Origin of the sequence: Sphingobacterium sp. WOUb80 (assembly GCF_050058145.1) — a bacterium.
Lineage (GTDB): Bacteria > Bacteroidota > Bacteroidia > Sphingobacteriales > Sphingobacteriaceae > Sphingobacterium.
The window spans coordinates 3,806,324-3,863,994 of the sequence record NZ_CP165617.1 but is presented as its reverse complement, the minus strand read 5'-3'; the positions used below and the strand labels follow the sequence as shown (position 1 = coordinate 3,863,994).

52 protein-coding genes, 2 tRNA genes and 1 other RNA gene (2 of these 55 running past the window's edge) are annotated in these 57,671 nt (G+C 38.0%); 30 read left to right on the top strand and 25 right to left on the bottom strand.

Annotated features, from left to right (window positions below):
- The 6 genes from AB1Z56_RS16210 to AB1Z56_RS16185 form a co-directional block, all read right to left on the bottom strand.
- On the bottom strand, positions 1-1,431 hold the 5' portion of the coding sequence (locus AB1Z56_RS16210; RefSeq protein WP_426789650.1) for a lantibiotic dehydratase. It extends 1,689 nt beyond the left edge of the window; the window shows 1,431 of its 3,120 coding nt (coding positions 1-1,431); the start codon lies at positions 1,429-1,431; its stop codon lies off the left edge, out of view.
- Positions 1,424-1,807, bottom strand: coding sequence for a hypothetical protein (locus AB1Z56_RS16205; RefSeq protein WP_426789649.1), 384 nt, complete (start codon positions 1,805-1,807; stop codon positions 1,424-1,426). Before AB1Z56_RS16205 ends, AB1Z56_RS16210 begins: the two co-directional genes overlap by 8 nt.
- Positions 1,808-1,830: 23 nt before the next feature.
- On the bottom strand, positions 1,831-1,989 hold the full coding sequence (locus tag AB1Z56_RS16200) for a hypothetical protein (RefSeq protein ID WP_313269974.1): 159 nt from the start codon (positions 1,987-1,989) through the stop codon (positions 1,831-1,833).
- A gap of 1,165 nt (positions 1,990-3,154) precedes the next feature.
- Positions 3,155-3,522, bottom strand: a transfer-messenger RNA (tmRNA) gene (gene ssrA, locus AB1Z56_RS16195).
- Between the two features lie 328 nt (positions 3,523-3,850).
- Positions 3,851-5,881, bottom strand: coding sequence for a M3 family metallopeptidase (locus AB1Z56_RS16190; RefSeq protein WP_426789648.1), 2,031 nt, complete (start codon positions 5,879-5,881; stop codon positions 3,851-3,853).
- 171 nt (positions 5,882-6,052) lie between these two features.
- Positions 6,053-7,258 (bottom strand): pyridoxal phosphate-dependent aminotransferase, encoded by a 1,206-nt coding sequence (locus tag AB1Z56_RS16185; protein WP_426789647.1) that lies wholly within the window; start codon positions 7,256-7,258, stop codon positions 6,053-6,055.
- A 267-nt stretch (positions 7,259-7,525) separates the two neighbouring features.
- On the opposite strand from AB1Z56_RS16185, the gene AB1Z56_RS16180 reads away from it, so the two are divergent.
- The 4 genes from AB1Z56_RS16180 to AB1Z56_RS16165 all read left to right on the top strand — a co-directional run bounded on the left by AB1Z56_RS16180 (position 7,526) and on the right by AB1Z56_RS16165 (position 12,034).
- Entirely contained in the window at positions 7,526-8,515 is a 990-nt protein-coding gene (locus tag AB1Z56_RS16180) for a cation diffusion facilitator family transporter (RefSeq protein ID WP_309366026.1), read from the top strand.
- A 147-nt stretch (positions 8,516-8,662) separates the two neighbouring features.
- Complete coding sequence (lepA, locus tag AB1Z56_RS16175) at positions 8,663-10,453, top strand: translation elongation factor 4 (protein WP_309366025.1); 1,791 nt, start codon at positions 8,663-8,665, stop codon at positions 10,451-10,453.
- Positions 10,454-10,517: 64 nt separating this feature from the next.
- Entirely contained in the window at positions 10,518-11,405 is an 888-nt protein-coding gene (locus AB1Z56_RS16170; protein ID WP_309366024.1) for a bifunctional 5,10-methylenetetrahydrofolate dehydrogenase/5,10-methenyltetrahydrofolate cyclohydrolase, read from the top strand.
- An 86-nt stretch (positions 11,406-11,491) separates the two neighbouring features.
- Complete coding sequence (locus tag AB1Z56_RS16165; RefSeq protein ID WP_309366023.1) at positions 11,492-12,034, top strand: hypothetical protein; 543 nt, start codon at positions 11,492-11,494, stop codon at positions 12,032-12,034.
- Positions 12,035-12,131: 97 nt separating this feature from the next.
- Here the strand turns inward: AB1Z56_RS16165 and AB1Z56_RS16160 are convergent, their stop codons facing one another.
- Positions 12,132-13,001 (bottom strand): serine hydrolase, encoded by an 870-nt coding sequence (locus tag AB1Z56_RS16160; protein WP_313269786.1) that lies wholly within the window; start codon positions 12,999-13,001, stop codon positions 12,132-12,134.
- A 156-nt stretch (positions 13,002-13,157) separates the two neighbouring features.
- On the opposite strand from AB1Z56_RS16160, the gene AB1Z56_RS16155 reads away from it, so the two are divergent.
- Positions 13,158-13,700 carry a DUF1543 domain-containing protein gene (locus AB1Z56_RS16155; protein ID WP_426789646.1) on the top strand — a complete coding sequence of 181 codons (543 nt, stop codon included), beginning with the start codon at positions 13,158-13,160 and terminating at the stop codon, positions 13,698-13,700.
- A 74-nt stretch (positions 13,701-13,774) separates the two neighbouring features.
- On the opposite strand, the gene AB1Z56_RS16150 is transcribed toward AB1Z56_RS16155, so the two are convergent.
- The 6 genes from AB1Z56_RS16150 to AB1Z56_RS16125 form a co-directional block, all read right to left on the bottom strand.
- Entirely contained in the window at positions 13,775-15,250 is a 1,476-nt protein-coding gene (locus AB1Z56_RS16150) for an amino acid permease (RefSeq protein ID WP_309366020.1), read from the bottom strand.
- A 131-nt stretch (positions 15,251-15,381) separates the two neighbouring features.
- The gene (locus AB1Z56_RS16145; protein ID WP_309366019.1) at positions 15,382-16,029 is read right to left on the bottom strand and encodes an NAD(P)-dependent oxidoreductase; all 648 of its coding nucleotides are present in this window, start codon (positions 16,027-16,029) and stop codon (positions 15,382-15,384) included.
- Positions 16,030-16,036: 7 nt separating this feature from the next.
- The gene (locus AB1Z56_RS16140; protein ID WP_088162831.1) at positions 16,037-16,450 is read right to left on the bottom strand and encodes an Rrf2 family transcriptional regulator; all 414 of its coding nucleotides are present in this window, start codon (positions 16,448-16,450) and stop codon (positions 16,037-16,039) included.
- A gap of 115 nt (positions 16,451-16,565) precedes the next feature.
- Positions 16,566-17,252 (bottom strand): hypothetical protein, encoded by a 687-nt coding sequence (locus AB1Z56_RS16135; protein WP_309366018.1) that lies wholly within the window; start codon positions 17,250-17,252, stop codon positions 16,566-16,568.
- Positions 17,253-17,373: 121 nt separating this feature from the next.
- Entirely contained in the window at positions 17,374-19,320 is a 1,947-nt protein-coding gene (locus AB1Z56_RS16130; RefSeq protein WP_426789645.1) for a M1 family metallopeptidase, read from the bottom strand.
- A gap of 167 nt (positions 19,321-19,487) precedes the next feature.
- Positions 19,488-19,835 (bottom strand): ArsC family reductase, encoded by a 348-nt coding sequence (locus AB1Z56_RS16125; protein WP_426789644.1) that lies wholly within the window; start codon positions 19,833-19,835, stop codon positions 19,488-19,490.
- 329 nt (positions 19,836-20,164) lie between these two features.
- Between AB1Z56_RS16125 and fbaA the strand changes: the two genes are divergently transcribed.
- The 3 genes from fbaA (at position 20,165) to AB1Z56_RS16110 (ending at position 22,955) form a co-directional block, all read left to right on the top strand.
- Positions 20,165-21,244, top strand: a complete 1,080-nt coding sequence (gene fbaA / locus AB1Z56_RS16120; RefSeq protein WP_153846853.1) for a class II fructose-bisphosphate aldolase — start codon at positions 20,165-20,167, stop codon at positions 21,242-21,244.
- A gap of 133 nt (positions 21,245-21,377) precedes the next feature.
- Positions 21,378-22,052 carry a head GIN domain-containing protein gene (locus tag AB1Z56_RS16115; protein ID WP_309366015.1) on the top strand — a complete coding sequence of 225 codons (675 nt, stop codon included), beginning with the start codon at positions 21,378-21,380 and terminating at the stop codon, positions 22,050-22,052.
- 234 nt (positions 22,053-22,286) lie between these two features.
- Positions 22,287-22,955 carry a sterol desaturase family protein gene (locus AB1Z56_RS16110; RefSeq protein ID WP_309366014.1) on the top strand — a complete coding sequence of 223 codons (669 nt, stop codon included), beginning with the start codon at positions 22,287-22,289 and terminating at the stop codon, positions 22,953-22,955.
- A gap of 182 nt (positions 22,956-23,137) precedes the next feature.
- On the opposite strand, the gene AB1Z56_RS16105 is transcribed toward AB1Z56_RS16110, so the two are convergent.
- Positions 23,138-23,551 carry a group III truncated hemoglobin gene (locus AB1Z56_RS16105; protein WP_309366013.1) on the bottom strand — a complete coding sequence of 138 codons (414 nt, stop codon included), beginning with the start codon at positions 23,549-23,551 and terminating at the stop codon, positions 23,138-23,140.
- A gap of 167 nt (positions 23,552-23,718) precedes the next feature.
- Here AB1Z56_RS16105 and AB1Z56_RS16100 point away from each other — a divergent pair, with 167 nt between their 5' ends.
- Positions 23,719-24,285 carry a hypothetical protein gene (locus AB1Z56_RS16100; RefSeq protein WP_426789643.1) on the top strand — a complete coding sequence of 189 codons (567 nt, stop codon included), beginning with the start codon at positions 23,719-23,721 and terminating at the stop codon, positions 24,283-24,285.
- Between the two features lie 201 nt (positions 24,286-24,486).
- On the opposite strand, the gene AB1Z56_RS16095 is transcribed toward AB1Z56_RS16100, so the two are convergent.
- Both AB1Z56_RS16095 and AB1Z56_RS16090 read right to left on the bottom strand, forming a co-directional pair.
- Positions 24,487-25,023: an ExbD/TolR family protein gene (locus tag AB1Z56_RS16095; RefSeq protein ID WP_426789642.1), complete on the bottom strand. Its 537-nt coding sequence runs from the start codon at positions 25,021-25,023 to the stop codon at positions 24,487-24,489.
- 221 nt (positions 25,024-25,244) lie between these two features.
- Positions 25,245-25,733, bottom strand: coding sequence for a hypothetical protein (locus AB1Z56_RS16090; protein ID WP_426789641.1), 489 nt, complete (start codon positions 25,731-25,733; stop codon positions 25,245-25,247).
- Between the two features lie 173 nt (positions 25,734-25,906).
- Here AB1Z56_RS16090 and AB1Z56_RS16085 point away from each other — a divergent pair, with 173 nt between their 5' ends.
- On the top strand, positions 25,907-26,797 hold the full coding sequence (locus AB1Z56_RS16085) for a winged helix-turn-helix domain-containing protein (RefSeq protein WP_426789640.1): 891 nt from the start codon (positions 25,907-25,909) through the stop codon (positions 26,795-26,797).
- Between the two features lie 128 nt (positions 26,798-26,925).
- Here AB1Z56_RS16085 and AB1Z56_RS16080 read toward each other — a convergent pair.
- The 3 genes from AB1Z56_RS16080 to AB1Z56_RS16070 all read right to left on the bottom strand — a co-directional run bounded on the left by AB1Z56_RS16080 (position 26,926) and on the right by AB1Z56_RS16070 (position 28,532).
- Positions 26,926-27,010, bottom strand: a tRNA-Ser gene (locus AB1Z56_RS16080).
- Positions 27,011-27,467: 457 nt separating this feature from the next.
- Positions 27,468-27,552: transfer RNA gene (locus AB1Z56_RS16075), tRNA-Ser, on the bottom strand.
- Positions 27,553-27,647: 95 nt separating this feature from the next.
- Positions 27,648-28,532 carry a bestrophin family protein gene (locus tag AB1Z56_RS16070; protein ID WP_309366247.1) on the bottom strand — a complete coding sequence of 295 codons (885 nt, stop codon included), beginning with the start codon at positions 28,530-28,532 and terminating at the stop codon, positions 27,648-27,650.
- 67 nt (positions 28,533-28,599) lie between these two features.
- Between AB1Z56_RS16070 and AB1Z56_RS16065 the strand changes: the two genes are divergently transcribed.
- The 3 genes from AB1Z56_RS16065 to trxA are packed head-to-tail and all read left to right on the top strand — an operon-like array spanning position 28,600 to position 30,485.
- Complete coding sequence (locus AB1Z56_RS16065; protein WP_426789639.1) at positions 28,600-29,448, top strand: glycoside hydrolase family 25 protein; 849 nt, start codon at positions 28,600-28,602, stop codon at positions 29,446-29,448.
- 9 nt (positions 29,449-29,457) lie between these two features.
- Entirely contained in the window at positions 29,458-30,189 is a 732-nt protein-coding gene (locus AB1Z56_RS16060; protein ID WP_309366250.1) for a rhodanese-like domain-containing protein, read from the top strand.
- Complete coding sequence (gene trxA / locus AB1Z56_RS16055) at positions 30,189-30,485, top strand: thioredoxin (RefSeq protein WP_426789638.1); 297 nt, start codon at positions 30,189-30,191, stop codon at positions 30,483-30,485. The genes AB1Z56_RS16060 and trxA overlap by 1 nt, the downstream gene beginning before the upstream one ends.
- 88 nt (positions 30,486-30,573) lie before the next feature.
- Here the strand turns inward: trxA and AB1Z56_RS16050 are convergent, their stop codons facing one another.
- From AB1Z56_RS16050 to mqnC, 3 genes are all read right to left on the bottom strand, one after another.
- On the bottom strand, positions 30,574-30,735 hold the full coding sequence (locus AB1Z56_RS16050; RefSeq protein ID WP_167450446.1) for a hypothetical protein: 162 nt from the start codon (positions 30,733-30,735) through the stop codon (positions 30,574-30,576).
- A 153-nt stretch (positions 30,736-30,888) separates the two neighbouring features.
- Complete coding sequence (gene scpB, locus AB1Z56_RS16045) at positions 30,889-31,449, bottom strand: SMC-Scp complex subunit ScpB (RefSeq protein WP_293903845.1); 561 nt, start codon at positions 31,447-31,449, stop codon at positions 30,889-30,891.
- A 9-nt stretch (positions 31,450-31,458) separates the two neighbouring features.
- Positions 31,459-32,583: a cyclic dehypoxanthinyl futalosine synthase gene (mqnC, locus tag AB1Z56_RS16040; RefSeq protein ID WP_313268594.1), complete on the bottom strand. Its 1,125-nt coding sequence runs from the start codon at positions 32,581-32,583 to the stop codon at positions 31,459-31,461.
- A 428-nt stretch (positions 32,584-33,011) separates the two neighbouring features.
- Between mqnC and AB1Z56_RS16035 the strand changes: the two genes are divergently transcribed.
- From AB1Z56_RS16035 to AB1Z56_RS16000, 8 genes are all read left to right on the top strand, one after another.
- Positions 33,012-36,281 carry a SusC/RagA family TonB-linked outer membrane protein gene (locus tag AB1Z56_RS16035; protein WP_426789637.1) on the top strand — a complete coding sequence of 1,090 codons (3,270 nt, stop codon included), beginning with the start codon at positions 33,012-33,014 and terminating at the stop codon, positions 36,279-36,281.
- Between the two features lie 22 nt (positions 36,282-36,303).
- Positions 36,304-38,034: a RagB/SusD family nutrient uptake outer membrane protein gene (locus AB1Z56_RS16030; RefSeq protein ID WP_426789636.1), complete on the top strand. Its 1,731-nt coding sequence runs from the start codon at positions 36,304-36,306 to the stop codon at positions 38,032-38,034.
- 68 nt (positions 38,035-38,102) lie between these two features.
- On the top strand, positions 38,103-39,422 hold the full coding sequence (locus AB1Z56_RS16025; RefSeq protein ID WP_426789635.1) for a D-alanyl-D-alanine carboxypeptidase: 1,320 nt from the start codon (positions 38,103-38,105) through the stop codon (positions 39,420-39,422).
- 10 nt (positions 39,423-39,432) lie between these two features.
- The gene (locus tag AB1Z56_RS16020) at positions 39,433-40,731 is read left to right on the top strand and encodes an MFS transporter (RefSeq protein ID WP_313268603.1); all 1,299 of its coding nucleotides are present in this window, start codon (positions 39,433-39,435) and stop codon (positions 40,729-40,731) included.
- A gap of 20 nt (positions 40,732-40,751) precedes the next feature.
- Entirely contained in the window at positions 40,752-41,480 is a 729-nt protein-coding gene (locus AB1Z56_RS16015; RefSeq protein ID WP_309366263.1) for a (Fe-S)-binding protein, read from the top strand.
- A 22-nt stretch (positions 41,481-41,502) separates the two neighbouring features.
- The gene (locus AB1Z56_RS16010) at positions 41,503-42,393 is read left to right on the top strand and encodes a TIM barrel protein (RefSeq protein ID WP_046672364.1); all 891 of its coding nucleotides are present in this window, start codon (positions 41,503-41,505) and stop codon (positions 42,391-42,393) included.
- Positions 42,394-42,668: 275 nt separating this feature from the next.
- The gene (locus AB1Z56_RS16005; RefSeq protein WP_426789634.1) at positions 42,669-44,243 is read left to right on the top strand and encodes a peptide MFS transporter; all 1,575 of its coding nucleotides are present in this window, start codon (positions 42,669-42,671) and stop codon (positions 44,241-44,243) included.
- Positions 44,244-44,326: 83 nt separating this feature from the next.
- Positions 44,327-45,916, top strand: coding sequence for a peptide MFS transporter (locus AB1Z56_RS16000; RefSeq protein WP_426789633.1), 1,590 nt, complete (start codon positions 44,327-44,329; stop codon positions 45,914-45,916).
- Positions 45,917-46,016: 100 nt separating this feature from the next.
- Here AB1Z56_RS16000 and AB1Z56_RS15995 read toward each other — a convergent pair whose 3' ends face one another.
- On the bottom strand, positions 46,017-47,309 hold the full coding sequence (locus tag AB1Z56_RS15995) for a hemolysin family protein (protein WP_426789632.1): 1,293 nt from the start codon (positions 47,307-47,309) through the stop codon (positions 46,017-46,019).
- 144 nt (positions 47,310-47,453) lie between these two features.
- Positions 47,454-48,800 carry a Gfo/Idh/MocA family protein gene (locus tag AB1Z56_RS15990; RefSeq protein WP_309366272.1) on the bottom strand — a complete coding sequence of 449 codons (1,347 nt, stop codon included), beginning with the start codon at positions 48,798-48,800 and terminating at the stop codon, positions 47,454-47,456.
- 231 nt (positions 48,801-49,031) lie between these two features.
- On the opposite strand from AB1Z56_RS15990, the gene AB1Z56_RS15985 reads away from it, so the two are divergent.
- Positions 49,032-50,138, top strand: coding sequence for a phosphotransferase enzyme family protein (locus tag AB1Z56_RS15985; RefSeq protein WP_309366274.1), 1,107 nt, complete (start codon positions 49,032-49,034; stop codon positions 50,136-50,138).
- An 80-nt stretch (positions 50,139-50,218) separates the two neighbouring features.
- The gene (locus AB1Z56_RS15980; RefSeq protein ID WP_313268621.1) at positions 50,219-50,863 is read left to right on the top strand and encodes a carbohydrate-binding family 9-like protein; all 645 of its coding nucleotides are present in this window, start codon (positions 50,219-50,221) and stop codon (positions 50,861-50,863) included.
- 23 nt (positions 50,864-50,886) lie between these two features.
- Here the strand turns inward: AB1Z56_RS15980 and AB1Z56_RS15975 are convergent, their stop codons facing one another.
- Positions 50,887-51,225, bottom strand: a complete 339-nt coding sequence (locus AB1Z56_RS15975; protein ID WP_088162808.1) for a DUF2853 family protein — start codon at positions 51,223-51,225, stop codon at positions 50,887-50,889.
- Positions 51,226-51,451: 226 nt separating this feature from the next.
- Here AB1Z56_RS15975 and AB1Z56_RS15970 point away from each other — a divergent pair, with 226 nt between their 5' ends.
- The 7 genes from AB1Z56_RS15970 to AB1Z56_RS15940 form a co-directional block, all read left to right on the top strand.
- The gene (locus tag AB1Z56_RS15970) at positions 51,452-51,700 is read left to right on the top strand and encodes a type B 50S ribosomal protein L31 (RefSeq protein WP_046671774.1); all 249 of its coding nucleotides are present in this window, start codon (positions 51,452-51,454) and stop codon (positions 51,698-51,700) included.
- A 78-nt stretch (positions 51,701-51,778) separates the two neighbouring features.
- Positions 51,779-52,945, top strand: a complete 1,167-nt coding sequence (locus AB1Z56_RS15965; protein ID WP_426789631.1) for a putative sugar nucleotidyl transferase — start codon at positions 51,779-51,781, stop codon at positions 52,943-52,945.
- A gap of 11 nt (positions 52,946-52,956) precedes the next feature.
- Entirely contained in the window at positions 52,957-53,724 is a 768-nt protein-coding gene (gene tpiA / locus AB1Z56_RS15960) for a triose-phosphate isomerase (protein WP_426789630.1), read from the top strand.
- A 9-nt stretch (positions 53,725-53,733) separates the two neighbouring features.
- Positions 53,734-54,573 (top strand): 50S ribosomal protein L11 methyltransferase, encoded by an 840-nt coding sequence (gene prmA / locus AB1Z56_RS15955; protein ID WP_309366282.1) that lies wholly within the window; start codon positions 53,734-53,736, stop codon positions 54,571-54,573.
- A gap of 7 nt (positions 54,574-54,580) precedes the next feature.
- A complete protein-coding gene (locus AB1Z56_RS15950; RefSeq protein WP_426789629.1) occupies positions 54,581-55,951 on the top strand; it encodes a Mur ligase domain-containing protein in 1,371 nt (456 codons plus the stop codon).
- A 66-nt stretch (positions 55,952-56,017) separates the two neighbouring features.
- On the top strand, positions 56,018-56,347 hold the full coding sequence (locus AB1Z56_RS15945; protein WP_070566095.1) for a helix-turn-helix domain-containing protein: 330 nt from the start codon (positions 56,018-56,020) through the stop codon (positions 56,345-56,347).
- A 137-nt stretch (positions 56,348-56,484) separates the two neighbouring features.
- A protein-coding gene (locus AB1Z56_RS15940; RefSeq protein WP_309366286.1) for a peptide MFS transporter crosses the window boundary here: on the top strand, positions 56,485-57,671 show its 5' portion. It continues 586 nt past the right edge of the window; only the first 1,187 of its 1,773 coding nucleotides appear in the window; it begins with the start codon at positions 56,485-56,487; the stop codon falls past the right edge of the window.

Below are 57,671 nucleotides of genomic sequence, written 5' to 3'. Positions count from 1 at the left end.
AGGTAAACTTGAAATTCCCCCTGCTGTTAAAAGATTAAATTTAAGATCATCAGTGCCGCAACCATCCTTGATAGAAAGCAGATTTCCGAGTAAATAGAACCCTAATGGTAAAGGTTTATCCGTTGTTTTATCTATTCTATATTCTTTTAGGTTCTTTTCTTTGATTTGGAAAACATTTTTCTGACTATTATTTTTTATATATTGTTTTTCAAAATAATTTTGGATCAATCTATCTTTGTCTTGAGGAACCTCATCATAATTTTCAACTAGACCGTCGAGCAACGGACAATTCTCATCATTAATTTCATTTTTACTGCCATATCCAATGCCAAAATCTTCATCGAGTGCATCTAATAATGGTATTTCCTGTTCTCCATATTTGGTACTGAACTTATTTATGAAAATATCTAAATCTGATATCGAATCTAACTTGAATAAGTCTTGCAATTCAAATAATTCTTTAGTTATTGTATGAATAAATTTGACATCTATGGTTCCACTGGCTATTTTTCGTATTAAATCAGCTTGCAATAAATTTTTAGGTTTATTTTGTAGCAAATGCTCATAATTAATAATTTCTTGGATAGATAAAGAGGTGTTTTTTTGTTGAATCTGTCTGATATGATTCGTTAATTGTGAAATCGGTTTGGCTAAATGTGTATCAAAGGAAATACTTTCAATTTTTAAGAGTGTGTTGAGTGGAGAATTCGCTGTTGTTATTGGCTCTGTTTCCAGAATGAGGATTTTCAATCCAACTAATTCCTCAACAAATTGAATAGACTTCTCTTTTGGTATTCCTAAGTCAACAAGCTTTTCAATAATATTTAGATGGCTCATGCCCTCTTTACAGATGTCCAAAACAATATTTATTAACGGATTGTATTTAATTCTTGACCAAGTAAAGCTCCGTGATTCAGTTTTGTCATCGAAGTCGATATAAGTTAGATAGTCTTTTTTTGTTGATATCGTAGTATTGGGATATAAGCATAAACTTCCTAAAGAAGCTATGTCTTTTATAAGCGTTTTGTTTATAAGATCCAAGACACTTAGATCAGGTCTGAATTTTGAGACAAATTTATCTGAAAGAATTAGTTTCGTATTAGCATTGGATACTGCTGCCAAGCTTATCGCAGAAAATAGACCAAATGGTGTTGGCCTAATTGTCATTCTACCAATGTACTTATACAGGGTGGGGAGAAGGTCTCTAGTTTTTTGATTAAAAGGAGAACTCATAGCAGCTTTAAGCTGTGAATGGAATTCTTCACTGGCTATAAAAATTGAATCAAGAACCTGAGATTCTGATAGTAGTTTTAGAGCAAATTCCCAAAATTTCTCTTCTGTCGGAAAAGCGTTCATTTGCTTGAAATAGAAGTAAGGTAATCTTGGACTTCGAATAATGAAAAAGTCGGGAACCTTAATTTTTTTATTCATTAACAAGGCTCAATTTTTCGATTACATGATCTACGCATTTGCTGAAATTCTCAAATGATATCGGCTTCAAAAGCTCAAATTTTTCTCCGATTGGAATGGCTCTCTTATAGTAACTCAATGGAATCGCTGATATTATTATTATTATTATATCATTTGGGATTTTGTCATAGCTAAAGTTATTCTTCTCTCCATAAGGAATAATAAGGTCGAGAAAAATTATAGATGGAGAATATTTGTGCAGTAATTCTTCTACTTCTGATAATTGAGTACCAGTAGCTAAAAGTGTTAGATCATTTCTTCTATTGATATAATCTTCTAACATTTCAATGCCTAAGACATCGTCTTCAACAAGTAAGCATGTAAAATTATTCCCCATCTTAATACATTCAGATTTATTCCTTAGAATATCATGGTGCTAGTTTGTGTAGCTGAGCTAACTGTGGGGTCAGTCTCATCAAATATCCCCTTATTAGACCCGTTGTTTTGGTTTGCACTTGCAATAGTTTCTTTTTCTATCTTAAGAAATTGCTCAATTTGTTCTTTGGTTAATTTTTCCATGATCGTTTCGCTTTACTGATTTATTTTACGAAACTCGTTCAATTGATTTTGATAAAAAAATAATTTCGACAAACGGATTTTCGAACTATACAAACCGTTTTTTTTGCTCTATATTTAATTTTGGAATAAAAAACAGTCTATTTTTTTGTTGTTTAATGGTCGGGAAAATTAATCTATTGGTGTAGGTCATAAGGTAGTTGGTCGAAAAAAGTTGTTTCAATACCCTATTTATGATATATTTAGAGGTAATGAGGAGAAGCTGGTTGGTGTTCCAATTTTGACTTCATTGAAATAAAAAATCAAATACAGATATTGATAGACGCCATTTGGGAATGAGAAAAAGATATTGTGAAAATTTCAGGATTAGACTTGTAGGTTTCTACTAAAATAGGTGTTTTGTACTTCTGTATTTATGAGGCAAGAAGTAGACTTCTGAAACGTAGAATTTAAAGGATAGGTGATCGGATTACATATTAGCGTTTAATATCCGACCTTTATAAAGTTTACCTTTATTCGAATACTTAATTATATCGGACTAAAAAATTCTAGACCTATGCAATTTCCTAAAGAAATTATATATTCCGATTTTGGTCCACAAGTAAATGGTTATTTAAAATTGAAGAAGTATTTTGTCCTCTAGAATATTTAGATTGTAAAAATGGTGTGATAAATTAAACTAAATTTTTGAATTCTTTTAAATCTAACATGATCTATTTCCTTTCTAGTTTTACTGAAATTATGGGGACTTCTACTAAAAAGGCAAAAACAGCATTATCATAATTCATATTGACCAGTGATAAGATTTACTCTTTAAAATTATGGTTGAGAAGTAGCATGGAATTCGCAAATTGTTTCTGTAAATATTGTCAATCATAGAATCTCTATTAGATAATTGTGGGAAACTAAATGAAAAGTTACTACGAGAACTGCCACTATCAAAATAGACCTTATTTATAGGAAAGGCCTATTTAAGAAGAATGTTGAAATTGTCAAACTGAGATTTGCTAGGAAAGCAGGAACTCATTAAAATGGTGTTCGACAACTCTTTATACTATGAAAATGGTATCCATCGAACTCCGTATGCTATGGAATCTTGTATTTGTAATGAATTGAAAATGCTGTTTGGATTATATAAAAAGCGGGATAATTGAAAAATTATCCCGTCAAGTGGAGCTGGAGAGATTCGAACTCTCGTCCAGTCATGGTACTGTATACGCTTTCTACATGTTTAGCTTCTCTTTAATTGTCGAGCGAGGGAAGGTGAGTCGCTTACCTATACCGTACGCCGTAGTTGCTGTTTCTCACAAGTGCTTAGCAACATCACACTTGCCAGTTCTATTGTTCGATGCCCCGAATGTTAAACCAAAGAACAGGATCTAACGGGACAAATAGCTATGTTAAGTCTAACTTAAGCAGCTAAGGCGTAGTTTTCTTCGCCAGTTATAATTCTGAAAGTTTAGATTAAAGTGCTCTACTAACAACGCACTACATGCTTACATAACCGTCTCCATCCTGTCAATTCCGGTCAACCCCAATTATGTCTTACAAAGATACTATTTTTTTGCTTAATCGGCAAGATATGCGCGGTTCTTGTTTAATACTTTGATTCTGAATGGAAAACAATTGATGCTTTTATAATATTGTTTAAGATCAGGTATGGCCAGTATAAAATCTGCAGAATTGGCTAAATCCTGGCGTTGCTTGTAATAATACAGTGCTAAATAAAAAGTCATTTGATTAGCTGAGTGCTCGTGTATTTTTACAGGGGCTTTGATAGGCAAGGAAGTTCCTGATGGAACTATGTTTCTAATAAAAAAGCTGGATGTAATATCCAGCTTTTTTTATGATTTGATCAATCCAATTATTTGATCAATCCAGCTCTTTTCAATAAAGGTTCAACCGAAGGTTCCTGTCCGCGGAAGCGTTTGTATAGAACCATTGGATGTTCGGTGCCACCTTTTGAAAGAACATTATCTTTGAATTTGGTCGCGATTTCCTTATTGAAAATACCATTTTGTTTAAAGTAGTCAAATGCATCGGCATCCAGTACTTCGGCCCATTTATAGCTGTAATAGCCCGAAGAATAACCGCCATTGAAAATATGGGAGAAGGCAGTACTCATGGCATTTTCCTCGACATCGGGATAGAGTTTTGTCGAGGAAAACTGTTCATCTTCGAATGCTTTCAGATCCGAGATCGCTGTTGGATCCTGTCCATGCCAGCCCATATCCAATAGACCGAAGCTTAATTGGCGCATTGTCGCCATTCCCTCAAGAAATGAAGCGCTTTCGCGGATCTTTTCGACAAGTTCCATCGGGATCACTTCACCAGTTTCATAGTGTTTGGCAAATAGCTCAAGGGCCTCTTTTTCGTAGCACCAGTTTTCCATCACCTGACTCGGTAACTCGACAAAATCCCAATACACAGATGTTCCAGATAGTGTAGGATAAGTGCTGTCAGCTAGCATACCATGTAAGGCATGTCCAAATTCGTGAAATAATGTGGTTACTTCCTGGAAGGTCAACAGCGAAGGTTTTGATGCTGTAGGACGCGTAAAATTGCAGACAATAGAGACATGCGGACGCTCTTGCGTGCCATTTTGAATGTATTGTGGTTTGAACGATGTCATCCAAGCTCCATTTCGCTTTCCTTTACGCGGGAAGAAATCGGCATAGAAGATAGCGACTAATTCACCGTTGTCTTTACTGACTTCAAATGTTTGAACTTCTTCGTGGTAAGTATCTATTGTATCGACTTCTTTGAAGTTGATGCCAAATAAGCGATGGGCTACTTCAAATGCGCCTTGTAAGACATTTTCGAGTTTGAAATAAGGTTTGAGCTTTTCATCGTCCAGATTAAAGCGTTCTTGTTTCAGCTTTTCGGCATAATAGGCACCATCCCATTTTTCCAATTGGTCTATGCCATCCAAGTTTTTTGCAAATTGGGATAATTCTGCAAATTCCTGCACTGCCGCTGGTTTCGCTTTTCCGAGTAAATCATTTAAGAATTCAGTGACTTTGCTTGGGTTTTGTGCCATACGTTCGGCAAGGACAAAGTCCGCATGGGTTGCGTAGCCTAATAATTTGGCCCGTTCGAAGCGAAGTTTTACAATTTTCAGGACATTGTCCACGTTATTGTACTCATTGTCCTGAAATGCTTTGCGGCCTGCGGCGAGGGTAATTTCTTTGCGAAGTTCCCGATTGTCGGCATAAGTGACAAAAGGAAGATAGCTTGGAAAATCCAGGGTAAAAAGCCAGCCTTCTTTTTCGTTGGCTTTAGCCAAAGCATGTGCAGCCTCTATGGCACCCTCTGGAAGTCCAGCAAGATCTTTTTCGTCTGTTAGCAACAGCTGGTAAGCATTGGTTTCGGCCAGGACATTCTCTCCGAATTTCAATTTTAAAAGCGATAGCTCGGTATCTATTTCGCGGAGCTTTTCTTTTTGTTCATCATTTAAAAGTGCACCGTTACGTACAAAATCCTTATAGGATTTTTCCAATAAGGTGGTTTGCTCTGCCGTCAATGTCAGTTGATCCTTCTGATCGTATACAGCCTTAACCCGTTTGAAAAGATCGAAATTTAAGGTGATATCATTGCCTAAAGCAGATAGTTTTGGGGCGACATCCTGTGCGATCTTTTCAAGATCGGCGTTGGTTTCGGCGGAATGGAGATTAAAAAAGATATTGGACAAACGATCTAATGTCTGCCCCGAGTAGGACATAGCAGCAATAGTATTGTCGAAAGTTGCCGTTTCGGGATTGTTGACGATCGCATCGACTTCATCTTTTGTCTTCTGAATAGCCTCATCAAATGCGGGAATATAATCTTCGTTTTTTATCTGTGAAAACGGAGCTGTGTCATGCTGCGTTTTAAATTTTTCTGTTAAAATACTCATAGAAGTAAATGTAATAAATATTTATTTCAAGCGATAGCATCTGCTTAAATTTTGGAGCTGAGATGATATTTGACCGAATAAGAGTTTAGGCTATGTCGAAAATGTATGGGAAAATTGGAACTGCATAAAAAAAGAGCTCAGAGGAGCTCTTTTTTATATTTGGATAAGAGATTAGGCTAGTTTTCCTAATGCTTCTTTGATTCTTTTTAAAGCTTCGATCAAACTTTCGTCTGAAGCTGCATAGGACAAGCGGATGTAGTTGTCGTTACCGAATGAATCTCCACCTACAGTGGCTACGTGACCAACATTCAATAAGTACAGTGCCAAATCAGATGAGTTTTTAATAACATTACCATCTTGGTCTTTTTTACCAAAGAACGAAGAGATTTCAGGGAAGAAATAGAATGCACCCTCTGGAAGATTTGTTCTTACGCCTGGGATTTCAGTCAATAGATCGTATACCAATTGGCGACGACGAGCGAAAGCTTCTTTCATTTTGTTGACAGATTCTAATCCTTGTTCATAAGCGACGATACCCGCACGTTGAGAAATTGAACAGGTACCTGAGGTTGTCTGTCCTTGTAATTTATCATTTGCAGCAGCAATGGTTTTGTTGGCAGCGATATAACCTAAACGCCATCCAGTCATTGCAAATGCCTTTGAAAAGCCATTGATGATGATTACTCTATCTTTGATACTTTCAAATTGTGCGATGGATTCGTGTTTGTCTACAAAGTTGATATGTTCGTAGATTTCATCGGATAGGATAAATACCTGTGGATGTTTTTCGAAAACTTTAGCTAATGCAGCCAATTCATCTTTGCTGTAAACTGTTCCAGTAGGGTTGTTTGGCGAAGAGAACATGAACAATTTGGTTTTTGGTGTAATTGCCGCTTTCAATTGTGCTGGTGTAATCTTAAAGTTATTGTCGATCTCTGTATTGATAAATACCGATTTTCCTTCTGCTAAAACGACCATTTCGGAGTATGATACCCAATATGGTGTTGGGATAATTACCTCATCACCTGGGTTGATCAAAGTCAAAATTACATTAGACAGGGATTGTTTTGCACCTGTAGAAACAACAATTTGAGAGATATCATAATCTAAATTGTTTTCTGTTTTCAACTTGTTTACAATTGCCTGGCGCAATTCAGGGTATCCCGGTACCGGCGAGTAACGCGTCCAGTTTTCATCTAGGGCTTTCTTCGCTGCATCTTTTACATGCTCAGGGGTGTTGAAATCAGGTTCACCTACGCTAAGGCTAATTACATTAACGCCTTTTGCTGCTAATTCGCGGCCCAACTTGGTCATTTTAAGTGTAGCCGATTCGGACAAATTATTTATCCTGTCTGATAAGTATGATGATGTGCTCATGGTAAGACAAAGATATTACATACGTTGCAAATAATCTTCTTTATTTTTGAGAATTTACAAAGAAAAGTAGCTCTTTTATTGGGCTTTTTTAATAAAATGGCTGTTGAAGCGATTTAGCACAGTTATTTAATTGATCCCCGGCGTTGGATGTTCAAAACTAATCGTTCTGATTTGTCGTTATATCTTTACCTTTGCGCTCACAAAAATGTTGGCTGGACCTCATTTCATCATTTGCTCATAGAAGGTTTCATATAGAAGATAAGCATCATGTCAAGACAAAGAAGATTGGTTTTATTATCGCTTTTTACGGGAATAGGTTTGATGATTGTGAAGTTTTTTGCCTACTTTCTAACGGATTCCAGTGCAATCTTTACAGATGCGGCAGAGAGTATTGTTAATGTGATTGCTTCGGGTTTTGCATTTTATAGTATTTATCTTTCGGCGCAACCCAAGGACGAGAATCATCCCTACGGCCACGGTAAAGTGGAATTCTTTTCGGTATTTCTGGAAGGTGGACTTATTTTTATTGCTGGTGGCATTATCTTAGCCAAGGCTTGTTACAATCTTTTCTTTCCTGCGGCGTTAACACATCTTGAACAAGGGATTTATCTGATTGGTGTTACATCTGTGATCAATTTTGCCGTAGGATTCTATATCATGAAGCGCGGGCGTGCATTGGGCTCCATTACCTTAGTGGCGGATGGAAAACACCTGCAGGTAGATGCCTATAGTACGGTCGGATTGATACTGGGTTTATTGTTGATGAGACTGACAGGTTTCCAATGGATCGATGTGGTCATCTCAATTGTACTGGGGCTTTTTATACTCTTCAATGGTTATAAGCTACTTCGTCAATCCATCGGTGGATTGATGGATGAATCGGATATTGCCCTTGTGCAAGATGTCGTTGAAATCTTGGAACGTAATCGAAAAGATAAATGGATTGATGTTCATAATCTTCGTGTACAGCGTTATGGGAACGAACTCCATGTAGATTGCCATCTCACACTTCCCCGTTACCTTGACCTGATCGAGGTGCACGATGAAATCTCTGCTGTCGATAAAATTGTCAATAAAGAGATGTCGGTGCGGACTGAATTTTTTGTTCATGCGGATCCCTGCCTCCCGCAGTGCTGTCAATATTGTCAGGTCGGCAATTGCCCGATTCGTTCGGAGCAATTCCGAGAACGGATTTCTTGGGATACGGAAAATGTTACGCGGAATCAAAAACATTTTTTATATGCTATTGCCGAATAGCGAATGCGGCATCTTTCTCCTACTTAAATAGGAATAGCGTCTAGCCTGATTTCTTCGCGTATAGTAAACTAAAAAAAAGCTAGTTTATATAAATATATATAAAAAAAGGTATCTTTGCCTTTTAGCAAAAGAGTTTAAAAATCCTATATGAAGCACATTCGTAATTTCTGTATTATTGCGCATATTGACCATGGCAAAAGTACTTTGGCAGACCGCCTTTTAGAGTATACCAATACCATTAGTCAGCGTGAAGCACAGGCACAATTACTTGATAATATGGATTTGGAACGTGAACGTGGTATTACAATCAAGAGTCACGCCATCCAAATGAATTATAAAAAAGATGGTCAGGAGTATATCTTGAACCTGATCGATACCCCAGGACACGTGGATTTTTCCTATGAGGTTTCGCGTTCAATTGCTGCCTGTGAAGGCGCTTTACTAATAGTAGATGCATCTCAAGGTATTCAAGCACAAACTATTTCAAATTTATATCTGGCGTTGGAACATGATCTGGAAATCATTCCGATCCTCAATAAAATGGACCTTCCCGGTGCTATGCCTGAAGAAGTAAAAGATCAGATTGTGGATTTGATCGGTGGTGACCGTGATGCGATTATTCCTGCGTCCGGAAAAACGGGTCTTGGTGTTCCGGATATTTTGGAAGCTATTGTGAAACGTATTCCACATCCAGTGGGTGATCCTGATGGACCTTTGCAAGCCTTGATTTTTGACTCTGTTTTCAATTCTTTCCGTGGTATCATGGCTTATTTTAAAGTTGAAAACGGTGAAATCCGTAAAGGTGACCGCGTGAAATTTGTTGCTACTGGGAAAGAATATTTTGCCGATGAAATTGGTACACTGAAATTGAATCAAGTACCCAAAGAAGTCATTAAGACCGGTGATGTAGGTTATATTATCTCGGGTATCAAAGAGGCACGTGAAGTGAAAGTAGGGGATACCATTACGCATAAGGATCGTCCTTGTTCTGAGGCTATCCAAGGGTTTGAAGAGGTGAAACCGATGGTCTTTGCGGGTATTTATCCTGTAGATACGGAAGATTACGAGGAGTTGCGTGAATCGATGCACCGTTTGCAGCTGAACGATGCTTCTTTGGTGTTTGAACCAGAGTCGTCAGCAGCCTTGGGTTTCGGCTTCCGTTGTGGTTTCTTGGGTATGCTTCACATGGAGATTATTCAGGAACGCCTGGAACGCGAATTTGACATGACGGTAATCACGACGGTTCCCAACGTATCCTACAAGGCCTATATGACCAAGGATAAAGAGGAGGTGATCGTGCATAACCCATCTGATCTACCTGATCCAAGTAAATTGGATTCAATCGAAGAGCCCTATATCAAAGCTAATATTATTACGAAATCGGATTTCGTAGGACCAATTATGTCACTTTGTATCCAGAAACGTGGTACAATCATGAATCAGCATTATTTGACTTCAGATCGTGTTGAATTGGTTTTTGAAATGCCAATGGGAGAAATTGTATTTGACTTTTATGATAAGTTGAAAACAATCTCGAAAGGTTATGCTTCATTTGATTACCACCAGATTGGTTATCGCAAGTCAGATTTGGTAAAATTGGATATTCGATTGAACGATGAACCTGTAGATGCCTTGTCGTCGTTGATACACCGAAGTAACGCCTATGATTTTGGTAAAAAGATCTGTGAAAAACTAAAAGAATTGTTACCACGCCAACAATTTGAAATACGTATCCAAGCATCAATCGGTGCAAAGATCATTGCCCGGGAGACGATCTCAGCTTTACGTAAAGACGTTACGGCAAAATGTTATGGTGGTGATATCTCACGGAAGCGTAAGCTTTTGGAAAAACAAAAGAAAGGTAAGAAACGCATGCGTCAGGTTGGGAACGTAGAGATTCCGCAATCTGCATTTATGGCGGTATTGAAATTAGATTAATCAAAATAACACAATAATAAAGGAGCTCTTGGGCTCCTTTTAAATACAATAAAATCTCCTAAACATGAATCTATTAGATGGTAAACTAGTTTCCGAAAAAATTAAAGAGCAAATTGCGTTAGATGCAGCTGAATTTACTACACAGACTGGCCGTAAACCTCATTTGGTTGCTATCCTTGTAGGGAATGATGGTGGTAGTGAAACTTATGTGGCTAGCAAAATGCGTAACTGTCAGCTGGTCGGTTTTGAATCAACAAACATTCGTTATGATGAAAACATTACGGAGGAAGAATTGATCGCAAAGGTCAAGGAAATCAATCAGGATGAGTCTATCGATGGTTTGATTGTTCAGTTGCCTTTACCAAAACATATTGATCCGGATAAAGTTACCGAAGCAATTGATTACCGCAAAGATGTGGATGGTTTCCACCCGATCAATCTCGGACGTATGCAACGTAATCTTCCTTGTTTTATTCCAGCTACGCCATATGGTATTATGTTGATGTTGGATTATTATAAGATCGATACTGCAGGCAAGCACGCGGTAGTGGTTGGAAGAAGCAATATCGTGGGATCACCAATGAGTATCTTACTTGCCCGTAATTCCAATCCAGGTAATTGTACGGTGACATTAACACATAGTCGTACGAAAGACCTCAAGACAGAGGTCTTGCGCGGTGACATTGTAGTTGCGGCAATCGGCAAGAAAAATTTTGTTACAGCAGACATGGTCAAAGATGGTGCTGTCGTGATCGATGTGGGTATCAATAGAGAAACGTCTACAGCAACGAAATCTGGTTTTAAACTATATGGAGATGTTGATTTTGAAAATGTTGCTCCTAAAGCGTCTTGGATAACACCAGTACCAGGAGGAGTTGGCTTAATGACCATCGTCGGTTTATTGAAAAATACGTTGGAAGCTGCGAAAGGGACAATCTATCCGAAGCAATAATTTTGTCTATTTGGCATAGAAGTTGTAAATTGATGTATGCGAGCTCTAATGGGCCGTTGAAAACTACACTCATAAATCAATTTATAATGAAAAAAATTGCACTTTTAGCAGTCGTAGCAGGAGCATTGGTCATGTCTTCTTGCAACAATTCGGAGAAAAAAGACACTACAGCGACAGATTCGGCACAAACAGTCGGTGAGCATGTAGATGCCGCGATCGCAGATTTAAAAAATGCGGAAGAAAATGCGCGTTTGAAAGCAGAACAGGCGAAAAAGGATTTGGATGAAGCTATCGCAAAAGGTGATAAAGCAGCTGAAGAAAAAGCGCGCGCTGCTTCTGAAGAAGCTAATACTGCCTGGGAAAAAACCAAGGATGCGCTACGTAATGCCGGTGAGGATGTAAAAGAGGGATTGAAAGATGCAAAAGATGCGACAGTGGATGCAACGAACACGGCTGTTGATAAAACAAAGGATGCTGCAAAAGATGTCGCTGACGGTACGAAGAAAGTTGCAAATGATGTTGCGACTGGAACGAAAGAGGCCGCTAAAGATGTAAAAGATGCTTCCAAAAAAGTAGGTGACGATATTAGCCGGAAAGCAAAAAATGTAGGTGAAGCGTTGAAGAACTAGTTAACGTATTTCATTTTAATACAGGAAAGGGGGCACCGCAATAAAGTGGCCCCTTTCTTTTTTATGCAACAAACTTATCGTATCAACTTAAATGAGCTTATTGGTAATAATCCCATAATAATTTCGACAGCTTGCGTGTAAGTACCTCCGCTTCATTCGTTTTACCCCAGCTTTTGTCCGTATTGTTCTTCGTAAAAATACTGAAAACGTAATCTCCTTTTGGTGCATTGACCAAAATGACCTCATTGCGGACATCATCCAAAGAACCTGTTTTTGAAGCTGTTTTGACAGTGGATGGGATTTGCGATAGCCCTCTCTCATCATAGAACATGTTGCCCATAAAACGATACATCTGATCGGAAGATTTTGGCGACACAACTTTGCCTTGTCGGATTAGTGTGACCAAGTCGGCCATTTCTTTTGGTGTAGTCTGGCCCCAACCGTATTTTTCCCAATCCAGCTTCCGGCCCTCTGTCTGTGAGTTGACACGTGTCTGTGTCAGTTGAAGGTCACTCATTAATTGATTGATCGCGACACCTCCACCAGCAAGCTTTTGATTCCAAATGCTGGTTACATTATCACTATAAGATAGCATAAGTGCAACCAAGGTTTTCAAGTCAACTTGTGTACTGTCCTTAAAAAACTGCATCAGCCCTGAGCCGCCATAGCGTTGACTAGCACGATAGAGCAGTTGCTGATCAAGTTGTAGTTCACCTTTTTCAATTTTATCAAAGATGCCGACTAAAATGGGGATTTTGACAATGCTTGCCGTCGGAAAAATGCTGTCGCCCTGGATGTTGACTTCTTTGTTTTTTTTGAGATGATGGACATAAATACCAACATCACCTTGAAAACCCTGAATGAGCTGTTTTATCTGTGATTCGAGTTTTTTATCAGTAGCGGTTTTTTGTCCAAAGGATAGTAATGACAAGAATAGTAACGTAAATGATAGGAATATTTTATGCATTGTGAAGATATTATATATGTTAAATGTGCTGGATATTAGTTATTTTTATTGTTTATAGGGCTTAAGTTATGAAATATCCGTGATTCGTACGCACAGACATCGATGAAAAATAAACTGGATATTCTAGCATGGACATTGAAAGACTGATTTTTGACTATGAAATTATTTATGATTTTGATCGGTTGCAAACCGAAAAATAGACGGACAGAACAGCATGACAATTTCTTTGGTATTGGTAATGAGCTCAAGGATTTTGTCGATCCCATTAAAGATTTTTGGCCCGAGGCTGATGGTAAAATTCACATTGATGCGTACCGTATTGTCCATAAGATTGGGGAATATGAAATCAAGGTTACTGAAAGGGGGGATGGACAGGCGATTGATTCGGAATTGAAGTTGTTTTTTGTCAATTTAGGTGGATACAAACCGAATGAATTTGACGAGTTCCATTACAAAGAACTTATTGTTGCATCCAGTTTGGCCAAAGCGACTGAAAAGGCAAAACGTACTGTTTTTTGGAAGCACCACAGTTCAGCACACATCGATGATAAGTATGGTTTGGATGTTGATGATATTTATGAGATCGAAGATTTGCTATTAGCTCAAGATAAAGAGCAGTATAGTATTCAAATTACACCAAAGATGGGTTTAGAAGAAGATACCATTGCGAATGGATATTTTAAACTGAGTGCGCTGTAATAATAATGTGCTATTGGATTTCTTAAACATAAAAAAGGCTTCTTAATAAAGAAGCCTTTTTTTGTTGAACCAGTCTATTGTTGGTTCTGATGTTGCTTTCTAATGACACTATGTTTTTTGCCGTATACAAAGTAAATCAATAAGCCTATAGCAAGCCAGACCGCTAAACGTTCCCAGCTTTCAATTGGTAAGGAAGCCATCATTAAAATACAGACCAAGATACCCATAACCGGAACGAAAGGAACCAGTGGTGTTTTAAATGGGCGCTCCAAATTGGGGTCTGTTTTACGTAGTACTAAAATACCTACACATACAAGGGTGAAGGCAAATAGGGTACCAATACTGACCATATGGCCAAGGTCTGAAACTGGAACGAAACCTGCGAATATACTGACGAATACCATGAAAATAGCATTTGTTTTCCAAGGAGTTTGTCTTTTGGATAGATCTGAAAATATCTTTGGAAGCAAACCATCTTTACTCATCGAATAAAATACACGGCTCTGACCAAGTAGCATGACAAGAATAACTGAAGTGTATCCTGCAATAATCGTAATAATCAAGGCTGTATTCAGAAAATGATAACCTGTCTTAGCGAAAGCTGTGGCAACTGGTTTTGCATCACCTTTAAACATGGTATAGTTTTCGATACCGGTCATCACGTACGAGAATAAAACATATAAAAGCGTACAGATGATTAATGAACCAATAATACCGATAGGCATACCTTTTTTCGGGTTTTTAGCTTCTTGAGCAGCAGTACTTACGGCGTCAAAACCAATGAATGCAAAGAATACAACGCCAGCTGCACGCAATACACCACTGATGCCGAAATGGCCAAAGTCATCGCTCTTTAAAAATGCCCAGAAACTTTGCTGTCCACTTTTGACCATTTCCTCGCCGGCATTGGCAGGAATAAAAGGATCGTGGTTTGCTGGATTGATAAAACTCCATCCCAAGGCGATAAAGATCAATACGACACCAACTTTAAGGATAACTAAGATATTGTTTACACGGGAAGATTCCTGTGTGCCTCGCATCAATAATAGCGAAAGTAAACATACAATAACGATAGCAGGTAAATTGACCACTCCGCCTTCCCAGGGGCCTTTGAGCAAGGTGTCCGGAAGATGGATATGGAATATCATAAGAAGCTGATTGAAATATTGGGACCAGCTAACCGCTACTGTTGCGCCTGCCAGAGCATATTCTAAAACAAGATCCCATCCGATGATCCAAGCAACAAATTCCCCCATTGTTGCATAGGAGTAGGTGTAGGCACTTCCAGCAACAGGAATCATAGATGCGAATTCGGCATAGCAAAGACCAGCGAAACCACAGCCTACTGCTGCGATAATGAAAGATAGGATAACAGCTGGACCTGCATTTTCAGCAGCGGCAATCCCTGTCAGGGAGAAAAGTCCTGCTCCAATGATGGCCCCGACACCCAAGGCGATAAGGCCTGAGCTGGACAATGTCCTTTTTAGCGTGTGTTCACCATTTTCATTTGCCTCAGCAATCAGTTGAGGAATCGATTTTTTAAATAGCATAGGATTAATTCTTTACGATTATTTAGCTTTTTAATTGTTTAATTAATGTCAAATATAAATGATCTCAATGAAAAAAGGGAAGATTGCTCCTCCCTTTTTAATAAAATCTGAATCAAATGCTTGTTTGGGTATTAATACGCTGCAGTAAAGCGTTTATTGAGGAATTGTTTGTTCTCAATTTCGTCTGCTATTGCTACAGCAAGATCCTCTACTGATAATCTAGAGCGACCTTCCTCGTCAAATACCGGGGCATCAAGACCTGTGCGGTATTTTCCGGTGCGTGTTCCACCAGCATGGGAATTCATTTCTATAGCAGGACTAAACATTGTCCAGGTAAGTTGATCTTCTTTCTGGATGGTATTCAGATAATCTGCTGCAGCTAATGCCCCAGGTTTAATCTCTTTTGGAAAATCTGGTGAATCGACCAGTCTATTTCCATCAATCAATAAACTTCCTGCACCACCAATAACAATGAAACGATTGATACCGGCATCTTTAACAGCCTGTTGGATTGCCAATGCACCTTTTGTAAAATCTTCATAAAGATTAGGGTTGGTCCAACCGGCATTGAAAGCCGAAACAACAACATCAACACCTTTTAGAGCAGAAACCAATTGATTATTATCATTGATATCTACTTGGAACTTGGTTATTTTTTCACTCGATGGAATATTTTCGATGTGGCGGGCGATGGCGACTACGTCATAGTTACGGTCTACCAATTCTTTTACTAGATGTGATCCTACGTATCCTGTGGATCCAATTACTGCTACTTTCATGCTTCCTTTAATTAAATGTTTTGCTAAAATCAGCCAGGGTTATCTTTTCCAAACGCTGTACAATATCAGTGTCGACTTCCTGATATAGATCCTGGAGTTTGGAGTTGATATTTTTGCCAACAACACAGGCCGGATTGGGACTGTTAAATTTCCCGCCGAAATCCGTTTGCTTGGTGCTGATATAAATATCAGCCAAGGTAATCGTTGGATTCTCGGGATTTATGCGAATACCACCGCCCTTACCTTCTTTACTCGTTAGTAAAGATGCTGTTTTGAGAGATGCAATTTCTTTGCGAACCACACTTGCATTGACCTGGATACTTGACGCAATATATTCAGAAGAAAGCCATTGATTAGACTCTTCTAGCTGTGCCAGAACCATAATGTGTAATGCTGTTGCGAACCTCAAGTTGTGTAACATCCTCTGCTGATTTTTCTAAATTATAACACAAAGTAACAGAAAAGGTTTTAAACTGAAATAAAAATTATTACAGTTTAAAACCTTCTGACAATCACGTGATAAAAGTATTTGTTTTTTATTTTTTCTCGTTAAATTTTTTATAACTATCCATGATGTAGACCTTCAATGTTTCCTGGCTACTGTTTTGAATAAATTTATAAGCAGGTCTAAATCTCTCCTTAAACAAGGCTAGTTCCGAACCATTGAGCGGAGTTAATTCTTTGATCAGATTGTCTGTAAATTTTCTATCGACAGCTCTTTTCTCGAGTTCGGCGACAAGCAATTTATAATTTGAACGAGCTTGTTTTCCTTCTTTGCCAAATATTCGGCTTGGAGAAATCCGTACTCCCCCGCGGTTTTGACTCGCATCTGAATATTTTCCTGCAGTCTTCTCGCGCTGGATTTCGGCTGCGAGTCTACTATCTGTCATCCTTTCAACGATAACTTCACTCAGTTCAATAACATTATTCATTCTGTTCAAGTAGATTCTGCGTAAACTGTTATCATAAATGAATACCGTGTCTTGCTCATATCCGACAGCCTTGATTAACAGGAGGTCGTTGATGTTGGCATCAATTGCAAATGAGCCATCTCTATTGGTTTGCACTTCAGCCTTAGTTCTTAAATTTTGAATTTGAGCGGCCTCGATTTTCTCACCGCTGACAAGTTCCATAATAATACCTTTGGTTTTTTCCTGTGCAACAAGATGTCCGCTCATTAACGTAATAAGTAAGCAGCTTAGAATCGTTTGTAAGATTTTCATGCGAATAAATATAGTTATGTATTTTCAATCTATGAATGAACAGGGTATTTGCCATTTTGTTTACGCCATACGTTCATGATCGTTCTCTAGCCAAAAATAACGAATAGATTTTGAAAATTTGCTAATTTGCTTTCCACGAATTATTGTCTGGGTTCTTGTCCGGCATGACCATGTCTGGATCTAACTGTACAGATTGCAATGACTCTGTGGTCGGTATTTTAAATTGCCATACATCGTTTCTTTCCCAGATTTCCACCGGTAGTTTTTTTCGAATCTTCTTACCCGATACGGTTGTAGCTTCAACAATAACTGGCATCGGTAATTTTTCAAGGTTTTCCACGGTGACAAGTGCGCCAAATTTTGGCTCGTTGTTGACATAAGACACCGATTTTATACCTTGGTCCATTTGCCAGTTGTTGACAAACCACCCGCGCCAGAACCAGTTTAGATTTTCTCCGGCACCATTTTCAATCGCTTTGAAGAAATCCTCCGGAGTAGGGTGTTTGTAAGCCCATTCTTGGATATACTTTTTAAAGGCGTAATCGAAGCGCTCATGACCGATGATTTCGTTTCGCAATAATTTCAGTCCGTAAGCTGGCTTATAGTAGACCAGAGCACCAATATTACGTTCTTTCATGTTTTGCGGCGTACTCATGATCGGTTCAAGATTACGGGCAGTAAAGATGTAGGATCTGCTCGCCTGATTACGGTAATATTCGCCATTGTTGAATTCCTTTGTTGCGAGTTCGTTAATAAATGTATTGAACCCTTCATCCATCCAGCCATGTTCACGTTCGTTGGATGCGACAATCATAGGGAACCAATTGTGACCAAACTCGTGGTTGGTAACCCCCCAAAGTGAGCCTGCTTTGGCCTGATTGCCACAGAACGATAGCGCAGGGTATTCCATTCCACCGACATTGGAAGCTACATTGACTGCTACAGGATAGGGGTATTCAAACCAGCTTTTTGAATAGATTTCAATGGCGGCTTTCGTATATTCCGTTGAACGTTCCCATGCATTGTTGCTGTTACTTTCAATAGGATAGGCTGACAAAGCAAGGGACTTTTTTCCGCTAGGTAGATTGATCTTCGCCCCATCCAGTATAAAAGCCGTAGAGGATGCCCAGGCAATGTCCTGCGCCTTATTAAGCTGATATTTCCAGGTTAAGGTTTTCTTATTAGGTCTGGAGTTTTTTGCGTTAACCTCTTCCGCAGAACGGATGATTACAGTCTCATCGCTAGCTTGTGCCTGTTGGTATCGTTTGAGTTGTTCGGAAGTAAATACTTCCTGCGGATTTAACAATTCGCCGCCCAGAACAACTATATGGTTTGCCGGAGCTGTGATTTCAACCTGGTAATTTCCAAATTCACGATAAAACTCTCCCGGTCCCGTATAAGGAAGGGTATTCCAACCTCTTATGTCGTCGTAGACGCAAAGTCTTGGGAACCACTGTGCAATGGCATAGATTTTTCCGTTTTTCGTGTCGAGAATGCCGGTACGGTCTGCCCCATATTTAGGAACGGTGTATTGGTATTTAATCTTAAAAGTTATTTTGCCGCCCTTGCTTTTTAATGCCGCAGGAAGTCGAAGTTGCATACGGGTATCGTCAATAATATGTTCGATCGTATTTCCGTTTACATCCGTAACAGATTGTATCTGATATCCACCATCAAAAGTTGAATTGCCATCACCGTAACGGCTGTTGGTCAAGGGGGAGATCAATTGACCACGTCCATGTTGTGAAAACATGTTTTGATCCAATTGCAACCAGAGATAGTCCATATTGTCAGGGCTATTGTTGCTATAGGTAATCTCAACAGATCCTGCAATTTGATCATTTTGATCGTTCAAGGAAGCCTGAATTTTGTAGTCGGCAGCATTTTGCCAGTAGGCTGGTCCAGGTTTTCCAGCTGCGGAACGATATTCATTACCATTATTTTTAAAGAATAATGGTGCAAAGGCTTCTGTATAACTATAATTGGATGTTTTCTCCTGTGAAAAGGTGGGAAAAGCATAGCTCAACGCCACAAGGCTTAACGAAGCCAGTGCAATTCTTTTCATCATATATCTATTTAAATTATGTTTATCGGCTCCAATATACAATGAAAAGTACATCGAGCCAAAAAAACGCAAATGGCGTTTCGCAAAATAATTGATAAAAAAGAGATTTTACGGGCTATTGTGGCTAATTGGAGACTTTTGGAGCCTCCAATTAGCGAAGCTTTTTGCAACTATCTTAAATTTGTTACGTATTCTGCTTCATTAAATCCCAGTAAAATACCTTTGTTGTATTCAACAACAGGACGTTTAATCATACTGGTATTTTCTTGGAGAACTTTATTGGCGCTATCACTGTCAACAACTTGCTCTTGTGTTTCTGGAGACAATTTTTTCCACGTTGTACCCTTTTTGTTTACTAAGGCTAGCCAGTCGACATGTTTTTCCCATTCCTTTAACTTATCTTCACTGACGCCTTCTTTTTTGAAATCATGAAATTGAAAGGGGATATTATTGTTTTCCAACCATGTAAGTGCTTTCTTTACTGTGTTACAATTTTTGATCCCGTATACCTGTAGCATAATAGTGAGAATTTAGTGAACTCAAATTTAATGAATCTCGGTACATTTTTTTAATAATTCGTATTTCTGGATATTTTTAACTTGACCTGTTAGTAATCCATTCCTAATTTCGGCGAACTTGTTTTTAATTCTCTTGGAAAAAGTTGGTATAGCCGGATCAGTTCCTATTCAATTGAGTTGCTGGCTTCTTCTAATTTGTTTCGATTCTATATTCTATGTGAAATGATAGTGTATTTAGTACACTGTAAAAATTAGGAAGTAATAATAATTTTTAATAATTTAGTAGCTTCAAGTATAATGAAAGATTAAAATAAATCAATAACAGAAATATGAGCCTAAAAGATTTTAAAGGTGTATTGACAGGAGATCAAGTACAAGAGTTGTTCGAAGTTGCAAAGAAACATAAGTTTGCTTTGCCTGCGGTAAACATTATCGGAACAAACTCTATCAATGCAGTTATGGAAACTGCGAAAGCAGTAAATTCTCCTGTAATTATTCAATTGTCAAATGGTGGAGCGCAATTCTACGCTGGTAAAACCTTGAACAACGATAATTTACAAGCTTGTGTATTGGGAGCGGTATCTGCAGCACAACATGTTCATTTATTAGCTGAGCATTATGGTGTAGCGGTTATTCTGCATACAGATCACGCAGCTAAGAAACTTTTACCTTGGATCGACGGTTTGTTGGACGCTGGCGAGAAATTCTTTGCGCAACACGGAAAACCATTGTTCTCTTCTCACATGTTGGATTTATCGGAAGAGCCAATTGAAGAAAATATTGAAATTTCAGCTAAATACTTAGCACGTATGAAACCACTTGGTATGACTGTGGAGATTGAATTGGGTGTTACAGGTGGTGAAGAAGATGGTGTTGACAACTCGGATGTCGATAGCTCAAAATTGTATACTCAACCAGAAGAGGTTGCTTATGCTTTTGAAGAATTGTCTAAAGTATCTGACAAATTTACAGTTGCAGCTGCATTTGGTAACGTTCACGGTGTTTACAAACCAGGTAATGTAAAATTGCAACCAGTTATCTTACATAATTCACAGGAATATATCCGTGAGAAATATAATCTTACAGCTGAGAAGCCGGTAAACTTTGTATTCCATGGTGGTTCTGGTTCTTCTCCTGAAGAAATTGCAGAAGCGATTTCATACGGTGCGATCAAGATGAATATTGACACAGATATGCAATGGGCGTTCTGGGATGGTGTAAGAGCTTATGAAGCGAAAAACCACGATTATTTGCAAGGTCAAATCGGTAACCCAGAAGGAACTGATTCTCCAAATAAAAAATATTACGATCCACGCGTTTGGTTGCGTAAAGGCGAGGAAACATTTGTTGCTCGTCTGAAAGAAGCGTTTGCTGATTTGAATGCGGTAGATGTAAACAGCAAACTATAAGCTAAGAAAAATTAGATCATACAAAAGCGCCCTTTAATAGGGCGCTTTTTTTATGTCAAAATAGGTTAAAAATATTGTTTTTGATAGGAATTGGCTTATTTTTTGACGAACAACAATAAAAAGTCAAGTAAATATGAAATTTTTAGGAGTCAGTGTAATTCTTTTATTAATTGCCCAAATGGGGTTTGGGCAGGTGAAGCAAAATGTTGGCGATTTTTCTTCGGTTGTGGCGACAGATAAGATTCAGGTGGAATTGATTAAGTCAAACGAGTCTTTGGTAACCTTTGAAGGACAGAACCACGAGAATGTCAAGGTGGTCAATACAAATGGATCCCTGGTTTTGAAAATGAATACGTTGAATATGCTGCAAGGGGGAAATATCTCTGTTAAGGTATATTACAAGAGTTTGAACAATGTAGAGGCAAAAAAAGGCGCCAAAGTATTTGCGACTACAAATAATCCTGTTGCTGCTGACCATTTAAAAGTCTATGCTTCGGAAGGCGGTCTGGTTGATCTTTATACAGATACAAAAACAGCTGAAATAAAAGTGACTTCCGGCGCTACAATCGCTTTGTATGGAAAAGCAAATAAACAAGAGATCATTTCGAATTTTGGTGGCAAATATGAAGGTAAAGATTTTAAGACCAACAGCACTGTGGTTACCGTTAATGGCGGTGGTAAAGCTGATGTGTATGTCACAGATTCCATCGAAACAAAAACAAGGGGTGGCGGTGTTATTGATGTCTATGGAAAACCAGAACAACGTGTAGAAAAGAAAATGGCTGGCGGAACAGTCAACTTTAAATAAGTAAACTGTCGTGGATTTGTCAATTTTCTCGGTCGTAGATTTTAGTTGATTAACGCGAAAAAGAGGGAAATTTAGGGTAATAGATGAAATAAAAAGGGTTTAGCTTAATTGGGGTACGGATTGTTGTTTAACCTTTTTATTAAAAAGGTCAGTTATTTTGTTTTTCTAATCAGAAACCTTCTTCATTTGTGCTTAAAATACTTATTTTTGTGAGGGAATAATAAAAATAGTATTATGGCAAAGCGTAATTATGTTTCAAATTCTACGGAATCTACGCGCATGTTCAAGAATGACTTTTTAGAGTCTTTGACGAAAGTGCATTGGAGTGTACCTTTGATTTTCTATGTACCCGTGGTTGTTTTCTTTTCGTATAAAGCACTAGTTTGGGGAGAGATTTCCTTTTTAACATACATGGGGTATTTTATTTTTGGTTTAGCTTTTTGGACTGCTTTTGAATATGCGTTACATCGTTGGGTATTTCATTTTCATCCGACAACGGAATGGGGAAAGCGTATCGCTTTTATTTTCCATGGTGTGCATCATGATTATCCAAGAGACCGTATGCGTTTGGTGATGCCGTTGTCAGCGAGTATTCCACTAGCTCTTTTGGTGTATCTTGGTTTCACATTGTTCTTTTCAAATGAGTTTATCTTAGCCTGTTTTTTCTCCGGTTTTATGGTGGGGTATCTGATCTATGACGAGTGTCATTATGCGATGCATCATGCTAATTTTAAAAGCGGCATTTTCAAACGGATCAAACAACATCATATGTTGCACCATTACTCTGATCCAGAAAAAGGCTTTGGAGTGAGTTCTTCCTTATGGGATGAGATCTTACGTTCAGGTTTTGAAGAAAAGGAACCAAAAAAGGATTCTGCTTCCCTTAAAGAAGAGAAGGCATAAATTAATCGAATCTTATCAGATAGGAAAGCCCTTGGAGATCATCCAAGGGCTTTCTTTTTTATGGATGTTTGATCTGCTTGGCTTTATTTCTGTTGATTAGGGGACTTTTTATTATTTTATCTTAGATGAGAGATTTTATTATCTGTTGAGATATGCGAATTATTTTTCTGCGCATTTTATCTTTAGATTAAAGGCTTCTTTTTTGGATTGGCATGTAAGTATTCTAATTTGAACTGGAACATTTGAGCCATTTTCTGCGCACGCCATTTAGCTTCTTCAGCCTTTTTCCCGCTATACAATTGATCGACAGTTGTTTCAAATAATTGGAGCCATTGGCCAAAATGTTGTGCATTGATGGGGAGATTAATATGTGGTGGAAAGGGGCTGCCGAAATAATTGTGTTCATCTAGTAGGATAGTCTGCCAAAAACTATACATCTTTTCAAGATGTATTGCCCAATTATCTTGGATACGTTCCTGAAAAATAGGTCCGAGCAACGTATCCTTACGTACAGTACTATAGAATTGATCTACTAATACTTTAATATCGTCGAGTGTTAGAATATCCTGTTTCATCGGTGTATGATCTGAGCTCATGAATAAAGACCTATAGCTGGATCGAAAGCTTATTCATGATGTTTATCTGAATTAAATGTAGTGACATTTATGGAGAATCACATCACCTGGATGTAAAGAAGCCCCGTTAAAATTTTGTAATTCTCTTTTATTGTCAGTAAATTGAATCCATACTAAGGGAAAAACATATGGGAAAATACGTTCTTTTAATCCTATTATCAATGGGATTTTATGCCGTAGAGGCACAGGTTACAACAATTTCGATCAATAAAGAAAATTTTCAGTCTTCTGGTTTTCCATTTAAGGGCAAGCGAGTATTACAAGTGGAACGCATTCAAACTCCGAAGGAGGACAATTATATTGTTTTTTCAAAAGAGGATCGTGGTGCTGATCCTGACAAGCTCTATGTCCAGCAGTTTCAGCAGATCGACGGAATGTGGAAGCTTGTGGCGGATGAATTGATTTCAGAGGAGGGAATTGTTACATCTGTTTGGGAATCCCGAAAAGCATTCTTTGATGCAGATAAAGATGGCCAATTGGATGCATTATTTATCTATTCAAGACATCCAAAGGATGATCTTCAAAAACAACTCAGCTGCATTGGCCTGGTCCTTTATAAGAATAAGTTTTATCGTCTACGTGCAGAAGAAGCTGATGGCTATAGCCAAACAACCTATTCAGACAATTACGCATCTTTACCGGAGGAAGTCAAAGAAAATGTGGAACGCTATTGGAATAATTTAGATAAAAGATAGTTGACAGGCTTGGATTTAAAGTCTTGGATTTACCGAAAGATCGACCGATCATACGGTGATCTTTCGGTAGGTCTATTATAGTTCACTTAGAAGGCGGGAACATGCTCAGTTTTTTTTGCGTTAATCGAAATTATTCATGAAAAATTGATTCGATAGTTTACGTTAATATACTGATTGGCCAGGGTTTTTTATACCTCGATGTTATTGGAGTGCAGCGAGCAATTGCTTTTCTTCCTCAATTTGTGTTTTACTGATCACATAACGCGAAATGTGCTGATTCTTTAATTGATCTATTGTATGAATAACATCTTTTGTACGCGCTTCTTTACTAGGCTTAATCAATACAATCATATCCTTTGTATTGGGCATGGTACTTATCTTGGCTTTTAACTGTGCAATAACAGCCGACAGTTCTTTCTCGATATTTACCGGCACTTTTGAAGAGCTGATCGGCTTTTTGAAATCTCCATGATACCACATGAATTTTCCTTCGCCTAGAATAAGCGTTGCTGTGCGGTTCTCATCAATAAGAACTTGACTTTCTACCTCTGATTTGGTTTTGTCTGGCATAGCGATATCCATTGCTGATGGTTTATTTAAAGTTGTGGTCAGCATAAAGAACGTAATGAGGAGAAATGCAAGGTCTACCATAGCGGTTAAATCTACTTTAGGAGCCATTTTTCTGCTTCTTATTTTTTTCTTTCCTGTTTCTTGCGTTTTTTGATTTAGTTCTGCCATGATCGTCATTTTTAGGTTAACAGTATTGTTGCTACTCTTTGTTAAGATGTCGAAAAGGGCCGGATTCCATAGTGTTTTTTTAATTTATCTGTTTTTCATTCGATTTGCACAGGTGGTTATTATCTTTTTTTTATAGCACTATTTGATCTTCATCCCTTCCTAATAACGTGCAAAAGCCTTTCAGAGATGAAAGGCTTTTGCTGCGAAGAGAAGTAAGTTGCTCAGCAACCACTTTGGCGGTGAATACGTTTATACATTATTTTGCCATCGTGCTCTAAATAATCGCCCGATACTATTGGGTATGAATACTTGGGTGCGTACATTACACTGTGACTTCTTATCATTATTTTATCGTTAACTTTTAGGCTATGCAATTGCTGAAAATCATTGGAGTTTTCCAAACCAAAACTTAGGATATAATCCTCACTTTTAATCCTGATCATCACTCCGAAGCCTAATTGAGAACCTAATGGAAGATAGAGAGAAGTTATAACGGCCTCAATATTGGTTGAATCCTTTACTTGACTTCTTATTTTAGCAGCATTGTCAAGTACTTTTATGCCCTGGGGAGAGGTTTGCCACATGTCCACGGCAGCGCGGGGTTTTGGACTCGGTTTTTTAAAAGTTTCACTTTTGATTTCATGATTGGCAAATGCCAGTCCACTTGCTATAGCAAGCGGTAAGATCAGCGGATAAATAATTTTTTTCATATTTTTATATGTTTGGTAAGTGTAAAGTCTATCCGAATAAAATAAGATCCATTCAACATCATTTTTTTGGATCCTTTTAGAGGTGATACAACAAAAATACTTCGATAATATTCATGCATAGGAACTTAGATTGTAAATTGTCATGTAATCTTTGTAAATAAATTGTAAATCGTATGTCTATAAACCGCAATCTCCTTTCTGAGAATCGCAAATACCTATATGGTGTGATAACACTCTTTTTTATCACTATGATTTTTGTGGCTTTTGGTATGTCCGACAATAGTGATTTTGATGTTGCAAGGAGGGAGGTTTTGCTTCGGAAGATAGGGGATGAACTACTTATTCAGTCTGGCGACAATAAATCGAGGGTACTTCCGATAGAGAAGATCACGGAAATTGAATATCAGATTAAGTTCGAGAATGAAATTACATTTGACCCGGACTCATTGGTGAATACCGTTCAGCGTCTGTTGGCCAGTGATCCGCTCACCAGCGATTATGTCGTTAACGTCGTCAACTGTGGCAACTCTAGTGTGGCTTATGGGTATGCCATAGCTAACAATAAAAAAGATGATATTATCGCTTGTAGAGGAAGATTACAGCCTAAAGGGTGTTATATGATCAATATTAAATTTAAACCTACCCGAATAAATACTGGAACGATTAGTTATATGCTGAGCATCTTTATAGTTTTAATGTTTTTGGGCTTCATTTTTTGGAGATTAGATAAGTTAAGAAAAGAAAGACCGGTCGATCAAAATAACAATATCTTAGCCTTTGGATCAGTTTTGTTTAATCCACAACAGCGTGAGATGATTATCAATAAGAACACCATAGATCTTACTGGAACGGAAACACGTCTGCTGCATATTTTCGCTTTGTCTCCGAACCAAACCATCGAGAGGGTCCGGCTTCAAAAAGAGATTTGGGAAGATGAAGGGGTGATTGTTGGACGGAGTCTCGATATGTTCATATCGAAGCTTAGAAAAAAACTGGAGTTTGATCCAAAGATCAAAATTACTGTTATACGTGGAAAGGGATATAAACTTGAGGTTAGTTCTTAACAGGAATGCGCAAGCGTCTCGTGTGCTCGCGCTATACCATAATGAGATTGTTCGGACCCTGACCAGTGTTATCGGTTCGAACCTGGCTAACATGCAAAAAGCCTTTCATTTCTGAAAGGCTTTTTCTGCGGAGAGTGAGGGATTCGAACCCCCGAACCTGTGACAGTTAACGGTTTTCAAGACCGCCGCATTCGACCACTCTGCCAACTCTCCGCGACAAAAGTAGAAATTCTTGCTAGAATTACAAAACTTATTTTACTTTTTTCTTTGTTTAAATTGATCTACTGCTTTTTTTTAAGGTAATTATGTTGAATATCAATTGTTTATTATTGACTGTTTAAAATCATTAAATTGATAGTAAGGAACGCGACTTTGATTAGATTGAATAAATGTCTAAATAGACCTTTATTTATACTAGGAAATATATTGTTCATAAAAATTGAATTTAAAATTAGTAATCTTGATTTTCTAGCATATTCTGTCTATTAGATGTGCTGGAAAGCGATTTATTGCAGAAAAAGTGAAAAAAGAAAAATAAATTGAATCAGCGAAGTGGAATTGTGATGGAAGTTTTTTTTCAGTGATGAGATTGTTCGGACCCTGACCAGTGTTATCGGTTCGAACCTGGCTAACATGCAAAAAGCCTTTCATTTCTGAAAGGCTTTTTCTGCGGAGAGTGAGGGATTCGAACCCCCGAACCTGTGACAGTTAACGGTTTTCAAGACCGCCGCATTCGACCACTCTGCCAACTCTCCGCGACAAAAGTAGAAATTCTGAATAGATTTACAAAACTTATTTCCTTAAGCTAACCTTAGCGTTTGAAAATGAGCTAGATTATTTTTAGAACAGCCTATGCTTGGATAATTTCATGGCAGTGTTTTCTGATGTTAGCGGCTATCTTATCTATAGGCAAATCATCTTGATCGATACCAAAAGGCTCTTCAATGGATTCGCCAATTAATTCAAGGGAGGCTAAAACATATAAAATGAAAGGTACAGCAATCACAACAAAATAACCTATAGAAAAAACATATCCTACGGGAAGTGTCATGGTATAAAAGATGATGAACTTTTTGATAAATGCACTATAGGCTAACGGGATCGGGGTGTTTTTAATACGTTCACATGCACCACAAAGGTGTGTCATAGCAATAATTTCCTCATTCAGTATAATAAGTTGGTCGCCGCTTATTCTACCCTCTTTATATAACTCATTGATTTTTTGAAAGATCATGGTAGAAACTTGGTTCGGACCATGTTTTTTATTATCCAAAGCCTTTAACTCAGGGTGTTCGTTTTCGTCGAGCATAAACTTGGTGTAATCCGATCTTAAAAAATCGTATAAAGTTTCAGCGAATAGCGGGATTGCTTTTCTGAAAAAACTACGATTCACTTTGTCATCTACATCCAGCATAGCATTGAGTTTGTACGAAAGGGCTCTACTAACATTGGTCAATGTACCCCATTGTTTTCGGGCTTCCCACCAGCGGTCATAGGCCGTATTTGTCCGGAATACCAGTAAAAGCGATATAACAAAGCCGAGAAGGTTGTGGACAATGGTGATGTTTTTGACCCAGCTTTTTTCGTTTAATTTGAGGTATTCCAATTCAAGAAAGGCAATCGTCCAGGAGTAGACGGCTATTAGAATAAGAAAGGGCAGCAACTTTTTGAAGGTATCTGATTTGTGCAACTTGAAAGTTGCCGAAAGCCAGTCTTTGGGGTTGTATACGATCATACACAAAAATATAAATTGTTGCGAAAATTTTGCGAGTTAATTGCTATTGCCGTAACTTCATCGTCCTATGGCGCAACAGCGATCAAAAAGAAAAAAAACAAGTACAAAAGGAAGTCAAGATCGGGAAACCAAGTGGATCTGGATGATAGCGGGGATGCTGGTGTTTTTCCTGTGTCTTGTTGTATGGCACTACCGGGCCGGAATTATCTATTATTTTCGGGTAGCTACTTCTAAAGACAGGTCACTGACTAAAGAAGCAAAATACGATATTCGAAATATCGATATTATGAGCAAACACGATGATAAAGTGTTTGGTATTGATGTGTCTACCTATCAGGAAGAAATAGATTGGCAAAAGGTAAACACGATCAATGATCATTTTCCCATAGATTTTGTGTTTATTCGGGCCACAATGGGCGAGAAGGGAATTGATGATAAGTTTAGCCGAAATTGGAGTAAAACTGAAAATAGAGCGATCTTGAGAGGAGCATATCATTATTTTAGACCCAATGAAAACTCGGTAAAGCAAGCGAAGAATTTTATTCGTAAGGTCAAATTGCAATCTGGCGATCTTCCCCCAGTCTTGGATATTGAGGAGCATCCGAAACAACAATCTATGGATAGCTTGAAAGTTGGATTAAAACGTTGGCTTGAGGAAGTCGAAGCCCACTACAAAGTGAAACCAATTCTTTACTCGGGAGATAAGTTTTATAGTGATTTTTTGGAAAAGGAATTTGCAGCTTATACGCTATGGATTGCAAATTACAACTTTTGGGTTGAGAACCCCAAGGAGCATTGGGCTTTCTGGCAATTTTCGGAAAAAGGTACTGTACGAGGGATTCAGGGTAATGTGGACTTAAATATTTACAATGGTAAAATTGAAGAATTAGAGAAGTTGCTTATTCCTTTTAAATAGTAAAATAATATGCGTAGAATTTTTATTACACTCCTTGGAGCCTGTTTTGTGCTATTCAATAGTCAAACGCAATTACATGCAGAATCGAAATCTTTTCATATAGAGATCATGCAAATCGCTTCGGATTTGCCACAGTTGACATTGAAGAAGTTTAAAAAGCTGCGTAAGCAAGCAGATGTTCAAGTTCTCGATACCCGATCAGGCGATATTTTTTTGCAGGGATTTGTCCCAAATTCCGTCAATATCGGTTTTAAAGGTCCTTTTGATCGTTTTCTGACACAGGTTTTTCCCAACAAAGACCAAAAGTTTTTGTTGATTACCGATGTGGAAGATCAAGAGGCCGTCATTGATCATCTATTAAAGTTAGGGTATACCCATATTGTCGGCCTTCTGGAAGGCGGTTTTGCAACCTGGAAAGATAGCGAAATTGTAAACTCGCTAAGTAATATTAGTGCAGGTGAATTCAAGAAAAGATCAGATCAAGGTCATATTGTGGATGTGAGGACGGATAAAGAATTTGCTAATGGACATATTGACAATGCAATGAATATTCCGTTAACAGATTTCGTTAATTTTGGTTCTATGCTTAAGAAAGATGATGCGCAGCTATATGTTCACTGTCAGTCAGGATACAGAAGTGCTGTAGCTGTTTCTATTTTGAGTGCTAAAGGATTTAAACATGTATGCAATATCCAAGGCGGGTATAAAGCATTGCAAGAAGAAGTAAAGGAGAATCAATAATGGCTACTTTTGACCAGATTATTCAATCAAATTCGCTGGTTTTGGTGGATTTTTTTGCGACGTGGTGCGGTCCTTGCCAGACTATGGCGCCGATTTTACAGGATGTAAAGGAATTTTATCAGGAGGATTTGTCCATCATTAAAATCGATGTGGATAAGAATCCAAAAATTGCTTCGATTTATAAGGTAAGTGGCGTTCCTACTTTTGTGTTGTTCAAAAATGGGCAACAAATATGGCGACAAAGCGGCATGATTCCCAAGATGGAATTACATAAATTGATCGATCAGGTAAAGTAAAAAAATAAGGCGTTCAATCAAATGGAACGCCTTATTTTTTTAATGATTCTCTGGTGTTTTAATAGGTAGTGTTATATGCACTAAAATATTAAAATTCATCGTCATCATCGAAGTCATCTAATCCTCCAATCGAGTCGATTTCAGGTAAATCGAAATCATCATCGAAATCATCATCATCGTCATCAGGACCGTTGAAAGATGCGAATTTTACTTCTTCAAGATCTTCGTTAGCTAAAGTTGCCGTGTTCATAAAATAATACTTTATTGTTTCTTATTCAATGTTGTAAAATTAGAGAAGAAAACTATTTTTTAAAACTTTTTTTTAAAAAAATATTGAGCTTTATTTTTCTGTTAATCAATGCGTTGAATTGTATTTTAAAAATAAAAATTTATTTTATTTTATTTATTCATTTGTTTCACCAATCGCATTGTCCTCGGTAACGATATCTTTCAATTGGGGGAGATCTCTTACGCCATTGATTCCGAAGTGATCCATGAACTGCTGGCTTGTTGCATAAAGTAATGGTTTCCCAATACTATCTGCTTTTCCAGCGATTTTGATTAATTTCTTTTCTAATAACCGTTGAATAGAATAATCGCAGCTGACACCTCTGATCTGCTCCACTTCCAATTTTGTAATAGGTTGCCTATAAGCAATGATAGCAAGTGTTTCTAAAGCTGATTGACTTAATTTTCGTTTATTGTTATGATTTTGGAGCTGTTGTATCGATTCATGATAAACAGCTTTTGTCAAAAACTGATAAGCGTTGTTGATATAACGTAATTCGAGTACATAGTCTTCATCCTGGTACTTCGTTTCAATTTTTTTAATCAAGTCACGTAATTCATCTCTTGACACTTCGATAGCCATTGCTTCCTGTAATATCTGTTTGATATCGGCAAGATCGATTCCCTCTGCTGAAGCAAAAATGATTGCTTCAATATTTCTTATGACGTCTTTCAATGTATCGTATTAATAGTTAATGACCTGTTCGACCATATGGGCTGGTAATTCGCGGAATTCGTACTTTTGTGTCCGTAATTGCGGGCTGAATCCAGCTTCTAAAATAGCTTCCTGTATTGATTTAGATGTGAACCTATGCGGCGCACCTGCTGCAGAAACGACATTTTCTTCGATCATGATGGAGCCAAAGTCATTTGCTCCAGCATGCAGACATAATTGTGCCGTACGTTTTCCGACAGTGAGCCAGGAAGCTTGTATGTTTTTGATATTAGGAAGCATAATGCGACTTAAGGCAATCATGCGGATATATTCTTCACTTGTTACGTTATTGGTAATACCACGAAGTCTCTTTAAGAGCGTGCCGTCGTCTTGGAAAGGCCATGGGATGAAGGCAATAAATCCATGCGATTCCTGTGGTTTTTCGTCCTGTACTTCACGGATCCAAACCAAATGTTCGAAACGCTCTTCTATTGTTTCGATGTGGCCAAACATCATAGTAGCTGAGCTTGGTAAATTAATTTTATGGGCAGCACGCATAACATCTAACCATTCTTTACCGCCGCATTTTCCTTTTGATATAAGACGCCTTACACGATCATTGAGAATCTCGGCCCCAGCTCCAGGTAAGGAGTCTAGTCCTGCTTCTTTCAATTGAGCCAATACTTCAATATGGCTCATGTTTTCCAATTTGGAAATGTGCGCAATTTCAGGAGGGCCAAGGGAATGTAATTTTAGGGTAGGATAAAGTTCCTTTAATTGCCGGTAAAGGTTTTTGTAAAACTCAATACCTAAATCCGGATGATGGCCACCTTGCAGTAGCAGTTGATCGCCACCGTACTTAAAAGTTTCCTCTATTTTTTGCTTGTAGCTTTCGATATCGGTAATGTAACTATCTTCATGCCCAGGGCGGCGGAAAAAGTTGCAAAATTTGCAATTTGCAATACACACATTCGTGGTATTGACATTTCTGTCGATCTGCCAGGTTACCTTACCATGAGGCACTTGTATCTTACGCAATTCATTGGCTACGAAAGTCAAATCAGCTGTAGGTGCGTTTTGATATAAAAAAACACCTTCTTCCTTTGATAGGAACTCAAATCGGAGCGCCCGTTCTAATAAATTACTTACATTCATCAACAACAAATATAAGGAGCTTTTAACTTATTTGAGCCTATTTGTGGAATATTTGACAATGCTGGTTGATTTTAGACAAAGGTTCCGAAGACCGAAAACGAAAAGATGTAATTGTGTAACAATTGCATTGCAATTTGGCTTAGTGTATAAAATACAATAACTTGATTTATAGTGCTTTGTGAATTAATTAAGATTTTTCCTTTTTTTTTACATTTATTATTCTTTACATTTATTTAACAGATTTTAACATTTCTGTAAATAACCAAATTAGAAAAAAAATGAATAACCAAGGGTGCTGAACCTAGCAATAATGTCTCATTGTTGTCGTCAGTCCTAAAAAAATGACCAAAAACTTAAATAAACCAATATCAACTAAAACAACTAAAGAATAAACATAAATTTTTTTAAACCACCTATTTAGTAAAATTATGATGAAAAAAACGGACAAAAATTGCTGTTTTGATCTCATATTGGGCCAAAAGTTCAATAAGAGGTTTCTGCTTATGAGTTCTCTTCTCATTGGGGGAGGAATGACCACTCATGGATTTGCCAGCGGATTGACCAGCCATGGCAGGGTTGAAGTCGTTTCATTAATGAAAACCAAAAGCGTACAACAGACGCCTATCAAAGGAGTTGTAAAAGATGCTGCTACAGGACAGGGGATTACTGGGGTATCTATCAAAGTCAAGGGGAGTAGCAACGGGACATCGACAGATGAAAACGGTGCATTTACCATCCAGGGAAAAGTCGGTGATGTGCTTGTGGTCAGTTATATTGGTTATAAAAGTACTGAGGTAACTGTTTCTTCGAAAGCTGATCTAGCGATTTCGTTAAGTGGTTCTGAAGATGCCTTGGACGAGGTTGTTGTCACGGGTTATTCAACGCAGCGTAAAAAAGATTTGACAGGATCTGTTGCTGTAGTGAATACAGACCAACTGAAGACTACTCCCGCAGCAAGTGCGGTGGAGTCCTTACAAGGTCGTGCGACGGGGGTTCAAGTGGTGACAGATGGTGCGCCTGGGGCTACTCCGGCGATTAAAATTCGTGGTTATAGTACAATCAATAACAATGAACCGCTATATGTTATTGATGGAGTTCCATACGAAGGAAAACTCAGCTGGCTAAACCAGAATGATATCGAGTCTATGCAGGTCTTAAAAGACGCATCGGCAGCCTCTATTTACGGTTCTCGTGCAAATAATGGTGTTATTATTATAACAACAAAATCGGGTAAATCAGGCAAACCACAGATTAATTTGGATACTTATTATGGTGTACAAGTCCCTAATAGAAGTAGATTTCCGAAAATGTTAGATCCTCTGCAGGTGTACAGGATAAATGGTAATACAGGAGATCTTCCCATTTATCTCCGCTATGGTTCGCTTTCTGGAAATGAGATAGATCCTAAGAATGTAGATATGTCCAAGTATAACTATGCGGACAATAAAGAAGAATTTTTTCAAATTACAAAAGCCAACCAGGCAGGCACAGATTGGTTTAAAGAATTATCACAAAATGCCCCTACGCAATCCTATCAATTGAGTGCAGTTGGTGGTGGTGAAAACGCATCCTATGCGGTCTCAGGTGGATATTTGGGGCAAAAAGGAACGGTAATCCATACTGGATTTGAAAGATTCAACGTCCGTTCAAATACTAACTTCTCTGCATTTAATAAGAAACTTCGTTTTGGAGAAAATATGCAGTATTCGATGACAAAAGGTCATGGTATTGGTGTTAATACGAATACAGCCGGAGATTATATAGGTGAAGGTAGTGCGCTTGGATTTGCCTATCGGATTAAGAATATTATTCCTGTGTATGATGAGGGAGGGAATTTCGCTGGGTCGATTGGTGGATGGGGAAATGGTGAAAATCCTGTCGCTATTGCTTATCGCGCAAAAGATGATGTGAATAGATCGAACCTGTTTTTTGGCAATGCTTTTGGTGAATATGATATTTTGAAGGGATTGACATTCAGGACAAGTTTTGGTATTAAATATGAAAATTATTATGGTGTTGATTATACCTATCCAAATCTCGAGTTTCAGGAGGGAAGTGCCAATAATGGGATCGCCGAAACGGCAGGTTACAATACCGAATGGACTTGGACCAATACATTGAATTATAAAATGAATTTTAACGACGTTCATAATTTAAATATCTTGTTAGGAACGGAGGCTATTGATAATTCGCATCGACAAGTTAGAGGAACTGATAATGATTACTTCATTACGAATAACTTAGATTATTTTTATGTTGGTTCGGGTAGCAAGAAATCGGGAGTGAGTGAAGGGGCCTACGGTTCGCTGTTTTCATTGTTTGGGAAAGTAGATTATTCCTATAAAGATCGTTATATATTAAGTGCCACGGTAAGAAGGGACGGTTCTTCAAATTTCGGGCCGAATAACAAGTATGGTGTATTTCCTGGAGCCAGTGCGGCATGGCGCTTGTCACAGGAGGATTTTATGAAAAATATCTCTTGGTTGAATGATTTGAAAATTAGGGCGGGTTACGGAATTACCGGAAATCAACGTATTCCCGGTTACCAATATTTAAAGAGATTTCAACTATCACAAAATTCCTCTTCCTATCCAATTGGTGGAAATCTTGTTAGCGGGATGTGGATCAGCGATTATCAAAATGAAAATGTGAAATGGGAACAGGTCAAATCGCTCAATCTCGGATTAGACTTCTCTATTCTTGAAGGTAAAATAGACGGAACATTTGACTGGTATAATAAGAAAACTACCGATATGTTGTTTGCTTTACCTCTACCTGCAACAGCAGTTGGAAGAGGCAACTCTCCTTATTTAAATGTGGGTGATATGCAAAATAAAGGGGTAGAGTTGTCCCTTAACTATCACCATAAGCAACATGATCCGAATAAATTTGATTTCGACTTAGGGGTTAATTTCTCGAAAAATGACAATAAAATTCTTTCACTCGCTCCGGGAGTCGAACAGGTTGTGTACGGTGCATTTCGGAGTATGGAGACATCAATTATGAAAGCGGGAAGCCCTTTTGGCGCATTTTATGGATTTAAGGTCGCAGGAATTTATCAAAATAGCGGTGAGTTGACTCAGTATGCTTCTTATGATTTGGCTCGTGTGGGTGGTTTCCGCTTCGAGGATATCAATAACGATGGTAAAATAGACGAAAGCGATAAAACGATTATTGGTAGCCCACATCCGGACTTTACCTATGCAATTAATTTTAATGCGCGGTATCAAAATTTTGATATGATGATGTATTTCTATGGATCAAAAGGTAATGAAAATTATGAAGCAACCCGTTATTTTACTGATTTTGGTGTTTTTGATGGACAAAAAAGTACGCGGCTCCAAGACATGTGGAGTACCGAAAACCCATCTGGTTCTGTACCGTCGATAACTAAAGATAAAGTGTCTCCAAATGAATATGCTTCATCAACGTATTATATCCAAGATGCGAGCTTTTTCAAAATGAAAAATTTCCAGATTGGATATAACTTTCAGACTGATAAAATATTTGGATCAAATACCGGGGTGAAGAGACTTCGTGCTTATCTAGGGGTGACCAATTTGTTTACAATTACAAAATATAAAGGATTAGACCCTGAAGTTACTGCGACACCATCCAAATACCCTGCGCTTGGCGTTGATTTTGGGGTGTATCCACAGTCAAGACAATACATGTTGGGCGTAAGTGTAGGATTTTAGTTTAATGTTTAATTTGAGTAAAATGAAAAATATAAAAATATTGCTTGGAATCACGGGGATAGCTATTCTGGGCTTAGCGAGCTGTGGTAAAAGTTTCTTGGAAAAGAATCCGCAAGGACAATTGATTGAAGATCAGGTCGGAATTAAAAAAGGTGTAGAAGCATCGCTAATAGGTGCTTATTCCATATTAAATGGGAATGTGAATGGTACCTGGGGCAATTATTCTTCTGCTCCGAGCCAATGGGTATTTGGTGAAATTACTTCAGATAATGCGCATAAAGGATCTATACCGACAGATCAACCTGATATGAATGCATTGGTGAACTTTTCTCCTATTTCATCGAATGATAATTTAAGTACGATGTGGCAAGTGTACTATGAAGGCGTTCTCCGTACGAATACAACGCTCAAATTATTGGCTGAGGATCAAAGTACAGGTAAGACCGTAACTGCAGATCGTGCTAAACAGATCGAAGGAGAGGCAAAATTGTTACGGGCCCATTATTATTTTCTATTATGGCGTGTGTTTAAAAATATTCCAGTTATAAATGAAAATACCTCAATTGAAGAGGCAAAAACTATTAAAAATGATCAGGATATTTTGCCGCTGATTGAAAGTGATTTGAAAACTGCTGTTGCGAATTTACCTTTGACAAAAATTAACAACGAGGCTGGACGAATGGACCAAAATGTAGCAAAATCATATTTAGGGAAATTTTACCTTTATCAGAAAAAGTATAAAGAAGCACTTGATTTGTTTAAGGCTGTCATTGCAGGAAAAGACATTACCACAATGCCTTATCAGGACAACTACGATGTATTGAAAGAAGACGGTCCTGAAGCGATTATGGTGTCAAAGCATATAATTAATCCAGATGGTTCGGGAGATAATGCAAATGTTGGGGATATGTTGTCGGGTTTAAATGGTGGACCTGTTGGGTGTTGTGGTTTTTATCAACCTTCCATAGACTTGGTTAATGCCTATAAAGTTGATGCGAATGGACTACCGTTGTTAGATGGTTCTTATAGAAATAATCCGTATACTTCGGATATTCTTTTGACAGGAAAGGATCTTACTGATTACAAAGTGAATACAAACCTACAATTCGATCCTCGTCTTGATTATAATGTCGGAAGAAGAGGAGTTATGTATTTGGATTATGGTGTGTTTCCCGGAGATCCTTGGTTGAGACGTGAGGATGGACAGCGACCACATGCTGGCCCCTTCTCTATTATAAAGACAATGATCCCTAAAGCGCTATTCTCAGGACATACGGCGAATGATGGTACCTATGTTACAGATTTAGATGTAAATATTATTCGCCTGGCTGATGTTATATTAATGGCGGCTGAGTGTGAAGTTGAATTGAATAACCTTCCTGAAGCATTGAAGTATGTCAATGCTATTCGAATCAGGGCATCTAAATTGCCTGGAAAGTTGACAGATACAGGAGTGCCTGCTGCAAAGTATAATGTTAAACCTTATCTCGCTTTCACTGACCAAGATCAGGCTAGACGAGCTGTACGTTTTGAGCGTAGATTAGAGCTCGCAATGGAAGGACATCGTTTTTATGACCTTGTACGTTGGGGTATAGCGAAGGATGTAATTGCAGCCTATTCGACCTTCGAAGGAGGTATTCTTCCTACATTTAAAAATATCAACTTTACACCCGGTAAAAATGAAATCTTTCCGATTCCTCAAGTTGAAATCAATGCGAGTATGGGAAATCTAAAACAGAATCCCGGATACTAATTTTTTGTATTCGATTATTTACGCGGCCATCTAATCAGATGGCCGCTTTTTTTGTTATGTTTACAGCAATGAAAAAAAAAATAAGTGCATTGTTGCTGCTTTGGTTTGTGCTGGCGGCTACTTTTGTAGCGAAGGCTCAGAGCTTTGAGGATGTTTATCAGCTATTTCAAGAATCTAAAATATTAAATGATCATTTTGTTGGTTTTTCTTTGTATGACCTAAATGCCAATAAATATGTCATGGACATAAACGGCAATAAGCATTTTACACCGGCTTCCAATACAAAAATGTATACCACCTATGCTGCTCTAGCACTGTTGGGGGATTCAATACCTGGTTTGGAGTATGTGGAACGCGGAGACTCGCTGCTTATCTGGGGGACGGGTGATCCGACGTTTCTGCATAATCGGTTAGATACCCGAGTGGTTTATAACTTTTTGAAAAATACGAATAAACGCATTTTTGTTGTACCAGGGACAATGAAGAATAAGTTCTTTGCACATGGTTGGGCTATGGAAGATTTTGAAGCTTACTATCAGCCTGAAATTAGTACATTTCCTATTTATGGAAATGTGGTCACCTTTCGACAAAAAGGTTATAATTATCTATCGACCTCTCCAGCTAGTTTTCAAAATTCACTGGATTTTTTGCCTGAACCTAAGGTAGGTGATTTTGAACTTTCCCGATCATTTCGTGCCAATTCCTTTTGGATGTCCAAACGCCCCGTTCCAAGCGGTTATGTCAATGAAGTTCCCTTTATCTATTCCGACAGCTTATTTATTAAATTATTGTCGGATAGTCTCGGTAAATCTGTGACCTTATTGTCTTACCAAAAACCAAATAATACCAAGATACTCTATTCAGGTAGCACCAAAAATTTAATCCGTGAAATGATGCTACCCAGTGATAATTTTATTGCTGAACAGTTTTTAATGATGTGTTCGTGGAAACAATTCGGTCAATTTGATACTTACTTGGTGCGAGACTGGATGAAGAATAACGTTTATAAATACTTTTCAGCTGAGGTTGCCATTTTTGATGGTTCGGGCCTTTCGTCCTACAATAAGGTCACTCCACAGAATAATGTGGATCTGTTGGTCCTCTTGAAAAATAAATTGCCGGATGAGAAGGAACGATTTCGTCTTTTCCCTGCTGGAGGTGTCGACGGTACCCTAAAACGTACCTATAGCAAAGATCTCGGCGAACCGTTTGTTTTTGCTAAAACGGGAACGATTACATCTGTCTATAATCAAAGCGGTTATCTGATCACGCGGACAGGACGACGCTTGGCATTCTCTTTTATGAACAATAATTATATAGATGATCGAGCAAGTACAATTCGTAAAGAAATGGCTAAAATAATTACTTATATTCGTCAAACTTATTAAGCCAATTTAAATGGAAGCAATCGTAAAAAACAATAAAAAATTGATTCGTTCTTGGGCAATGTTCGATTGGGCCAATTCTGCTTACAACCTTGTTATTACTTCCACGATATTCCCCGTTTACTATACAGCAATTACGACCACAAAAGAGCATGGTGATGTTGTTAGTTTCTTTGGAATAGAGGTGGTCAATACCGCTCTTTCCAATTTTTCTCTGGCCTTCGCCTATCTGTTGATGTCTTTTTCCTTGCCCTTTATTTCTTCATACGCTGATGCGAAAGGAAAAAAGAAGCAGATTATGAAATTCTTTACCTATATGGGAGCGATAGCATGTATGTGCTTGTTTTTTTTCAAGCTGGATACTTTGGAAATAGGTATCATATGTTTCGTTCTTGCTGCGATGGGTTATATTGGCGGTGTTTTGTTTAATAATTCTTATTTACCGCTTTTAGCTACTGTTGATCAGCAGGATAAGGTGAGTGCGCAAGGTTTTGCTTATGGTTATATTGGCTGTGTCACTTTACAGATTCTTTGTTTTATCGTGGTGCTTAAGCCTGAATGGTTTGGTATTACAGATGCTTCACTGCCGGCTCGTATTTCGTTTCTAATGGTCGGATTATGGTGGCTTGGGTTTTCAATGATTCCTTTTAAATACCTGCCTAAAATCGATGCGACCGAGAACAACACCGGTAAGAGTTTTGTACAGAATGTACGAGATGAATTCGGCCATGTGATTCAAAAGATCAAAGGTATTCCTGAAATAAAGCAGTTTTTGCCCGCTTTTTTCTTTTATGCAATTGGGGTCCAGACCTTGATGATTGTAGCCTCTTCTTTTGGGGAGAAAATTTTGCATTTAGGCGCAGAAAGGTTGATTGCGACAATTCTTCTCATTCAGCTCGTAGCTATCTTAGGTGCATTTTTAATGTCTTATTTATCTACGCTTTTTGGGAATATTAAGGTGTTGATCGTTGTGGTGATGATCTGGATCGGCATCTGTATTTCGGCCTTTTATTTATCTACCCCACTTCAGTTTTATATTATTGCTGCATTGGTCGGTTTAGTTATGGGCGGGATTCAGTCCTTATCGCGTTCAACCTATTCTAAATTAATTCCAACGGATATTAAAGATACGACTGCTTTCTTTTCTTTTTATGACGTTACTGAAAAGGTCGCGATTGTCATTGGATTATTCTCATTCGGGTTTATAGAGCAGGTAACACATAATATTCGGTACTCTGCATTGGTTCTTTCTTTATTTTTTGTAATTGGATTGTTACTTTTGGTACGGATATTAGTATCCAATAAATCTTAATTTTATTGATTAAATTAAATATGAAAGTAGAACTTTTTGTTCCTTGTTTTATAGATCAGCTTTATCCTGAGACCGCATTTAATACAGTTCGTTTATTAGAAAAAGTCGGTTGCGAGGTCGTCTACAATCCTGAGCAGACATGCTGTGGCCAACCTGCCTATAATGCCGGATTTTGGGATGATGCAAAACAGGTTGGACGGAAGTTTTTAGGTGATTTCTCGGGTGACCATGTGATTATTTCTCCTTCAGCCTCTTGTACTGGTATGGTTAGGCATGGTTATAATGATTTATTCGCAAATTCGGCGGATTCTCATCAATGTCATAAAATACAGCAACAGGTTGTGGAAATCTCTGATTTTTTAGTAAACGTGCTAAAAAAGGAGTATTTTGGAGCTGAATTGGAGGGTGTTGCGGTATACCACGATTCTTGTTCGGCTTTGCGAGAGTGCAAGATTAAAGATGAACCACGGAAATTATTGAGTAAAGTCTTAGGACTGGAAATGGTGGAAGTGAAAGATAGTGAAACATGCTGTGGATTTGGTGGAAGCTTTGCCGTTAAATTCGAAGGAATATCCGCAGCCATGGCCGAACAGAAAGTGCGTAATGCACTTGATCTGAATGCGGATTACATTATTTCCACTGATTCATCTTGTTTGCTACAGCTGCAATCTTATATAGATAAACATAAATTACCCATTCAGACGATGCACCTCGTTGATGTGTTGACCACTGGCTGGGGAAATATTTAAATAACACATTAAATCTAAACACATGAATTCAAGAAGAGATTTTCTTAAAAACCTTGCGCTAGCATCTGCTGGTATAGCATTAGCTCCTTCATTGGAGAGTTTTGCGGCAGCAAAGAAAGATTGGTTTGACATTTCCTTGGCTGAATGGTCATTGCATAAATCCTTGTTCAAGGGAGATTTGAACAATTTGGATTTTCCGGTATTAGCTGCCAAAAAATATGGCATCTACGGGGTGGAATATGTAAATCAGTTTTTTAAGGATAAGGCTAATGATAATAACTACCTTACTGAGCTAAATATGCGTGCAAAAGATAATGGTGTACGTAATGTACTCATTATGATTGATGGTGAGGGAAATCTCGGTGATGAAGATGAAACAAAGAGAAAACAAGCCGTGCAAAACCATTATAAGTGGATTTCTGCAGCTAATTTCTTAGGTTGTCATGCAATCCGTGTCAATGCGGCTGGAAAAGGTACGCCTGAAGAAGTGAGTAAACGTGTTGTTGAAAGTTTAACAACGCTATCTGATATCGGTAAAAAAGCGGGGATTAGCATTATCGTAGAAAACCATGGCGGTATCTCTTCACATGGTGACTGGTTGGCCAATACATTAAAAGCAGTGGGTAGTAAATATTGTGGAAGTTTACCTGATCTTGGTAATTTCTATGAGTATGATCGTTACCAAGGTGTGACGGATCTAATGCCTTATGCGCATGGTGTGAGTGCCAAAACACATGATTTTGATGCCAATGGAAATGAAACGCAAATTGACTATGAGCGTATGTTGAAGATTGTTAAAAAAGCAAAATTCAAAGGTTATGTGGGGATTGAATATGAGGGAAGTAAGTTGAGTGAGGAAGAAGGGATTTTTGCTACTAAAAAATTACTGGAACGTTTGCGCCCTTTGATCTAATATTTAACTAGTCGAGTTCTTTTCTGTCAATGGAAAGAACTCGATTAGTTAATAGGTTTTAATTGAAGTGTTGCTTGGGTGCAGCAACGAAAAAAACGGCCGTCCATTCGTTAGAAACCTATTAAAATCTTCACTATCTTGCTTGAGTATATGAAGATGAGTGAACAATCTCTTTTTTGGTGTAGAGGATCATCGGATTTTTCCATTTACTGATGGTATACTTTATAAATGGAAATCGCACTACCTTATTTTGAAAAATAACGACTAAAAAAAACATGAATTTTGAAAAAAATGCTGTTCTTGAAACCCATTTGCAAAAAGTAGGGGCGGAACATGTATTGGTACAAGGGCATCCAGCCGGCTTGTTCGTATTATTCTTTACAGAGATGTGGGAGCGTTTCAGCTATTATGGTATGCGAGCGCTTTTGGTGAATTTTCTGGTCTCTACCATTGCACAGCATGGCTGGGGCTGGACCAACTCCGAGGCCATGAAACTTTATGGTTTGTACACCGGGATGGTCTTTTTAACGCCATTGTTCGGCGGGATTATAGCTGACCGTCTAACAGGATATAAAAAATCCATTATGGTGGGAGCTATAATTATGACGCTGGGGCATATCGCTATGGCTTTAGAGGGATTTAATAAAAGCTTTTTTTTGGCGGGTTTGGTGCTGATTGTTCTGGGAAATGGTTTGTTCAAACCCAATATCTCTTCGATGGTAGGGAAATTATATCCTGATAAAGGCGGTAAAAAGGATGCCGGTTATACCATCTTTTATATGGGTATCAACGGGGGGGCATTTTTAGGTATGATGTTATGCGGTTATATTGGAGAGAAGATCGGCTGGCATTATGGTTTTGGTCTTGCCGGAGTATTTATGTTTTTGGGGATGTTGCAGTTTTATTTTGCGCAACCCATCTTCGGAAAAATTGGAAATACACCCGAGAAACAAGAAGAGCTAACCGATATTGCAGCAGGGCAAGAAGAAAATCCAAAACATATTGTTCGTGATCGTTTACTGGTCATTGCCATTTTTATGTTGTCAAGTATCGTTTTTCATTTAGCTTTTGAACAAGCGGGTGGCTCGATGACGATCTTTGCAAAAAATTATACACAGCGGGTATTGAGTGGTGACGTGGCTGTTTTATTTAAATGGTTGGATGCCGCATTGACGGTTTTGCCGATTGTGGTAATTACTGGAGTACTGTTTGTTTTAGCGAAGAAAATCATACGTAAATACCCTATGATTATACTTTTTTCGAGTATTTCTTTTGTGATCATCTGGTCTTTGTGTCTTTGGAAAGTTTATCGGGAATATTATGGTATGAATTCGGAAGTTACTGTATCCTGGTTTCCGATGTTAAATTCTTTCTTTATCATTACGCTGGCTACATCATTTAGTAAGATATGGGAGAAAGTATGGAATCCTTCTGGTCCGATTAAGTTTGCAATGGGACTGACATTGGTTGGAGTTGGTTTTGCAGCCCTATCTATTGGAAGCTCCGAGATTCCTACCGGTGCAAAGATGGCCTCTGTTAGTATGATCTGGTTGGTATTGGCGTACTTTTTTCATACAGTGGGCGAATTATGTATTGGTCCGGTCGGACTTTCTTATGTCAGTAAACTATCGCCAAAAAAATTCCTGGGGCTATTGTTTGGTTTTTGGTTTTGTGCCAATGCCATCGCTAATTTTATAGGGGGCTTTATTGGATCGTATATTGATAAGATTACTGAATCACATTCGATGTCTTACTTCTTTGCTGTATTTACAGTGATTCCTATGGTGGCTGCTGTATTTCTTATTCTGGGTAACAAAAAAATAAAAAAGATGATGCATGGAATTGATTAATTCATAGAAAAATAGTGTATCTTCAAGCGATTTTTATCAAAATAAAAACAAAACCTGAGTTATAAAACAATTATTGAAATAATATGAATCAAGAAAAAGATCAAGTTCTTGTAGCACATCTTGCTAAGCAGGGGATCGATGACAAGATGGTAAATGGGCATCCTGCCGGATTATTTGTGCTATTCTTTACAGAGATGTGGGAGCGGTTTAGTTACTACGGTATGCGGGCATTATTGACCTTATTTTTAATAAGTTCCATTGCTGATGGAGGATGGGAATGGAGTAATGAACGGGCCATGAAACTTTACGGTTTGTATACTGGTTTCGTCTATTTGACACCATTGATCGGTGGAATGATAGCGGATAAGCTAACCGGTTTTAAAAAGGCGATTTTGATCGGTGCTCTGGTCATGACCTTGGGACATTTGTCTATGGCATTTGAGGGCGTAAATTCAAATTTCTTTTATCTCGGTCTTGTCTTGATGATTTTAGGAAACGGGATGTTTAAACCTAATATTTCTTCCATGGTAGGAAATCTCTACCCAGATCAAAGTCCTAAAAAGGATGCTGGTTATACCATATTTTATATGGGAATCAATGCCGGATCATTTTTAGGAATGCTATTATGTGGTTACATTGGTGAAAAGATAGGTTGGCATTATGGATTTGGACTTGCTGGAGTGTTTATGTTCTTTGGTATGTTGCAATTCTATTTTGGACAAAAGATATTCGGAATCATTGGAGATTCACCTAAAGCACTTCAGGCTTACCACGAAAAAAAGATCAAGAATCACGAAGAAGAGGAAGAGGTCATTCCAGCACATGTTGTCCGAGATAGATTGATCGTCGTCACCATATTCATGTTGGCTAGTGTGGTTTTCTTTCTGTCTTTTGAACAGGCAGGAGGCTCGATGTCAATCTTTGCAAAGGACTATACACAAAGGGTTCTGTCTGGAAGTTCGGCGGTGACATTTAAATGGATTGATACTATTTTGACCATTGTGCCCATTGTTATTGTAACGATTGTTTTAACAGCATTGGCTAGAAAGATCTATAAACAATATCCATTGACAATTTTATTTACTGGTATTTCGTTTGGTATAATTTGGTGTTTGGGCTTATGGAAAGTATTTCGGGAAATTGGTATAACCGGTTCAGAAGTTGGGGCCTCTTGGTTTCAAATATTGAATGCATTTTTTATTATTTCACTTGCATCGTCATTTAGTAAATTCTGGGAGAAAATATGGAATCCTTCTGGACCTGTTAAGTTTGCGCTAGGGTTAATATTAGTAGGTATAGGATTTGCAGCATTGGCTTATGGGGCGAGCGAGGTTCCGCAAGGGGCGAAAACAGCGTCTGTTAGCATGATTTGGCTTGTAATCGCTTATTTTTTCCACTCAGCGGGTGAGCTTTGTCTGTCACCTGTTGGCTTGTCTTACGTCAGTAAACTTTCTCCAAAGAAATTTTTGGGACTTCTTTTCGGTTGCTGGTTCTGTGCTTCGGCGATTGCTAACTTTATCGGCGGATTTTTAGGCTCTTATATTGATAGAATTACAGAAGAACACTCAATGTCTTATTTCTTTATGATATTTGCCATAGTTCCTGGGGTTACCGCACTGCTATTGATTGTATTTAACCCAATATTGAAAAAAATGATGCATGGTATCAATTAATAAAATTTGATATTTTCATAAGAAAGAAGGGCTGATCATATGATCAGCCCTTCTTTCTTATGTTTTATTTGGGGTTGTAATGCCAAAGTCTATTCATGCCTTATTCTTCGACTTTTAAAAGCAGCTTATCGATACGGTGTCCATCCATATCGAGCACTTCAAAAATTAGGTTTTTAAATCGGACACGTTCGCCCTCTTCGGGTACGTGATCTAATCTTAAGAACACTAGGCCTCCAACGGTAGTGACATTGTTGATCTCATCTTCGTCTTCTTCAGAAAGACCAATTTCAAATTCATCCAAAAGATCCTCAATCTGATATTGCCCGTCGACAACATAATCGCCGTTTTCCAATTGACGTATTTTTGGACGCGCACTTAGGTCGCTTTCTGTGATGTTGCCGACCAAATCGCCAACGATATCCCGTAATGTAATAATTCCCTGTGGGGAACCGTATTCATCAATGACAACCGCTTGATGTATACTAGACGTACGTAGGGTATTCATAATGCTATAAGAGGAACTCAGTTCGTTTACAAATTTGATGGGTAACATGAGCGTTCTTAGATCAAATGGTTCGTTTTGGAGGCATTGTCGTAATAAGGACTTTACATGAACAACGCCTTTAATATTGTCCAAGCCGCCTTCACACACTGGGTAGATGGAGTGATCGTTGTCCAAAATGATCTTTCTGTTTTCTTCAAAGGAATCTTCCAGATCCAAAAAAACAATGTTTTTACGGTGAGTCATCAGGTTGACCGCTTTTTTGTCACCTAAACTCAACAAACGGTCGACGATATCGTGCTCAATACCTTCGATCACGCCACTGTCGACACCTTCATCTACTAGCGCCTTAATTTCTTCTTCTGTGACACTATTGCCGCTGCTCTTGATATTGAGTATTTTGACAATAAACTCCGTCGACATACTGAGTAGCCATACAAATGGCCGAACGATTTTGCTGAGCAGGTTCATCGGGTAAGCGATCAGCATGGCATACTTCTCCGGAATAGCCATACCGATACGTTTGGGAACCAGTTCACCAAGTACCAACGAAAAGTAGGTAATGATAAAGACAACAATGATGACGGCGAGCTGTTCGCTATAGGGGGCTATAATACTAGATTTATTAAAGATCTCTACGAGGTAAGATGAAATACTGCCGCCAGAAAAGAATCCTGTTAGGATGCCGATAAGCGTAATGCCTATTTGTACAGTAGATAGAAAGCTGTTGGGCGATTCTTTTAGGTTTAGCGCTATTTTGGCTGCGGCATTGTTTTTATCACTTTCAGCCTGTAGCCTTGCCTTTCTACTGGATACGATGGATATTTCTGATGCCGATAGTATTCCGTTTAGAATAATCAGGACTAAAATAATAATTGCTTCGGTAAGCATAATGAGTTGAAAAAGTTGTTTGCTAGGCTAATTTACGGAAAAGACCGGCTAAATAGTAGGATTATTATGATTATGTCAAACATTCATAAAAAAAGCCGTATATCTTTCAATACGGCTTTTATGATAATAAGAATGTTTTTTCAATTACATTCCACTGTCATCCAACATAAAAGTATTTTTCTTGGTTTTCCATTTTCCTTTTGTGAAATCAGGGAATTCCAACGTTTTATTTCCTTTTGCAATAGACTCGGTAGATAATGGGAATACAGCACTCATGGTTACTGAATCATACACGTCAATTGGAGTCTGTACCTTTTGTTTTACAGCCTGAATGAACGCATTGAATACAAACCAGTCCATGCCACCATGACCAGAACCGTTCGCTACCTCTTCATATTTTTGCCAGATTGGGTGATCGTATTTCTTTACCCATTCGTCTGCAGAATCCCAAGTGTGTGGTTTGGATTTACCCTCGATGTGAATACCTTTGGCAACATCCATCCAAATACCGTCTGTTCCTTGGACGCGGAAACCGATAGAGTAAGGTCTTGGCAAGTGTGTATCATGCGTTAATAACATGGTTTCTCCATTTGCACATTGTAACATCGTTTGTGTGATATCACCATTTTTGTAATTGATCTTACCGTTAGGGTGTCCAGGGGAAACTTTATTGACATAGGCTGCCAATCCACGGGCTTTACTTGAGTACGAAGTGATATGAGTGAATCTATTGCCCTTATTGATATCTGCAAATTGCATTATTGGACCTAAACCGTGTGTAGGGTATAGGTCACCATCTTGGTCGATATTGAACTGTGTACGCCATTGTGCCTCAGAAATCGCTTTCGGACCATATTCAACGCCATGGCCATAATACGCTTTTCCGTCATTGAATAATACCTCGCGTAAATCGTGTTGATAACCGCCTTCCAGGTGCAACAATTCACCAAATAGTCCTTGTCTGTGCATATTCAATACAGCAAGTACATCACGACGAAATGCAACATTTTCTAGGGTCATGTAAGGCTTTCCGGTTTCTTCGGATACTTTCACAATATCCCAGTGATCTTGTAGCGTTAGACCTGCAATAACTTCGCAACCTACGTATAGCCCAGCTTTCATTGCGTCAATAGCTTGGTTTTTGTGGAATTGCCAAGGTGTTGCGATAATGACAGCATCTAATTTTTCATTGCTTAACATCTTTTTGTAAGCATCAACTCCACCAGTATACTCTTTTGGAAGTTTAGTCCCTTTTGCATTGAATTGTTTACGGCATTGTGCTAGAGATTCTTCTTGGGTGTCACAGACAGCCACAATTTCTAGATCATCTCTGTTTAGGGCAATTTGAACGTGATTACGTCCTCTAAGGCCTACGCCAATAAAACCGATTTTTATTTTTCCATTCGTTTGGGCAAATAATTCTGTACTTGAAAGGACACCGATTCCAGCTGTAGTGATGGCAGTCGATTTTATGAAATTTCTTCTATCCATTGTTTTGAGATATAAGGAGTTTGTATATTAGTTATTTACTTGTTTGAAAACAGTCCTTAAGACTGGCTACTATTAACAAATATATTATTTCATTTGGGATAAATGAAAGTGCAAACGTTTGCTTAATTTCATTAAATTTCATGCAAACGTTTGATTGAAATAAAAATTATCATTTATTAATTCAATTTGTGATATTGCAAGCACATTGATGATTTAAAAAAAAATAGTTTAATGTCTGATTTTAACCAATTAGTAGTAGAGAGCGCAGCAAAACAATTCACATTAGAAGGAGATATCATTTCAGTGCAACCGTTTGGTTCTGGTCATATCAATGATACTTATCGTGTAGTTACTACTGTAGATAGCGGTATATCGCATTTATTACAACGTATTAATCACCATGTTTTTCCGAACGTGGATGGATTAATGCATAATATCGAGATTGTCACCAAGCACCTTAGTAAGAAAGTTAAAGTCGCTGAAGGAAAAAGAATCAGCGATCATGTATTGACAATTGTCCCTACTAAAGATGGGAAATTATATATAAAAGATAGTCAGGATAATTATTGGCGCATGTTTATCCTTATAGAGGATACGAAAAGCTATGATATTGTAGAGACTGAAGTACAAGCAGCTGAAGGTGGCCGTGCTTTTGGTTTGTTTCAAAAGCAGCTATCGGATTTAGATGCTTCATTGATCGTTGAGGTACTTCCTAACTTTCATAATATAGAGTTTAGACTTGAAAATCTTCGAAAGGCGATTGCTAAAGATGTCTGTCAACGCGTCGAGTCAGTAAAGGACAAATTGGATTTTATTTTTAGTCGCGAAGATCGAATGAAAACCATTCTTGAGCTTGGTAGTAAGGGTGAACTTCCGCTGCGTATTACACATAATGATACCAAGTTTAATAATGTGCTCTTAGATCGCCACGATAAGATGCAATGTGTGATCGATTTAGATACAGTCATGCCAGGCTATGTGGCATACGACTTTGGAGATGCTATTCGGACGATTATTAATCCCGTTGCCGAGGATGAGAAGGATGTTTCGAAAATTCTGCTAAATCTTGCTTTATATAAGGCCTATGCCGAAGGTTATTTGGAGGAAGCTAATGACTTCTTGACAACTTTGGAGAAAGAAACATTAGTAGATGGAGCCTTCTTGTTGCCCTATATGCAAGGCGTACGTTTCTTAACGGACTATTTGGAAGGAGATCATTACTACAAGACTAAATATGAGGACCATAATCTGGTGCGTACAAACACGCAACTGAAATTGGTTGAAGAGATGGAAAAGAATGAAGCATTTATGCGGAAGGTAGTTTTTGATTGCATTTAACAATTTTATACCTTTAATCATATTGAGAAGCTTCCATCGCGTAGATGAAGCTTCTTTTTTCTGTAAAAAAAAATATTCGAATGAAAAAACTAACCATTTTGCCTATCGCAGCGGAGCTGACCAATACACTTGACTATAATACCTTGTCGAAGCTCTTGAGCAATCTTGAATCGCATTCGCTGGAGTTTAATAATTGGAGTGAATCTTTCCCGTATAAACCTGAGGTACAATTTAGAATTGGCTATACCCAAGAGTATCTTGTATTGCAATATGATGTCGTCGAAGAACAACTTCGGGGTAATTATTCTGAAACAAATCAAAATGTATGGGAAGATAGTTGTGTGGAGTTCTTTATTTCATTTGATGGACGTAAGCATTATTATAACCTGGAATTTAATCTAATTGGAACAGGCTTGATCGGTTATGGGCCGGCCGAGAAGACTAGTAGAAACCGGTTAGATACTACAACGATAGAACAGGTGCGTACTTACTCTTTAATTGAGCGCAATGGTGCCGATAAACGATGGAGTATGATTGAGGTTATTCCACTTGCTGTATTTCAGTTTGACGATCTTGTAGACTTGAAAGGTAAACTGATACATGGAAATTTTTATAAATGTGGTGATCATCTCAAACAACCACATTTTATTTCTTGGAATAAAATAGAAAACCCAACTCCTAACTTTCATCTCCCTGAGTTTTTTGGAGAAATGGTCTTTGGTTAGGAGTTGAGTGGAAAAGTTGATGCTTATTGGTAAACAGATTCTTTTTTGAATTTCTTTGCCAATAAAGCATATACTAATACACGGTATTTATTTTTATTGGATTTGCCAATAGCGGTAATCACTTCCTCTAGTGCCTTGTCTAAATCGGGCCCATCTTTTAGGCCTAATTTTTTGATCAAAAAATTTTGTTTGACCCGGTTAAGTTCTTCGGGATCTGATGCAGCGACGGTTTCGGAGTCTGCATTGTAAATGGAAGGTCCTATTCCTTTTGTTACTTTCGCAATAAATGCTTCATCTAATGATAAGCCTAGCTTTTTTGATTCTGCAACATATGCAGCAATTTTTTCATCTAATTTGCTCATAATTATGTAAGTGATTTAATTGTAGTAAGTTAAGTTAGGTAAAAAAGTCGATAAACAAAATTATTCTTTGGGTTAGGATAAAGATTGTTACATTTGTACCCTTGATAAGTGCTGTTAACTGAAATGTGGAAAATTTCGACTAATTATTCTTCGTAATTGTTGTAAGTTACATTTTTATAAGTTATCTTTGCACCTCAATAATTGAATATACGTAATCATAATAATAATGAAAAAAGATTTGCATCCTTCAAATTACAGATTAGTTGTATTTAAAGATATGTCAAATGACTATGCTTTTATTACAAAATCTTGTGTTGATACAAAAGAAACTATTACATGGGAAGACGGAAATGAGTATCCAGTTGTAAAATTAGAGATTTCTCATACATCACACCCTTTCTATACAGGTAAAATGAAATTGGTTGATACTGCTGGTCGTATCGACAAATTCCGTAACCGTTACAACAAAAAATAATTGTAGCAGATCTGTATATTACAATATTAAGAACTCGATAAATATAATTTGTCGGGTTTTTTTTGTTATTTTTAATTTGTGAAAATCTTCTTTACAGATTGCTTTGATTCGATCCAATTGGTGGATAAGCTTAGCTCCCCATTAACTACTTTTGATAGAAAGAGTCTTTATCCATTTACTTTCCTGAAATCTTGTTTGGACCTTCGGGTTGGTATATTGACTTTACGGGAGAAATGGCAAAAATTAGCTTTAAAATTTGATGTCCACTTTGTTGCCACCCATGCGGATGAGGAGGGGCTTATTTGGTTGTCTGAGAACGTTATTCCGTCAGTCGCCTTATTGCAGCTTATACAGCGCTTGCGTGTGGGAGAAGTCCTTGTACAGGACGGATATGTTTTAGCTTATTGTTATACGCGTACGGGCTCTTGTCATGTACAAGAGGCTGATATACCCGTGGATCTATTAAATGGGGTAGAAGATCTGTTTTTGCTCACAGGAGTTGAAATAACACATGATTTCAATCTTTTGGTACAAGGTATTCAGTCTTCCAGTATATCTGTGACCAATCAATTGTTGGGTACTGACCTTTATGTAGCTGATCGTGTTAGCATGGAATGTGCTACGCTCAATACCCTACAAGGTCCCATATATATCGATGAAGATGTTACAATTATGGAAGGGGCACATTTGCGTGGTCCGTTATACCTTGGTAAAGGATCTGTTGTAAAAATGGGCGCCACGATTTATGGTAATGTTTCGATCGGGAAGCAGAGTGTCATCGGAGGAGAGATTGGAAATTCGGTTATTGGTGATTTTTCTGCCAAAGGGCACCATGGTTATCTAGGTTGCTCGGTGATAGGTGATTGGTGTAACTTAGGGGCTGGCACCTCCAATTCCAATTTGAAGAATAACTTAAAGACCGTTTCAATTTACGATTATGCATTGGATGGTGTTCGGGATACAGGTCTTTTAAAATGCGGAGCCTTTATTGGAGACTATACTCGCCTTGGTATCAACTCGGCTTTAAATACAGGAACAGTAATTGGAATTGCAAGCATGCTAGCAGATACAAGTTTTTATGCTAAATTTGTACCGTCATTTGCTTGGGTGTTTGACGGAGGTGCTCAGACTTATGAATTTGATAAGTTTATGGCATATTTGGAGACGCTGTATGCATCAAAAGGGGAAGAGCTCACTGAGCAGATTAAAAATAAATTGAATCAACTTAACAAAAAATATAATTAAATCGTAAAATCATGCGTAAAAAAATCGTAGCTGGTAATTGGAAAATGAATTTAGACTATCAATCAGGATTGAGCTTGTTTTCTGAAATTATCAATATGGCCAAAGATGAAGTGATTGGAAACCAAGAACTGGTTGTTTGCAGTCCATTTATTCATTTGTCAAGTCTTGGACAACTGTCTAAAAATGTTGCGAATGTAAATATTGGTGCTCAGAATATTCACCAAGCGGAGTCTGGTGCCTATACAGGTGAGATTTCGGCGTCACAAGTGAAATCAGTAGGTGCTTCACATGTTATTTTAGGTCACTCTGAAAGACGTGCTTATTTTGGTGAAACTGATGCATTGTTGGCATCTAAAGTGGATATTGCATTAAAACATGATTTAACACCAATATTCTGTATTGGAGAAACAAGAGAAGAACGCGAATCTGGAGCTTTCTTTGATGTGATCAAAACACAATTGAAAGATGGATTGTTCCACTTGTCTAAAGAAGCTTTTGCATCTGTGGTATTGGCATATGAGCCAGTTTGGGCGATCGGTACTGGCTTGACAGCTAGCCCTGAGCAAGCACAGGAGGTTCATAAATTTATCCGCGAGGTACTAGCTGACCAATATGGTCAAGAGATCGCCGATAATACAAGTATTCTGTATGGAGGGTCTTGTAATCCAGGTAATGCAAAAGATTTGTTTGCGCAAGCCGACATCGATGGTGGTTTGATTGGAGGGGCTTCTTTAAAATCGAGAGATTTTATTGATATCGCTAAAGTATTTAACGGCTAATTTTTAGAAATGAAATACGTAGAGGTTATCTTTCAAATGCGATCAGGTGAAGAATGGCAGAAGGATTTGTTGATATCTGATTTAGCTGATATTGGCTTTGATACTTTTGAAGATACCGAATCTGGATTTGCAGCTTATATTTCAGCTGCAAATCTTGACCTGCAAGCACTAGAAACGTTGATGCTTCAACCTTATGAAGGCCTAGAGGTCGATTATAAGATACAGGAAATAGAAAACCAGAATTGGAATAAATTGTGGGAAAGCAATTTCAACCCAATAGAGGTGGGGGGGCAATGCTATGTGCGTGCAACTTTTCATGAGTCAAAACCTGAGTATCCATACGAAATCATTATAGATCCCAAGATGTCTTTTGGCACTGGTCATCACCAGACAACTTCGATGATGCTTCAGTATATTTTGGAGAATGATTTTATTGGCAAGCAGGTTTTAGACATGGGTTGCGGTACAGGTATCCTGGCCATCTTGGCATCAAAAAAAGGAGCGAATTCTGTATTGGCTGTGGATTATGATGAGATATGTGTTGAAAGTGTGATCGAAAATAGGGTACTCAATCATGTTGAGCATATCGAGGCACTCTGTGGATCTTACGAAGTATTAGCAGGTCGGGTCTTTGATGTGATTTTGGCAAATATTAACCGTAACATTCTTTTAGAACAATTGCCTCAGTATGCCTTGAGCATTCATACAGGGGGTGAGCTTTACCTAAGTGGTTTCTATGAGCAGGAAGATTTAGCAATCTTAAGCGATGCAGCGACTACATTAGGTTTTGAGTTTATCTCCAATAAAGTTTTAAATAATTGGTGTGCAGCCAAGTTTGTGAAGCGATAATTTAGCTATGCGGATTCATTTTATAGCAATAGGTGGTAGTGTGATGCATAACCTTGCTATTTCATTGGCAAAACAAGGGCATCAAGTGACCGGTTCTGACGATCAGATCGTAGAGCCTTCCCGTTCTCATTTGATTGAAGCAGGATTGCTTCCTAATCAATTGGGGTGGTTTGAGGAAAAAGTGACGGAGGATATTGATGCTGTGATCTTGGGCGCCCACGCTCAGGTAGATAATCCTGAATTAAAGCGGGCCCAGGATTTAGGTCTTAAAATTTATTCTTTTCCAGAATTTATACAAGAGCTTTCACAGGATAAAATCCGGGTGGTTATCGCTGGAAGTTACGGTAAGACAACCATAACGAGTATGGTGATGCATGTTATGCGATTTCTAGGAAAAGAATTTGACTATTTGGTAGGGGCTCAATTAAGAGGCTTTGATAAGTTGGTCGATATTACTAAACATAATAAGATTATTATTATCGAAGGAGATGAATATGTTTCATCCAAGATTGATCCGAAGTCTAAGTTTTTGTATTATAAACCGAATATAGCTTTAATTTCGGGTATTGTATGGAATGAGTTTAACTCGAAAATATCACAAGAGGAATATATTAAACAATTTGAAGATTTTATTGACTCAATTCCGCCTAAAGGTACCTTAATTTATAATAAGGAAGACGTTGTGTTACAGAAGGTTCTTCAAGATACGAAAGATTGTAAGATCAATAGACATGGCTATAAGATTCCTGATTATACAATTAATAAGGGGGTAACTTATATCAGTACACCGGATGGTGATGTTCCACTGCAAGTGTTTGGTAAGCACAACCTATCTAATATTGCGGGGGCGTATACGATCTGCGAATGGTTGGGGATCAAAAAGAAAGAGTTCTTTGAGGCTATAAAAAGTTTTAATACTTCGATTCGGTATTTGGAGTTTGTTGCAAGCTCGGAGGGATCTGTGGTTTATCAGGATTATGCCTGTAATGCGGATAAAGTGAAGTCAAGTATTCACGCCGTGAAAGAGCAATTTCCTAATCAGAAATTGGTCACAATTATCGAATTAAACTCGTATGATAGTTTAGATTCATCGTTTTTGTTACAATATGCAAACTCGATGAAAAAGTCGGATGTCTCTGTGGTCTACGTGAATATAAATTCCTGTAAAGAACTTAATAAAGATATCGAAAGTGTCCCAAATAATATTAAGGATAATTTTAATAATCCTGATTTAGAGGTTGTTGTGAGTCTAGATGGGCTCTATTCATTTTTAGATGGTGTCAAATCAAAAGGCTACAATTTACTTCTTATGAGTTTAAATAATTATAATGGGGTTAATTTGTCTGTGCTCGCTGATCGATTTTTTAGAGATTTTTAGAGAAAAAATTATAATTTAATGTAAATTAAATTGTAATTTATTATTTTTGTTTAAAATATCTACCAGATGAATGCATTAGGAAAAAAAATCAGATTACTTAGACACCAAAAGGGGTGGAGTCAAGAGGATGTTGCAAAACGATTGGATATCTCAATCCCAGCATTTTCTAAAATTGAAACAGGGATTACAGATGTGAATTTGTCTCGCCTGAATCAAATCTCAAAATTATTCAATTTGACGGTTGTTCAACTTTTATCTACTTCAGATTCTGAAGAAGATAAAGAGTATGTAAACGAGGTGAATGCTTTGACGCAAAAATTACAACAACGCGATGGCGAAGTAATTGAATTGCAGAAAAAGGTTATTGATCTTTATGAGCAATTGCACAAAAGATAAGGCATATTAAAATTGTTACCGAAAAGGCAATCCAAAGGGTTGCCTTTTTTTGTTTATGCAACTTTATTTTGGTCAAAAGTGATTTTGTTTTTGTTTCTTTGTAAGTATTTTATCAAAAAAATAAAGGTTGATTATTTATGGGGAGATTAAACGGGGATATTGCGACTAGCCCGTCGACTGATTTTTTTAAGTCAAATGTATTGGGACAGCGTTCAGGGCTCTTTGTCCTTTTCTTTACTGAAATGTGGGAGCGTTTTTCGTTCTACGGGATGCGTGTACTCTTAATGCAGTTTTTAACTGCTGCGGTTATTCAAGGTAGTCCTTTCTCGGGATGGTCCTGGACTGCACAACAAGCGGGAGCACTTTATGGAACCTATGCCATGATGCTCTATTTAACTCCTATTCTAGGAGGAATTATAGCGGATAAATATATTGGATCACGTAAAGCTGTGATCATCGGTTCGGCGATTATGACGCTTGGCCATGCTGCAATGGCCTTTGATACTTCCATTATGTTTTTTCTGGGTTTGATCTGTTTAGTTATTGGAACAGGTTTTTTCAAGCCCAATATGCCTTCTATCTTAGGGGAGATGTATAAAGATCTACCTGAGAAAAAAGATGGAGCTTATACCATATTCTACATGGGGGTTAATGCTGGCGCTTTCTTCGGTATGATGCTATGTGGATATATTGCCGAAACTTATGGTTGGCATTGGGGATTTGGCTTGGCTGGTATCTTTATGCTTTTGGGAACACTGCAGTTTGTTTTTGCAAAACCGCTCATGGGAAATCTCGGTGTTTTAAATAAGTCTACCTCAGGGGAACATAAAGTTATCGCTGAGGATACGGATACTAGAAATCCATTTACCATACGGGATTATGTATTGATCGCGATAGTTTCTATTATTGGTTTTGTATACGCTTTCAATGATCCTTTGTCTAAGAACGGTATTGTTGATGTGTTTTCTGGTTTGGATACACCGTTTCTTAGAGGTCAATATATCATGGTCATTGTGGCGTTGATTCTCTTCATATATCTTATTGTGACACGGATTATGCGTTATGATAAGGTTGTAAGGGATCGGATGTTTGCGGTGGTGTTGCTAGCGTTTTTCTTGGTCTTCTTTTTTATGAGCTTTGAGCAAGGGGCAACTTCGTTGGTTCTTGTGGCTAGAGATAATATTGATAGATCACTTACTGGTGCTGCATTGACGACCTTTAATGTGGTAAATGGTTTATTGACGATTGTACCGCTTTCGATTATCTCTTGGGTTCTGATTAAATTGGCAAAAGTAACCTGGAACAAAATTGCCATTTCAAATAT

Coding starts and splice junctions, on each gene's coding strand:
- AB1Z56_RS16205 (WP_426789649.1), bottom strand. CDS start 1,807: ATGGGGAATAATTTTACATGCTTACTTGTTGAAGACGATGTCTTAGGC.
- AB1Z56_RS16200 (WP_313269974.1), bottom strand. CDS start 1,989: ATGGAAAAATTAACCAAAGAACAAATTGAGCAATTTCTTAAGATAGAA.
- AB1Z56_RS16190 (WP_426789648.1), bottom strand. CDS start 5,881: ATGAGTATTTTAACAGAAAAATTTAAAACGCAGCATGACACAGCTCCG.
- AB1Z56_RS16185 (WP_426789647.1), bottom strand. CDS start 7,258: ATGAGCACATCATCATACTTATCAGACAGGATAAATAATTTGTCCGAA.
- AB1Z56_RS16180 (WP_309366026.1), top strand. CDS start 7,526: ATGTCAAGACAAAGAAGATTGGTTTTATTATCGCTTTTTACGGGAATA.
- lepA (WP_309366025.1), top strand. CDS start 8,663: ATGAAGCACATTCGTAATTTCTGTATTATTGCGCATATTGACCATGGC.
- AB1Z56_RS16170 (WP_309366024.1), top strand. CDS start 10,518: ATGAATCTATTAGATGGTAAACTAGTTTCCGAAAAAATTAAAGAGCAA.
- AB1Z56_RS16165 (WP_309366023.1), top strand. CDS start 11,492: ATGAAAAAAATTGCACTTTTAGCAGTCGTAGCAGGAGCATTGGTCATG.
- AB1Z56_RS16160 (WP_313269786.1), bottom strand. CDS start 13,001: ATGCATAAAATATTCCTATCATTTACGTTACTATTCTTGTCATTACTA.
- AB1Z56_RS16155 (WP_426789646.1), top strand. CDS start 13,158: ATGAAATTATTTATGATTTTGATCGGTTGCAAACCGAAAAATAGACGG.
- AB1Z56_RS16150 (WP_309366020.1), bottom strand. CDS start 15,250: ATGCTATTTAAAAAATCGATTCCTCAACTGATTGCTGAGGCAAATGAA.
- AB1Z56_RS16145 (WP_309366019.1), bottom strand. CDS start 16,029: ATGAAAGTAGCAGTAATTGGATCCACAGGATACGTAGGATCACATCTA.
- AB1Z56_RS16140 (WP_088162831.1), bottom strand. CDS start 16,450: ATGTTACACAACTTGAGGTTCGCAACAGCATTACACATTATGGTTCTG.
- AB1Z56_RS16135 (WP_309366018.1), bottom strand. CDS start 17,252: ATGAAAATCTTACAAACGATTCTAAGCTGCTTACTTATTACGTTAATG.
- AB1Z56_RS16130 (WP_426789645.1), bottom strand. CDS start 19,320: ATGATGAAAAGAATTGCACTGGCTTCGTTAAGCCTTGTGGCGTTGAGC.
- AB1Z56_RS16125 (WP_426789644.1), bottom strand. CDS start 19,835: ATGCTACAGGTATACGGGATCAAAAATTGTAACACAGTAAAGAAAGCA.
- fbaA (WP_153846853.1), top strand. CDS start 20,165: ATGAGCCTAAAAGATTTTAAAGGTGTATTGACAGGAGATCAAGTACAA.
- AB1Z56_RS16115 (WP_309366015.1), top strand. CDS start 21,378: ATGAAATTTTTAGGAGTCAGTGTAATTCTTTTATTAATTGCCCAAATG.
- AB1Z56_RS16110 (WP_309366014.1), top strand. CDS start 22,287: ATGGCAAAGCGTAATTATGTTTCAAATTCTACGGAATCTACGCGCATG.
- AB1Z56_RS16105 (WP_309366013.1), bottom strand. CDS start 23,551: ATGAGCTCAGATCATACACCGATGAAACAGGATATTCTAACACTCGAC.
- AB1Z56_RS16100 (WP_426789643.1), top strand. CDS start 23,719: ATGGGAAAATACGTTCTTTTAATCCTATTATCAATGGGATTTTATGCC.
- AB1Z56_RS16095 (WP_426789642.1), bottom strand. CDS start 25,023: ATGGCAGAACTAAATCAAAAAACGCAAGAAACAGGAAAGAAAAAAATA.
- AB1Z56_RS16090 (WP_426789641.1), bottom strand. CDS start 25,733: ATGAAAAAAATTATTTATCCGCTGATCTTACCGCTTGCTATAGCAAGT.
- AB1Z56_RS16085 (WP_426789640.1), top strand. CDS start 25,907: ATGTCTATAAACCGCAATCTCCTTTCTGAGAATCGCAAATACCTATAT.
- AB1Z56_RS16070 (WP_309366247.1), bottom strand. CDS start 28,532: ATGATCGTATACAACCCCAAAGACTGGCTTTCGGCAACTTTCAAGTTG.
- AB1Z56_RS16065 (WP_426789639.1), top strand. CDS start 28,600: ATGGCGCAACAGCGATCAAAAAGAAAAAAAACAAGTACAAAAGGAAGT.
- AB1Z56_RS16060 (WP_309366250.1), top strand. CDS start 29,458: ATGCGTAGAATTTTTATTACACTCCTTGGAGCCTGTTTTGTGCTATTC.
- trxA (WP_426789638.1), top strand. CDS start 30,189: ATGGCTACTTTTGACCAGATTATTCAATCAAATTCGCTGGTTTTGGTG.
- AB1Z56_RS16050 (WP_167450446.1), bottom strand. CDS start 30,735: ATGAACACGGCAACTTTAGCTAACGAAGATCTTGAAGAAGTAAAATTC.
- mqnC (WP_313268594.1), bottom strand. CDS start 32,583: ATGAATGTAAGTAATTTATTAGAACGGGCGCTCCGATTTGAGTTCCTA.
- AB1Z56_RS16035 (WP_426789637.1), top strand. CDS start 33,012: ATGATGAAAAAAACGGACAAAAATTGCTGTTTTGATCTCATATTGGGC.
- AB1Z56_RS16030 (WP_426789636.1), top strand. CDS start 36,304: ATGAAAAATATAAAAATATTGCTTGGAATCACGGGGATAGCTATTCTG.
- AB1Z56_RS16025 (WP_426789635.1), top strand. CDS start 38,103: ATGAAAAAAAAAATAAGTGCATTGTTGCTGCTTTGGTTTGTGCTGGCG.
- AB1Z56_RS16020 (WP_313268603.1), top strand. CDS start 39,433: ATGGAAGCAATCGTAAAAAACAATAAAAAATTGATTCGTTCTTGGGCA.
- AB1Z56_RS16015 (WP_309366263.1), top strand. CDS start 40,752: ATGAAAGTAGAACTTTTTGTTCCTTGTTTTATAGATCAGCTTTATCCT.
- AB1Z56_RS16010 (WP_046672364.1), top strand. CDS start 41,503: ATGAATTCAAGAAGAGATTTTCTTAAAAACCTTGCGCTAGCATCTGCT.
- AB1Z56_RS16005 (WP_426789634.1), top strand. CDS start 42,669: ATGAATTTTGAAAAAAATGCTGTTCTTGAAACCCATTTGCAAAAAGTA.
- AB1Z56_RS16000 (WP_426789633.1), top strand. CDS start 44,327: ATGAATCAAGAAAAAGATCAAGTTCTTGTAGCACATCTTGCTAAGCAG.
- AB1Z56_RS15995 (WP_426789632.1), bottom strand. CDS start 47,309: ATGCTTACCGAAGCAATTATTATTTTAGTCCTGATTATTCTAAACGGA.
- AB1Z56_RS15990 (WP_309366272.1), bottom strand. CDS start 48,800: ATGGATAGAAGAAATTTCATAAAATCGACTGCCATCACTACAGCTGGA.
- AB1Z56_RS15985 (WP_309366274.1), top strand. CDS start 49,032: ATGTCTGATTTTAACCAATTAGTAGTAGAGAGCGCAGCAAAACAATTC.
- AB1Z56_RS15980 (WP_313268621.1), top strand. CDS start 50,219: ATGAAAAAACTAACCATTTTGCCTATCGCAGCGGAGCTGACCAATACA.
- AB1Z56_RS15975 (WP_088162808.1), bottom strand. CDS start 51,225: ATGAGCAAATTAGATGAAAAAATTGCTGCATATGTTGCAGAATCAAAA.
- AB1Z56_RS15970 (WP_046671774.1), top strand. CDS start 51,452: ATGAAAAAAGATTTGCATCCTTCAAATTACAGATTAGTTGTATTTAAA.
- tpiA (WP_426789630.1), top strand. CDS start 52,957: ATGCGTAAAAAAATCGTAGCTGGTAATTGGAAAATGAATTTAGACTAT.
- prmA (WP_309366282.1), top strand. CDS start 53,734: ATGAAATACGTAGAGGTTATCTTTCAAATGCGATCAGGTGAAGAATGG.
- AB1Z56_RS15950 (WP_426789629.1), top strand. CDS start 54,581: ATGCGGATTCATTTTATAGCAATAGGTGGTAGTGTGATGCATAACCTT.
- AB1Z56_RS15945 (WP_070566095.1), top strand. CDS start 56,018: ATGAATGCATTAGGAAAAAAAATCAGATTACTTAGACACCAAAAGGGG.